Origin of the sequence: Trinickia sp. (genome assembly GCF_051953955.1) — a bacterium.
Taxonomy (GTDB): domain Bacteria; phylum Pseudomonadota; class Gammaproteobacteria; order Burkholderiales; family Burkholderiaceae; genus Trinickia.
Genome location: NZ_JBQCIF010000096.1, coordinates 1 through 57,671, shown reverse-complemented (window position 1 = coordinate 57,671; position 57,671 = coordinate 1). Strand labels below are relative to the sequence as shown.

At 64.4% G+C, this 57,671-nt stretch carries 43 protein-coding genes (1 of these 43 running past the window's edge); 20 read left to right on the top strand and 23 right to left on the bottom strand.

The window, feature by feature from the left end; all coding sequences use genetic code 11:
* The 6 genes from ACTHNZ_RS18895 to gabT form a co-directional block, all read right to left on the bottom strand.
* Nucleotides 1–85 carry the 5' portion of a DUF6232 family protein gene (locus ACTHNZ_RS18895; protein WP_440544084.1) on the bottom strand. Its footprint begins 326 nt before the window's first position, so 85 of the gene's 411 nt are visible here — the first part of the coding sequence; its start codon is at nt 83–85; its stop codon lies off the left edge, out of view.
* A gap of 142 nt (nt 86–227) precedes the next feature.
* Nucleotides 228–482 carry a DUF2866 domain-containing protein gene (locus tag ACTHNZ_RS18890; RefSeq protein WP_440544083.1) on the bottom strand — a complete coding sequence of 85 codons (255 nt, stop codon included), beginning with the start codon at nt 480–482 and terminating at the stop codon, nt 228–230.
* 207 nt (nt 483–689) lie between these two features.
* On the bottom strand, nt 690–1,805 hold the full coding sequence (locus ACTHNZ_RS18885) for a succinylglutamate desuccinylase/aspartoacylase family protein (protein ID WP_440544082.1): 1,116 nt from the start codon (nt 1,803–1,805) through the stop codon (nt 690–692).
* A 183-nt stretch (nt 1,806–1,988) separates the two neighbouring features.
* Nucleotides 1,989–2,759 carry an ABC transporter substrate-binding protein gene (locus tag ACTHNZ_RS18880; protein WP_440544081.1) on the bottom strand — a complete coding sequence of 257 codons (771 nt, stop codon included), beginning with the start codon at nt 2,757–2,759 and terminating at the stop codon, nt 1,989–1,991.
* Between the two features lie 349 nt (nt 2,760–3,108).
* Nucleotides 3,109–4,578: an NADP-dependent succinate-semialdehyde dehydrogenase gene (gene gabD, locus ACTHNZ_RS18875; protein WP_440544080.1), complete on the bottom strand. Its 1,470-nt coding sequence runs from the start codon at nt 4,576–4,578 to the stop codon at nt 3,109–3,111.
* Between the two features lie 140 nt (nt 4,579–4,718).
* Nucleotides 4,719–6,002 (bottom strand): 4-aminobutyrate--2-oxoglutarate transaminase, encoded by a 1,284-nt coding sequence (gene gabT, locus ACTHNZ_RS18870; protein WP_440544079.1) that lies wholly within the window; start codon nt 6,000–6,002, stop codon nt 4,719–4,721.
* Nucleotides 6,003–6,280: 278 nt separating this feature from the next.
* Here gabT and ACTHNZ_RS18865 point away from each other — a divergent pair, with 278 nt between their 5' ends.
* The 6 genes from ACTHNZ_RS18865 to ACTHNZ_RS18840 all read left to right on the top strand — a co-directional run bounded on the left by ACTHNZ_RS18865 (nt 6,281) and on the right by ACTHNZ_RS18840 (nt 18,058).
* Entirely contained in the window at nt 6,281–7,321 is a 1,041-nt protein-coding gene (locus ACTHNZ_RS18865) for a M14 family zinc carboxypeptidase (RefSeq protein ID WP_440544078.1), read from the top strand.
* On the top strand, nt 7,318–8,106 hold the full coding sequence (locus ACTHNZ_RS18860; protein ID WP_440544077.1) for an alpha/beta fold hydrolase: 789 nt from the start codon (nt 7,318–7,320) through the stop codon (nt 8,104–8,106). Before ACTHNZ_RS18865 ends, ACTHNZ_RS18860 begins: the two co-directional genes overlap by 4 nt.
* A gap of 83 nt (nt 8,107–8,189) precedes the next feature.
* Nucleotides 8,190–13,049, top strand: a complete 4,860-nt coding sequence (locus ACTHNZ_RS18855; RefSeq protein WP_440544076.1) for an NAD-glutamate dehydrogenase — start codon at nt 8,190–8,192, stop codon at nt 13,047–13,049.
* A 49-nt stretch (nt 13,050–13,098) separates the two neighbouring features.
* Entirely contained in the window at nt 13,099–14,172 is a 1,074-nt protein-coding gene (selD, locus tag ACTHNZ_RS18850) for a selenide, water dikinase SelD (RefSeq protein WP_440544075.1), read from the top strand.
* A gap of 131 nt (nt 14,173–14,303) precedes the next feature.
* A complete protein-coding gene (locus ACTHNZ_RS18845) occupies nt 14,304–16,853 on the top strand; it encodes a mechanosensitive ion channel domain-containing protein (protein ID WP_440544074.1) in 2,550 nt (849 codons plus the stop codon).
* 146 nt (nt 16,854–16,999) lie between these two features.
* A complete protein-coding gene (locus ACTHNZ_RS18840) occupies nt 17,000–18,058 on the top strand; it encodes a purine-nucleoside phosphorylase (RefSeq protein WP_440544073.1) in 1,059 nt (352 codons plus the stop codon).
* 160 nt (nt 18,059–18,218) lie between these two features.
* Here ACTHNZ_RS18840 and ACTHNZ_RS18835 read toward each other — a convergent pair whose 3' ends face one another.
* Both ACTHNZ_RS18835 and ACTHNZ_RS18830 read right to left on the bottom strand, forming a co-directional pair.
* Nucleotides 18,219–18,518 (bottom strand): DUF4148 domain-containing protein, encoded by a 300-nt coding sequence (locus ACTHNZ_RS18835; RefSeq protein ID WP_440544072.1) that lies wholly within the window; start codon nt 18,516–18,518, stop codon nt 18,219–18,221.
* A gap of 191 nt (nt 18,519–18,709) precedes the next feature.
* Nucleotides 18,710–19,714 carry a LysR family transcriptional regulator gene (locus ACTHNZ_RS18830; RefSeq protein WP_440544071.1) on the bottom strand — a complete coding sequence of 335 codons (1,005 nt, stop codon included), beginning with the start codon at nt 19,712–19,714 and terminating at the stop codon, nt 18,710–18,712.
* A gap of 193 nt (nt 19,715–19,907) precedes the next feature.
* On the opposite strand from ACTHNZ_RS18830, the gene ACTHNZ_RS18825 reads away from it, so the two are divergent.
* The 5 genes from ACTHNZ_RS18825 (at nt 19,908) to ACTHNZ_RS18805 (ending at nt 27,407) form a co-directional block, all read left to right on the top strand.
* A complete protein-coding gene (locus tag ACTHNZ_RS18825; protein WP_440544070.1) occupies nt 19,908–20,750 on the top strand; it encodes an alpha/beta hydrolase in 843 nt (280 codons plus the stop codon).
* Between the two features lie 45 nt (nt 20,751–20,795).
* Nucleotides 20,796–22,010, top strand: coding sequence for an efflux RND transporter periplasmic adaptor subunit (locus tag ACTHNZ_RS18820; RefSeq protein WP_440544069.1), 1,215 nt, complete (start codon nt 20,796–20,798; stop codon nt 22,008–22,010).
* Nucleotides 22,011–22,053: 43 nt separating this feature from the next.
* Nucleotides 22,054–25,248, top strand: a complete 3,195-nt coding sequence (locus tag ACTHNZ_RS18815) for an efflux RND transporter permease subunit (protein WP_440544068.1) — start codon at nt 22,054–22,056, stop codon at nt 25,246–25,248.
* 18 nt (nt 25,249–25,266) lie between these two features.
* Nucleotides 25,267–26,775 carry an efflux transporter outer membrane subunit gene (locus tag ACTHNZ_RS18810; RefSeq protein ID WP_440544067.1) on the top strand — a complete coding sequence of 503 codons (1,509 nt, stop codon included), beginning with the start codon at nt 25,267–25,269 and terminating at the stop codon, nt 26,773–26,775.
* Nucleotides 26,776–26,960: 185 nt separating this feature from the next.
* Nucleotides 26,961–27,407, top strand: coding sequence for a DUF2384 domain-containing protein (locus tag ACTHNZ_RS18805; RefSeq protein ID WP_440544101.1), 447 nt, complete (start codon nt 26,961–26,963; stop codon nt 27,405–27,407).
* A gap of 507 nt (nt 27,408–27,914) precedes the next feature.
* Here ACTHNZ_RS18805 and ACTHNZ_RS18800 read toward each other — a convergent pair.
* From ACTHNZ_RS18800 to ACTHNZ_RS18760, 9 genes are all read right to left on the bottom strand, one after another.
* A complete protein-coding gene (locus tag ACTHNZ_RS18800; RefSeq protein WP_440544066.1) occupies nt 27,915–28,127 on the bottom strand; it encodes a hypothetical protein in 213 nt (70 codons plus the stop codon).
* 71 nt (nt 28,128–28,198) lie between these two features.
* Nucleotides 28,199–30,100 carry a hypothetical protein gene (locus ACTHNZ_RS18795; protein WP_440544065.1) on the bottom strand — a complete coding sequence of 634 codons (1,902 nt, stop codon included), beginning with the start codon at nt 30,098–30,100 and terminating at the stop codon, nt 28,199–28,201.
* A 201-nt stretch (nt 30,101–30,301) separates the two neighbouring features.
* Entirely contained in the window at nt 30,302–31,504 is a 1,203-nt protein-coding gene (locus ACTHNZ_RS18790) for an ROK family transcriptional regulator (RefSeq protein ID WP_440544064.1), read from the bottom strand.
* Between the two features lie 97 nt (nt 31,505–31,601).
* Nucleotides 31,602–32,396 (bottom strand): ATP-binding cassette domain-containing protein, encoded by a 795-nt coding sequence (locus ACTHNZ_RS18785; RefSeq protein ID WP_440544063.1) that lies wholly within the window; start codon nt 32,394–32,396, stop codon nt 31,602–31,604.
* 78 nt (nt 32,397–32,474) lie between these two features.
* Nucleotides 32,475–33,410: an ABC transporter permease gene (locus ACTHNZ_RS18780; RefSeq protein ID WP_440544100.1), complete on the bottom strand. Its 936-nt coding sequence runs from the start codon at nt 33,408–33,410 to the stop codon at nt 32,475–32,477.
* 150 nt (nt 33,411–33,560) lie between these two features.
* Nucleotides 33,561–34,553, bottom strand: a complete 993-nt coding sequence (locus ACTHNZ_RS18775; protein WP_440544062.1) for a sugar ABC transporter substrate-binding protein — start codon at nt 34,551–34,553, stop codon at nt 33,561–33,563.
* A 394-nt stretch (nt 34,554–34,947) separates the two neighbouring features.
* Nucleotides 34,948–35,538 carry a flagellar transcriptional regulator FlhC gene (gene flhC, locus ACTHNZ_RS18770; RefSeq protein ID WP_440544060.1) on the bottom strand — a complete coding sequence of 197 codons (591 nt, stop codon included), beginning with the start codon at nt 35,536–35,538 and terminating at the stop codon, nt 34,948–34,950.
* A gap of 17 nt (nt 35,539–35,555) precedes the next feature.
* Nucleotides 35,556–35,876: a flagellar transcriptional regulator FlhD gene (gene flhD / locus ACTHNZ_RS18765; RefSeq protein WP_440544059.1), complete on the bottom strand. Its 321-nt coding sequence runs from the start codon at nt 35,874–35,876 to the stop codon at nt 35,556–35,558.
* A 301-nt stretch (nt 35,877–36,177) separates the two neighbouring features.
* Nucleotides 36,178–36,546, bottom strand: a complete 369-nt coding sequence (locus ACTHNZ_RS18760; protein ID WP_440544058.1) for a diacylglycerol kinase — start codon at nt 36,544–36,546, stop codon at nt 36,178–36,180.
* Nucleotides 36,547–37,064: 518 nt separating this feature from the next.
* Here ACTHNZ_RS18760 and bcsB point away from each other — a divergent pair.
* The 9 genes from bcsB to ACTHNZ_RS18715 are packed head-to-tail and all read left to right on the top strand — an operon-like array spanning nt 37,065 to nt 51,856.
* Nucleotides 37,065–39,332 carry a cellulose biosynthesis cyclic di-GMP-binding regulatory protein BcsB gene (bcsB, locus tag ACTHNZ_RS18755; protein WP_440544057.1) on the top strand — a complete coding sequence of 756 codons (2,268 nt, stop codon included), beginning with the start codon at nt 37,065–37,067 and terminating at the stop codon, nt 39,330–39,332.
* Nucleotides 39,333–39,335: 3 nt separating this feature from the next.
* Entirely contained in the window at nt 39,336–40,568 is a 1,233-nt protein-coding gene (bcsZ, locus tag ACTHNZ_RS18750) for a cellulose synthase complex periplasmic endoglucanase BcsZ (RefSeq protein WP_440544056.1), read from the top strand.
* Nucleotides 40,547–44,434, top strand: a complete 3,888-nt coding sequence (locus ACTHNZ_RS18745) for a cellulose synthase subunit BcsC-related outer membrane protein (RefSeq protein ID WP_440544055.1) — start codon at nt 40,547–40,549, stop codon at nt 44,432–44,434. Before bcsZ ends, ACTHNZ_RS18745 begins: the two co-directional genes overlap by 22 nt.
* Nucleotides 44,435–44,437: 3 nt before the next feature.
* Nucleotides 44,438–46,498, top strand: a complete 2,061-nt coding sequence (gene bcsE / locus ACTHNZ_RS18740; RefSeq protein ID WP_440544054.1) for a cellulose biosynthesis protein BcsE — start codon at nt 44,438–44,440, stop codon at nt 46,496–46,498.
* Nucleotides 46,495–46,728, top strand: a complete 234-nt coding sequence (locus ACTHNZ_RS18735) for a hypothetical protein (protein WP_440544053.1) — start codon at nt 46,495–46,497, stop codon at nt 46,726–46,728. Before bcsE ends, ACTHNZ_RS18735 begins: the two co-directional genes overlap by 4 nt.
* Nucleotides 46,725–47,504: a cellulose biosynthesis protein BcsQ gene (gene bcsQ / locus ACTHNZ_RS18730; protein ID WP_440544052.1), complete on the top strand. Its 780-nt coding sequence runs from the start codon at nt 46,725–46,727 to the stop codon at nt 47,502–47,504. The genes ACTHNZ_RS18735 and bcsQ overlap by 4 nt, the downstream gene beginning before the upstream one ends.
* Nucleotides 47,501–50,050, top strand: a complete 2,550-nt coding sequence (gene bcsA, locus ACTHNZ_RS18725) for a UDP-forming cellulose synthase catalytic subunit (protein ID WP_440544050.1) — start codon at nt 47,501–47,503, stop codon at nt 50,048–50,050. The genes bcsQ and bcsA overlap by 4 nt, the downstream gene beginning before the upstream one ends.
* A 4-nt stretch (nt 50,051–50,054) precedes the next feature.
* Nucleotides 50,055–51,608: a cellulose biosynthesis protein BcsG gene (gene bcsG / locus ACTHNZ_RS18720; protein ID WP_440544049.1), complete on the top strand. Its 1,554-nt coding sequence runs from the start codon at nt 50,055–50,057 to the stop codon at nt 51,606–51,608.
* Nucleotides 51,605–51,856 (top strand): hypothetical protein, encoded by a 252-nt coding sequence (locus ACTHNZ_RS18715; protein ID WP_440544048.1) that lies wholly within the window; start codon nt 51,605–51,607, stop codon nt 51,854–51,856. The genes bcsG and ACTHNZ_RS18715 overlap by 4 nt, the downstream gene beginning before the upstream one ends.
* 33 nt (nt 51,857–51,889) lie before the next feature.
* On the opposite strand, the gene ACTHNZ_RS18710 is transcribed toward ACTHNZ_RS18715, so the two are convergent.
* The 6 genes from ACTHNZ_RS18710 to treA all read right to left on the bottom strand — a co-directional run bounded on the left by ACTHNZ_RS18710 (nt 51,890) and on the right by treA (nt 57,273).
* The gene (locus tag ACTHNZ_RS18710; protein WP_440544047.1) at nt 51,890–52,054 is read right to left on the bottom strand and encodes a hypothetical protein; all 165 of its coding nucleotides are present in this window, start codon (nt 52,052–52,054) and stop codon (nt 51,890–51,892) included.
* Nucleotides 52,032–53,033 (bottom strand): cytochrome d ubiquinol oxidase subunit II, encoded by a 1,002-nt coding sequence (gene cydB, locus ACTHNZ_RS18705; protein WP_440544046.1) that lies wholly within the window; start codon nt 53,031–53,033, stop codon nt 52,032–52,034. Before cydB ends, ACTHNZ_RS18710 begins: the two co-directional genes overlap by 23 nt.
* A gap of 89 nt (nt 53,034–53,122) precedes the next feature.
* On the bottom strand, nt 53,123–54,523 hold the full coding sequence (locus ACTHNZ_RS18700) for a cytochrome ubiquinol oxidase subunit I (RefSeq protein ID WP_440544099.1): 1,401 nt from the start codon (nt 54,521–54,523) through the stop codon (nt 53,123–53,125).
* Between the two features lie 326 nt (nt 54,524–54,849).
* The gene (locus tag ACTHNZ_RS18695) at nt 54,850–55,128 is read right to left on the bottom strand and encodes a BrnA antitoxin family protein (RefSeq protein ID WP_440544045.1); all 279 of its coding nucleotides are present in this window, start codon (nt 55,126–55,128) and stop codon (nt 54,850–54,852) included.
* Nucleotides 55,091–55,405 (bottom strand): BrnT family toxin, encoded by a 315-nt coding sequence (locus ACTHNZ_RS18690; protein WP_440544044.1) that lies wholly within the window; start codon nt 55,403–55,405, stop codon nt 55,091–55,093. The genes ACTHNZ_RS18695 and ACTHNZ_RS18690 overlap by 38 nt, the downstream gene beginning before the upstream one ends.
* Before the next feature lie 233 nt (nt 55,406–55,638).
* Nucleotides 55,639–57,273, bottom strand: a complete 1,635-nt coding sequence (gene treA / locus ACTHNZ_RS18685; RefSeq protein WP_440544043.1) for an alpha,alpha-trehalase TreA — start codon at nt 57,271–57,273, stop codon at nt 55,639–55,641.
* Nucleotides 57,274–57,671: the final 398 nt, after the last annotated feature.

The following is a 57,671-nucleotide window of genomic DNA, read 5'->3' as shown; positions in this document are numbered from 1 at the left end:
TTTCGCGCAACGAAAAGATCTGGCCGCCCGCGCTCAGCCCGTTGCGCGTGATCATGACGCCACGCTCGTTGAAGGTATTGTCCATCGAGAAACGTTGGAATTGAGGTGATCGATGCGCCAGCCTAGCAGAGAATGGGCCAACGCGTCATCGGGCACGGCGTCGCAGTGCCTTCCCTAGGGGGCAACCGACCACCCGGACGTGAGGCGACGATCGGCAGACGCTGCGATCAGCAGACTTCGTCGGCGTAGACGCGCCCTGGAACGTGCGTGGCCACGAGGCGAGCGATATCGGTATCGGTGTACTCGGCCGGGACGACGCAGCGGTATGAAGGGGCATCCTTATACATGGTCCATTCGACGAGCCGGTAGGTTCGCCCCCATGGCCGCTGCACGGGCATCGACACGCGGCAGCTTTGGACCGGTAGCGCATGCTCGCGCTTGAGCATCGTGCGTAGATGCTTGAACACCGTATCTTCGATCATCGCCGTTTCCAGTTACGGCACCGCACGGGCCGTGCGGCCGCCACGCGTAGGGGAACAAAAAAACGCCGCCGATGCTCCGGCGGCTCAACAGGGGTGGTATGGAACGCATGGTCGCAGCCCAAGATTAAGCCAAACTTAAGAGGGCGAAAAAAGACGAACGCCCGCTTGGCGCGGGCGTGCGGGCGAAAAGCGACGGGCCGACCGAGCTCAGGCCGACAGCAGGGAGCCGCTGCGCTGAGGCGTCGCGCCGGCGATGCGGGCCACTTCCATGCCGGCAGTGGCGAACCGCGTGCGATGGCGCGCGTAGAGGACCCCGGACGTGCCGGCTCGCACCGTTTCGACGCGATCGGTCAGCGGATCGACGATATCGGCGATGTCCTGCCCTTTCTCGATCCAAATCCCGGCCGGCGTGCGGAACACGAGCACGCCGGAAATCGGCGCGATCAACGGCTCCGTCCCCGCCAACGGCGTGGCGGGGAACGCGAGCGGAGGCAGGTGCGCCGGCGTGCCTTCGATGAGCCCGCGCTGCGTCAAATATTCGACGATCGCCTGGGAGTCGTGCTCGGCGTGTGCATACGAAACGTCGGCTTGGCCGCGCAATTCGACCGTCACCGAAATCGAGCCATTCGGAATCGGGAAGCGTTGGCCGAAGCGCGCTCGCAGTTCCGACCAGCAGAAACTGTGGATTTCGTCGAACGGATTGCCGATCGAATTGAGCGCGAGCAGAGAGGCTTTGGCATCGAGATACCGTGCGAGCGGCTCCACGTCGGCCCATAGGTCGGGGTTCGTGTAGACGTGCATCGCGCCTTCGAAATCGCAATGCAGATCGAGCACGATGTCGGCGTCGAAAGACAGCCGCTGCAGCGCAAGCCGCTGCGATTCGAGCTCGGTGCGCGGCACTTGTGCGTCGAGCGCTTCGCGCATGGATGCCCGCACGGTGCGCAGGTTCGCATCGGCATCGTCCGTCAAGCGGCCTTCGATGCTCGGCAGCACGAGGGCGGCGAGATCGTGGAAATTGCGGTTGAAGTTCGTCGCCGTGTTCGTTTCGAAGCGGCCGATCATCTGTCCCAGGACGTGCTGATTGAGTCCAATCGGATTGGCGACCGGCACGACGACGATCTCGGCGCGCAGCTTGCCCGCGGCTTCGAGCGCGGCCAGCTTGCGGCGCAATTCCCAGGCGACGAGCATGCCCGGCAGTTCGTCCGCATGCAGCGACGATTGGACGTAAACTTTTTGCCCGCCCGCGGGGCCGTAATGAAAGCTCGTCAATATGCGCTCGGTGCCGAGCGCCGGAGAAATCAGCGGATGGGTTTTCTTCTGCATAACGGTGATCGAGCGCCGTTCCTGCGCGCCGCGAAACGAGTCGATGGTGTTCGATTGTACGTCGGCGAGTGCGTGCCGTTCGAAGCTTAATGTTCTGTCGGCGACACGAAATATAAAAAAGGCTCCGGTTTGGCGCCGGAGCCTTTGATTTCGAAGCACCGGGCGCTCGAGCCCGGCCGACGATCAGCCCTTCGGGGCGACGTCGAAGTCGAAGTACTTCTTCTCGAGCTTCTTGTAGGTGCCGTCCTTCATCATGCCGTCGATCGCCTTGTCGACGTCCGCCTTCAGATCCGTGTCGTCCTTGCGCAGCCCCATGGCCGCAGCGCCGCTCGGGATCGAATCGCCGACTTGCTGGAATTGCGCGCCGCGCGGTTGCTTCAGGAAGCCGAGGTCGGCTTGCACCTTGTCTTGCAACGCTGCGTCGAGACGGCCCGAGATCAAGTCTTGGTAGACCTGGTCTTGGTTCTGATAGGCGACGACCTTGACGCCGGCCTTTTCCCAGTGCTCTTTCGCATACGTTTCTTGGATCGTGCCTTGCTCGACGCCGACCGACTTGCCCTTCAGCGATTCGGCCGTCGGCAGCAGGCCCGAGCCCTTCTTCGCGACGAGGGCCGTCGGCGTGTCGAACAGCGGCTTCGAGAAGGCGATTTGCTTCTCGCGCTCAGGCGTGATCGTCATCGACGACAGCACGCCGTCGAACTTCTTGGCCTTCAGGCCCGGAATCATGCCATCGAAGTCGTTTTCGACCCAAACGCATTTCGCATGCAGGCGTTTGCAGATCTCGTTCCCGAGGTCGATATCGAAGCCGACGAGCTTGCCGTCGGAAGCTTTCGATTCGAAGGGGGCGTAGCTCGCGTCGACACCGATACGAATCTGCTTCCAGTCTTTCGCTTGCGCCACGCCTGCCGATGCGGCGAGCGTGGCGATGGTCACGGCGGCTAACAATTTTTTCACGTTGACTCCTCGAGTAGTTCGATCGACCCCGAAGCGGTGGTTGTCCGATCGGGGTGCCGCAGCTTGTGGCAGGCGGCCGGTGGTTTTCCTGGCTGCCGTAGGCCGGCAGCGCGGCGCACAGCATACCGCGCCAAAATAAAAGCGCTGCTAGTAAAACACCGGATGGCTTCCAAAAGCAATATCTCGAAAAGCGCGGAATCTACGGCAGGGGCCGAGATATCGAATCGCGCTGTTTGTCAACGTTGCAATCCTCTAGCGCCAATTGTCAATTGAGCGAGCTACATGTTCCCGATCGGAGGGATTATTTCCAATTTGGAAATAAATCGACGCCCTCCAATCGCAATTCGACTCAAATCCCCATGCACAGGTACTTGATGACGACGTATTCGTCGATGCCGTAGTGCGACCCTTCGCGCCCGAGGCCCGATTGCTTGACGCCGCCGAATGGCGCGACCTCGTTCGAAATGAGGCCCGTGTTGATACCGACCATCCCGTATTCGAGCGCTTCGGCCACGCGCCAGACGCGGCCGATGTCGCGGCTGTAGAAGTAGGCTGCGAGGCCGAACTCCGTATCGTTGGCCATGCGTACCACTTCCTCGTCGCTCGAGAACTTGAACAGCGGCGCGACGGGTCCGAACGTCTCTTCCTTCGCGATTTTCATCGAAGACGTGACGTTCGTGAGGATGGTGGGCTCGAAGAAATTGTGGCCGAGTGCATGGCGCTTGCCGCCCGCCACGACGCGCGCCCCCTTCGAGACGGCATCGGCGATGTGCGTTTCGACCTTCAGCAGGGCCGCTTCGTTGATGAGCGGCCCCAGCGTCACGCCGGCTTCGGTGCCGCGGCCCACCTTCAATTGCTCGGCGACGGCAGCCCCGAGCTTTTCGGCGAAGGCATCGTAGACTTTTTCATGGACGTAGATACGGTTTGCGCAAACGCACGTTTGCCCGCTGTTGCGGTATTTCGAGGCGATCGCGCCCGTGACGGCCGCATCGAGGTCGGCGTCGTCGAACACGATGAACGGCGCGTTGCCGCCCAATTCGAGCGAGAGCTTCTTGATCGTCGGCGCGCATTGCGACATCAACAGCCGGCCCACGCCCGTCGACCCGGTGAAAGAAAGCTTGCGCACCAGCGCATTGCCCGTCATCTCGGCACCGATCGCCTTCGGATCGCCCGTTACCACGCTGAAGACGCCGGCGGGCACGCCTGCTCGTTCGGCCAGCGAGGCGAGTGCCAGCGCCGACAGCGGTGTCGCTTCGGCGGGCTTGACGACCATCGGGCAACCGGCCGCCAGGGCCGGGCCGACCTTGCGCGTGATCATCGCGGCCGGGAAGTTCCAGGGCGTGATGGCGGCGCAAACGCCGATCGGCTCCTTGACGACGACGAGCCGCCGGTCGCCCGCCGGGCTCGGGATCGTGTCGCCATAGACGCGCTTGCCTTCTTCCGCGAACCATTCGAGGAACGAAGCTGCGTACTGGATCTCGCCCTTGGCTTCGGCGAGCGGCTTGCCCTGCTCGGCCGTCATGATCGCCGCCAGGTCGTCGGCGTTGGCGAGCATCAGCTCGTACCATTTGCGCAGAACGGCTGCGCGCGCCTTGGCCGTTTGCGCCCGCCAGCCGGCCCAGGCCGCATTCGCCGCCTCGATCGCGCGGCGCGTTTCGGCGGCACCCATCTGCGGTACCTGCGCCAGCACGCGGCCCGTGGCCGGATTGCGCACTTCGAACGTGGAGCCGCCGTCGGCGTCTTGCCAGCTTCCTGCGATGAAGGCTTTCGTTCGCAGCAGCGACGGGTCTTTCAGATCGATCGATTCTAGGTTCTGCATGTCGTGAACTCCAGCGGCATCCGCGACTCGCGACGAGAATGACGAGGCGATGCCCAATTGATTGCCACCGATGACCGTCCGCCCCCGTTCGCCGGCGTGGTGCTATCGCCGCATGCGAACGGGAGGCGGAAACAGCCAGCTTACGCCAACGCGCCGACGCTTTCCTTCAACGCTTCTTCGAGCAGCCCGAGCGCTTCGTCGAACACGGCCGTTTCGATGGTGAGAGGAAACAGGAAGCGGATGACGTTGCCGTAGGTGCCGCAGACGAGCAGCAGCAGGCCGCGCTCGAGCGCGCGCGCTTGCACGCGTTTGACGAACGCGGCATCGGGCGTGCGCGTGCCCGGCTCGAGAAATTCCGCCGCAACCATCGCGCCCGGGCCGCGCACGTCGGCCAGTTGAGGGACGTCGCCGCGCAACGCCTCCAGGCGCGCCCTGATCTGGTCGCCCAACTGAAGCGCTCGCTCGCACAGCCGCTCTTCGTCGATGACGTCGAGCACCGCATGCGCCGAGGCCACGGCCAGCGGGTTGCCGGCGTAGGTGCCACCGAGGCCGCCGGGCGCCGCGGCATCCATGAGATCGGCCCGGCCGACGACGCCCGAGAGCGGCATCCCGCCCGCCAAGCTCTTGGCCATCGTGATCAGATCGGGCGCGACGTCGTAGTGCTCCATCGCAAACAGTTTGCCGGTGCGGGCGAAGCCCGTTTGGACTTCGTCGGCGATGAGGACGATGCCGTGCTCGTCGCAGATCTGGCGCAGCGCGCGCACGAACTCGGGCGGGGCGACGTAAAAGCCGCCTTCGCCTTGCACGGGCTCGAAGATGATCGCGGCGACGCGGGACGGCTCGATATCGGCTTTCAACAGCGTTTCGATGGCGCGCAGCGAATCGGCCGTCGTGATGCCGTGCACGCGATTCGGGAACGGCGCGTGATGGACGTCGGACGGGAACGGACCGAAGCCGGCCTTGTAGGGCGCGACTTTGCCCGTGAGCGCCATCCCCATCAACGTGCGTCCGTGGAAGCCGCCGGCGAAGGCGATCACGCCGGGCCGGCCCGTTGCGGCGCGGGCGATCTTGACCGCGTTTTCAACGGCCTCGGCGCCCGTCGTGAAGAAAGCCGTTTTCTTCGGAAAGGCGCCAGGCGCGCGGGCGTTGATCTTTTCGGCAAGCTCGACGTAGGATGCGTAGGGCACGACTTGGTAGGCCGTATGCGTGAACCGATCCAACTGGTCGCGAATGGCGGCGACGATGCGCGGATGGCGGTGGCCCGTGTTCACGACCGCGATGCCGGCGGCGAAATCGATGAAGCGGCGGCCTTCGACGTCCCATAGTTCCGCGTTTTCGGCACGCGCGGCGTAGAAGTCGCACATCACGCCGACGCCGCGCGGCGTCGCGGCGTTCTTGCGGGTCTGCAGATCGGAATTGTTCACGCTGTTCTCCTTGGCTTGCCGGATCGACGGGGGCAGGGTCGGCGCTCGTTTCGGCCGACGCGGTAGGGCGACTATAGCCAGCTTTGGCTCTTAGCTTCAGAGCCATTTCTGCCGCAGCGATGGAGCCACTTATTGAGTGGCCGTAGGCGATGCCGTGCGCACGGCATCGAGAAAAACGTGCGCAAGGCGCACCGAAAACCGTTCAAAACGGCCTATATTGGGGAAGTCGCCCGCAGGGGCGGACCTTCCTTCACCGATATACGCTCGGGTGGCAAGCGATGACCGCCGTTCTTCCTTCGTTGCCCGAGACCACCTTCGCCGAATACGAAGAGCTCAAAGCGATACTCGATGCGGGCAGCCGCCAGATGATCGTGCGCGTCGCCTGCGAAGTGACGACGCTCGGGCGCGTTTTCCCGATCTATGTCGCCACGCTCGGCTCGCTCGACCCGCAGGCGCCGGCCATCGGCTTTTTCGCGGGCATTCACGGCTTGGAGCGGATCGGCACGCGGCTGCTGCTCGACTACATGCGTTCGCTCGTCGCTCGCCTCGAGTGGGACGAGTTGCTGCAGGAGCAGTTGCGCTCGGTTCGGCTCGTGTTCATGCCGATCGTCAATCCCGGCGGCATGTGGGCCATGCGGCGCTCGAATCCGAACGGTGTCGACCTCATGCGCAATGCCCCGCAAAACGCCGAGGGGCGCGTGCCGTTCTTGGCCGGCGGCCAGCGCCTCGGCCCTTGGCTGCCGTGGTATCGCGGCGCGACGGGGGCGCCGATGGAGCTCGAGGCGGCGACGCTGCTGCGCGTGGTCGAGGACGAGTTGCTCGCGCGCCCGCTGAGCCTTGCGCTCGATTGCCATTCGGGCTACGGCTTTCGCGACAGCATCTGGTTTCCTTACGCGAAGTCGACGAGGCACATCGGCCACTTGCCCGAGATGTTCCTGCTCAAGGCGATGTTCGAACAGGCGCATCCGCACCACGGCTATCTCTTCGAGCCGCAGAGCATGCAATACCTCGCGCACGGCGACCTATGGGACTACGCGTACGACAAGTGCCGCGCCTCGTCGATCTTCCTGCCGCTGACGCTCGAGCTCGGTTCGTGGCTGTGGATCAAGAAGAACCCGCTGCAGATATTGCGGCGCGAAGGGATGTTCAATCCGATCAAGGCCCATCGCACCGAGCGCGTGCTGCGCCGGCACACGAACCTGCTCGACTTCCTCGCGCGCGCCGCCTATGCGTCGCGGCGGTGGCTGCCGAGCGGTGCGAGCCGCGACGTCCTCATGACGCGCGCAGTGGAGTATTGGTATCGGAGGCCGCGGGCATGAGCGCATGGATCTTGCTGCGCGGCTTGACGCGCGAGGCGAGACATTGGGGGCAACTGCCCGAGTGGCTGCGGGCGCGTGGCTTGAGCGGCGACATCCTATGCCCCGATCTGCCCGGCAGCGGGCGCAACGCCGGCGAGCGCGCGCCGGCGAGCATCGCCGAGACGACGCAGTGCTTGCGTGCGCACCTCGCGCGGGATGGGCACGTGCCGCCGTATCGCTTCGTCGCGCTTTCGCTCGGTGCGATGGTGGCCGTCGATTGGGCACAGCGCTTTCCGCTCGAGGTCGAGCGGCTCGTGCTCATCAATACGAGCCTGCGCCGGTGCAGCACCGCATTCGAGCGCTTGCGGCCCGGCGCGTGGCCGTTGGTGGCGCGGGCGGCCGGGTGCTGGCACGCCGGCGCGCGACGCGAGGCCGAGCGCGCGATTCACGCATTGACGTGCCGCCGTGTGGACGAGCGCGAGGCGGACCTCGAGGCCTGGACCGCCATTTACGAAAGCGCGCCGCCGACGCGTGCCAATGCGCTGCGACAGCTCACGGCCGCGGCCCGTTTCGAAGCGGCGCGCTTGGCGCCGCGCTGCCCTGTCCTCGTGCTCGTGTCGCATGCCGACGCGCTCGTGCATCGCGCTTGCTCCGCAAAGCTGGCGGAGCATTGGGGCGTGCCGTTGATCGAGCACCCGTGGGCTGGACACGATCTGCCCCACGACGACCCCGAATGGCTGGCCGATACGATTGCGGCATGGGTGGGGAATGCCTTGGCTGTCGCCACCCAAGCGACGAGCGCATAATCGCGCAACGGCCCGCCGAACCTGAGTTTCACGCGTTTTACGCGTTGACCGTTTGAGCATCGTCACCCGTTTGCGGAGGCACCATGCTATCGAACAATGAAGAAGCCGTCGCTCACCTGCTCACGGACGTCGTCGAGTACGCGCGGGGCCGATGGTCCGAGGCCGCCTTCGGGCCGATCGAATCGTTCCTTCGGTTCTACTACGAGCTCGTCGATGCGCAGGATTTGCAAAGCCGCAGCATCGCCGATCTCTACGGCGCGGCGATGGCCCATTGGCAAACCGCACAGCGATTCGCATCGGGCGCCGCCGCGCTGCGCGTCTACAACCCCGTGCTCGACGAGCACGGCTGGCATTCCGATCACACCGTCATCGAAATCGTCAACGACGACATGCCATTCCTCGTCGATTCGGTGACGATGGAAATCAACCGCTGCGGGCTCACGCTGCATTCGGCGATTCATCCCGTCTATCGCGTCTGGCGCGACGTGCAAGGCTCGATCGCGCGCATCGAGCCGGGTGGCGCGGCGGGCGACGAAGAGGCGTCCGCATCGAGTTCGCATCTCGAGTCGTTCATTCATTTCGAGGTCGATCGCTGCAGCGAGGCGGCCAAATTGGCCGAGCTGCGCGCCAACATCGCGCGCGTGCTCGGCGACGTGCGTGCCGCCGTCGAGGACTGGTCGAAGATGCAGGCCGTCGCCAAGGAGACGATCAAGGCCCTCGCCGCGCGCGAATCGAACGACGATGCGCGCGAGGCCCGCGCATTCCTCGAATGGATGGTGGCCGATCATTTCACGTTCCTGGGCCTGCGCGACTACGTGCTCGTGCCGGACGGCGGCGGCTTCGCGCTGCGGGGCGTGGAAGGCACCGGCACGGGCATCTTGCGCGAGAGCTTGCGCCGCAGCGACGCGCCCGATCTGACGCCGCTGCCGCGTGCGGCGGCGACGATCATCGATGCGCAGTCGCCGATCTTTCTGACGAAGGCCAACTCGCGCGCGACCGTGCATCGGCCCGGCTATCTCGACTACGTGGGCGTCAAGCTCGTCGGCGCCGACGGCAAGCTCATCGGCGAGCGCCGCATTTTAGGTTTGTATACGTCGACGGCTTATACCGGGTCCATCAACGACATTCCGATCGTGCGGCGCAAGTGCGCGAATCTCATGCGGCGCGCGGGGTTTCTCGCGAAAGGGCATCTGCACAAATCGCTCGTCACCGTTCTCGAGCAGTATCCGCGCGACGAGCTCTTCCAAGCGAACGAAGACGAGCTCTTCGAGATCGCGCTCGGCATCTTGCGTTTGCAGGAGCACCAGCGCACGCGGATGTTCGTGCGGCGCGACCGCTTCGAGCGTTTCGTTTCGTGCCTCGTCTTCGTCGCGCGGGAAAAGTACAACACGGATCTTCGCCGCCGCATCGCGAAGCTGCTGGCCGATGCGTTCAACGGCACGAGCGTGGAGTTCACGCCGCTGCTTTCGGAATCGCCGCTCGCGCGCATTCATATCGTCGTGCGAACGAATACGGGCGTGCTGCCCGAAGTCGATACGCGCGAGCTCGAAACGCGGCTCGTTCAAGCGACGCGCCGGTGGCAGGACGATCTTGCCGACGCGCTGCTCGAGCGCTTCGGCGAAGAGGACGGCAATCGTCTGCTGCAGCGCTATGGCGATTCGTTTCCGGCCGGCTATCGCGAAGACTATGCTGCGCGTACGGCCGTGCGCGACATCGACCTCGTCGAAGCGGCGCAGCACAGCGGGACGCTCTCGATGAACTTGTACCGGCCGATCGAGGCAGGGCCGCGCGCCTGCCGATTCAAGGTCTATCGCGCCGGGCAATCGATCGCGCTGTCGCGTAGCTTGCCGATGCTCGAGCATCTGGGCGTGCGCGTCGACGAAGAGCGGCCCTACCTGCTCGAGCCAGCCGGGGCGATGCCGGCCTGGGTGCACGACTTCGGACTGGAATTGACCGACGATGTCGAGTTCGACATCGAGCGCGTCAAAACCTTGTTCGAGGAGGCGTTCGCATGCGTGTGGTCGGGCGAGGTCGAGAACGACGACTTCAATCGGCTCGTGCTGCGTGCGCGGCTGGCCGTTCGCGAGGTATCGATCCTGCGCGCCTATGCGAAGTACCTGCGGCAGGTCGGCTCGACGTTCAGCGATGCCTATGTCGAACGCGCGGTGACGGGCAATCCTGCGCTCGCGCGGGGGCTCGTCGATTTGTTCCTGGCGCGCTTCGATCCCGCGCTCGAGCCTGCGCGCGCCACGCGCACCCAGGCCTTGCTGCAGGGCATCGAAGCCGCGCTCGATCAAGTGCCGAACCTCGACGAAGACCGCATCTTGCGGCAGTTCCTCGGCTCGATCAACGCGACGATACGGACGAACTACTTCCGCCGCGATGGAGAGGGCAAGCCGCTGCCGTACCTCTCGTTCAAGCTCGATCCGTCGCGCGTACCCGGGCTGCCGGAGCCGAAGCCGATGTTCGAGATCTGGGTCTATTCGCCGCGCGTCGAGGGCGTGCATCTGCGCGGCGGTCGCGTGGCGCGCGGGGGCTTGCGCTGGTCGGATCGCCGGGAAGATTTCCGCACCGAGGTGCTGGGGCTCATGAAGGCGCAGATGGTCAAGAACACGGTCATCGTGCCGGTCGGATCCAAGGGCGGCTTCGTCGTCAAGAATCCGCCCGCGGGTGGCGATAGAGAAGCGGTCATGAGCGAAGGCATCGCTTGCTATCAGACGTTCCTGCGCGGCTTGCTCGACGTGACCGACAACCGCCAAGGCGGCGCGATCGTGGCGCCGCCCGACGTCGTGCGTCACGACACCGACGATCCATACCTCGTAGTGGCGGCCGACAAGGGCACGGCCACGTTCTCGGACTACGCGAATGCCATTGCGCGCGAGTATGGCTTTTGGCTCGACGACGCGTTCGCCTCGGGCGGCTCGGTCGGCTACGACCACAAGAAAATGGGCATCACGGCGCGCGGTGCCTGGGAGTCGGTCAAGCGTCATTTCCGTCAGATGGGCGTCGATACGCAGACGACCGATTTCACCGTGGTCGGCATCGGCGACATGTCGGGCGACGTCTTCGGCAACGGTATGCTGCTCTCCCGTCATATCCGGCTCGTAGCCGCGTTCGACCATCGCCACATCTTTCTCGACCCCGATCCCGATCCGGAAGCGACGTTTGCCGAGCGCGAACGGCTGTTCGCGCTCGAGCGCTCGAGCTGGGCCGACTACGATCAGACCAAGATCTCGGCCGGCGGCGGCGTTTTTCCGCGCACCGCGAAGGCGATCCCGATCTCGTCCGCCGTGCAGACGGTGCTCGGCATCACGGCGACGGCACTGGCGCCGAACGAACTGATTCGCGCGATTTTGCTCGCACCTGTCGATCTGCTCTACAACGGCGGCATCGGGACCTACGTGAAAGCCACGCGCGAAACGCACGCGCAGGCCGGCGATCGCGCGAACGACGGCGTACGCGTGAACGGCGCGCAATTGCGCGCGAAGGTGGTCGCCGAAGGCGGCAACCTGGGGCTCACGCAATTGGGCCGCATCGAATATGCGCAAAAGGGCGGGCGCATCAACACCGATGCGATCGACAACTCGGCCGGCGTCGATTGCTCCGACCACGAAGTCAACATCAAGATTTTGCTCGGACTCGTCGTGGCCGACGGCGAAATGACGGAGAAACAGCGCAATGCATTGCTCGCGGAGATGACGGACGAGGTCGGGCTGCTCGTGCTGCGCGACAACTATCAGCAGACGCAGGCGTTGGCCATCGGCGGACGCTATGCGAGCGAACTGTTCGAAGCCGAAGTGCGTCTCATGCGCTCGCTCGAGCGCATCGGCCGCTTGAACCGGGCGATCGAGTTTTTGCCGAACGACGAGGAAATTGCCGAACGGCAGGCGGGCAAGGCCGGCTTGACGTCGCCCGAGCGCGCCGTGCTTTTGGCCTACAGCAAGATGTGGCTCTACGACGAGCTGCTCGATTCCGCCTTGCCGGAAGACGCGCTCGTGGCGGACATGTTGCGTGCCTACTTCCCCACGCCGTTGCGCACGCGCTTCGCCGATGCGGCGGCACGACATCCGCTCAAGCGCGAGATCCTCGCGACGCACGTGGCCAACGCGCTCGTCAATCGCGTCGGCTGTGCGTTCGTGCATCGGCTGCAAGAGGAGACGGATGCCAAAGCCAGCGACATCGTGCGTGCCTGCATGATGGCGCGCGACGTCTTCGATATCGACGATGTCTGGCTGCGCATCGATGCGCTCGACAATCGCGTGGCCGACGACGTGCAGGCCCGCATGTTCGTCGACGTTGCCCGGTTGATGGAACGCGCGGCGCTCTGGTTCCTGCGACAATTGCAAACCGAACAGGGCGCGCGCGACGGTTCCGGCGCGCGCGCCCTGATCGAGCGCTGCCGCGAAGCGGCGGCGCGGCTCGCGCCGCGTCTGCCGGCGCTGCTGCCGAGTGCCGAGCTCGAGGCGCTCGACGAACGGCGAGGCGTTCTCGAGCAGGCCGGCGTGGGCTCGGAGTTGGCAGGCCGCGTCGCGAGCGGCGAAATCTCGGTGGCGGTGCTCGATGTCGCCGAAGTGGCCGCGAACGCCGCGCAGCCGCTCGAACTCGTGGCGGGCGTGTATTTCGCGCTAGGCACCATGCTCGACTATGGTTTCATCGCCGAGCGGGCCAGTGCGTTGCCGACGCATACGCATTGGGACATGCTCGCTCGGGCAGCGGCGCTGGCCGAGCTCGCGCGGCTCAAGCGCGCGCTGACGGTCAGCGCGCTCGCCCGCGCACCCGAGCGCGCGACGGCCGAGACGATCGCGGCGGCTTGGCGCGAGCAGCGCGCGCCGCAACTCGCGCGTTTTGCGCAGTTGGTGGCCGAGCAGCGCGCCTCGGGCGGTGCGAGCTTGTCGATGTTACTCGTGCTCGTGCGCGAAATGGCCGTATTGGAAAGGAGTTGATTCCGTCAATGAACGCAGGAAATGCAGGAAGGCATGCAGGGATGAACGAATGAGCGATCGACACGATGCGAGCGGCGCGGTGCCGCGTTTGACGAGCCTATCTCACGGCGGCGGCTGCGGCTGCAAGATCGCGCCGGGGGTGCTGGCGGAACTGCTCGGCGGCCAAACGTCGCCGTTGCCCCCCACGGCTTTTGCCGATTTGCTCGTGGGCAGGGAAACGGCCGACGATGCCGCCGTGTATCGCCTGAACGACGAACAAGCGATCGTCGCGACGACGGATTTTTTCATGCCGATCGTCGACGACCCATACGACTTCGGGCGAATTGCCGCCACCAATGCGTTGTCCGATCTCTATGCGATGGGCGCGCGGCCGATTCTTGCGCTCGCGCTGGTCGGCATGCCGATCAACGTGCTGCCGAGGGAAACGATCGCCGCGATCCTACGCGGCGGGGAAAGCATTTGTGCCGAGGCCGGTATTCCCGTGGCGGGCGGGCATTCCATCGATTCGGTCGAGCCGATCTACGGCTTGGCGGCGCTCGGCGTCGTGCATCCCGCGCGCGTCAAGCGCAATTGCACGGCGCGCGCGGGAGACGTTCTCATCCTCGGCAAGCCGCTCGGCGTCGGCGTGTTGTCGGCCGCGCTCAAAAAGAACGAACTGGACGATGCGGGGTACGCCGCGATGATCGATTCCGCCACGCGGCTGAACCGCCCCGGCATCGCGCTGGCCGACATGCCCGATGTCCATGCGCTGACCGACGTGACGGGCTTCGGCTTGCTCGGGCATGCATTGGAGCTCGCGCGCGGCGCATCGGCCGGCATTCGCCTGCGCTATCGCGATTTGCCTTGGCTCGCGGGCGTCGAAGCATTGGCCGCGCGCGGCATCGTGACGGGGGCGTCGGCGCGCAACTGGGCGTCCTACGGGGCCGACGTCGAGCTCGATCCGGCATTGCCCGAGATGGCATGCTCATTGCTCACCGATCCCCAGACGTCGGGCGGGCTGCTCGTTGCGTGCGCGCCGGGCGCGGCCGACGACGTGCTTGCCCGCTTTCGCGCCGAGGGTTTCGCCCATGCCGCGGTAATCGGGGAAATGACGGCCGGGGCGCCGCGCATCGTCGTGGCTTGACGGTCCGCGCGTAGGTGCGGCAGGTTTTCGGGATCGTTCCGGTGAGAACGGAGTCAGAGGGGGACTGAGCGAGCCGCGGTTGATGCACGGCTCGCGCTGTTTCGTCTTTGGCGTTTCTTCCTCACGTCTCTATGCGCAAAATTCTGTCTGCCGGCTTCGCTTGCCTATTGTTCCTATCGTTTTCAACGCTCAGCGTTTCCGCCGCGCATGCAGCGCCGGCTTCCGCGCCCGCGGCGCCGCAGCCCGTCTCCAATCCTTCCACTGTAGCGTTGACGCCCGAGCAGGCCCAGCGTGCCCTGCAGGTGCTCGGCGATCCGAAATCGCGTTCGCAGATGGAGGACACGCTGCGCGCCATCGCAGCCGCCGGCGCACTCGCCACGCCGCCCGCCGCGAGTTCGCCCGCGGCCGCCAAGCCTACCGGCGCCTCGGGCGTCTTATCGGCGATCGCCTCGAACGGTCTCGTTTCGCAGATCTCGCATCAAACCGTCCGCACCGTTCGCGAGGTCGGCACTTCGCTGCGTCGCTCCGCCTCCGCCTTGCTCGACGTGCGATCCGTGCGCGCGTGGTGGGGCTACGAAATCACGAGCAAGGAGGGGCGGGCGCAGCTCCAACAGTTGGGTTGGACGCTTCTGGCCACCTTCGTCCCCGCGTGGCTCGTGAGCGCGTTCTTCACTTGGCTGCTGAGAAAGCGCGTCGCCGCGCTGGCCGTCGGCAAGGCTGAAGGGCAGCGCGAGAGCGAAGCCGGCACGACCGTTCGGCCGGGCAGCGCCAGCGCGCGGGCCGATGCCGAGGTCAGCACGCTCAATGCGAACGTGCCGGCGACGAGCATCGACGAACACGCGCTACGCGCAGCTCGCGAGCAACGCAACGCGGCGCATGCCGGCCAGCACTGGTCGCTGTTGCAGCGGCTGCCCTATGCGTTGCTGCATACGCTGCTCGAAGCGATCCCGCTGGCCGCATTCATCGGCGTCGCGATCGTGGCCATGTCGCTGCTGACCGACGACGGGACACCCGAGGCCGACGTCGTCGAGACCGTCCTCGAGGTCTACGCCGTCGCGCGCGCGGTCCTGCTCGCGAGCGGTTTCCTCTTTGCCGACGGCGCGCCGCGGCTGCGCATGCTGCCGCTCGGCGACGCGTGGGCCGCCTTCAGCGAGGGCTGGGTGCTGCGGCTCGTCACCGTGCTCGGCATCGGCGTCGCGCTTGCCGAGACGCCGGTGCCGCTCGGGCTTACGGCAGCGGCGCACCTCGGCATCGATAAGGCCGTGGCGCTCGTCGGTCATCTGATGATCGCCCTCCTGATCCTGCAGATTCGTCGCCCCGTGGCCGGCTGGATCCGATCGAAATGCACGAAGGCGGGGCTGCTTCGATTCCTGGCGAATTGGCTCGCCGATATCTGGGCGGCCGTCGCCGTATTCATCGTGATGGCGCTTTGGTTCATTTGGGCGCTCGACGTGCGCAACGGCTACCAAGCGCTGCTCGAGCACGGCGGCCTCTCGCTGCTGGTTCTCGTCTGCGCGCGCGTCGTCGCAATCGTCACGTTCGGGATCCTCGGGCGTATCTTCAAGCCGCGCGACGGCGATGCCGGCTCGATCGCACTGCGGCGCGCGCAGCGTTATTACCCGTGGCTGCGCCGGCTCGTCACCCTCGTCATCGTCGTCGCGGCGGCCGTGCTCGTGCTGTGGGTCTGGGATATCCACGCGTGGCGGCTGTTCACGGCCAACTTCATCGGACACCGCTTGATTTCGGCCTGCGTGACCGTTGCCGTCGCCGGTCTCATTGCGCTCGTCGTATGGGAGCTCATCAACGTCTCGATCGAGCGCCGCCTGCACCGCTGGACCGATGCGGGCGACCTGATGCGCGCGGCGCGCCTGCGTACGCTGCTGCCGATGCTGCGCACCACGCTGCTCGTCGGCATTGCGCTCGTCGTCGGGCTGACCGGCTTGAGCGAGCTCGGCGTCAACATCGGGCCGCTGCTCGCGGGGGCGAGCATCTTCGGCGTGGCGCTTGGCTTCGGTTCGCAAAAGCTCGTGCAAGACTTCATCACGGGGATGTTCCTGCTGATGGAAAATGCGATGCAGGTCGGCGATTGGGTGACGCTGGCCGGTGTCTCGGGAACCGTCGAATACCTGTCGATCCGCACCGTGCGCTTGCGCGGCGGCGACGGCGCGCTGCATACGGTGCCGTTCAGCTCGGTGTCGACGGTGACGAATTCGAACCGCGGGCTCGGCAACGCGGCGGTGAAGGTCAGTATTGCCTACGGCGAGGATATCGATCTTGCCATCCAAACGTTGAGCGACATCGGTGCGCAATTGCGCGAAGACCCGAAGTTCAAGGACGGCATCATCGGCGACTTCAGTTTTTGGGGTGTCGATCAGGTCGACGGGTCGATGGTGACCTTGTTGGGCCAGTTGCAGTGCCGCGATTCGGCGCGCTGGCCGACCCAGCGCGAGTTCAATCGCCGCATTGCCGAAGCGTTCCGCGAACGCAACATCGCCATCGCCAATCCGTTGCGCAGCGTGCTCGTGCCGCCCAAGGATCGGGCAGCGGCGCCGTCCGACGATGAGGGGAGCGTCGATCGCGAGGGCGAGGCCGGCCACGCGCAAACGACGGCGCCCGAGCCCGACGAGCGCGCCAAGCGCGGCGAAGAACGGCGGGGCGAAGGACCTTCCGCAGACAAATGATGTTGGACGAGTGGATGAGGGGATGAGCGTCCCTCTATACTGACGCGCGCAGCACCCCTCGCAGTCGATGGCGTCGATGCAGTCGATTGCGGCACCCGCGTCAGCAAGCGGTTCTCTCCAACAATCATGAATCGAAAGGAACGCCCATGCTTACTCGCACCATCATGTCGATCGGCGCCATCGCGCTGACGGCTTGCGCGGCCACGGCCTCGAACGCGCAAGACAACGACTCGAGCTTTGCCGACCACGGCTCCCACGGCCGGCACGTCAAGGTCATGATCATTTCGATGTTCGGGCCGGAAGGGCAGGTCTGGCTCGACAAGCTCGGCCCATGGGAGTCGATTCCCGTAGCCGGCTTGTCGCCCGATTATCCCGACGTTCACTGCAATAAGCAGGACGTCTGCGTGATGACGACCGGCATGGGCCATGCGAATGCCGCCGCATCGACGATGGCCCTCGCGTTTTCGCCGCGCTTCGATTTGCGGCATACGTACTTCCTGATCTCCGGGATCGCGGGCATCGATCCAAAGCAGGGCACGGTGGGTTCCGCCGCCTGGGCGAAGTATCTCGTCGACTTCGGGATTCAATGGGAGATCGATGGACGCGAGATTCCGCCGGGCTGGACGACCGGCTATCTCGGCATCAATACCAAGAATCCCTCGGAGAAACCGCCGCTCGACTATAAGACCGAGGTGTTCCAGCTGAACACGAAGCTCGCGGACAAGGCATACGCGCTGTCGCGCAGCGTCGTCTTGAGCGACAGCGCGCAAGCGCAGGCGGCGCGCGCCAAATTCAGCTACGCGCCCGCGAATCAGCCGCCTTCCGTGATTCAGTGCGACACGCTTGCCGGCGATACCTGGTTCTCGGGCACTGACCTCGGCCAGCGCGCCCGCGACTGGACGAAGATCATGACCGACGGCAAGGGAACCTACTGCACTACGCAGCAAGAAGACAACGCGACGTTCGAGGCGCTGACGCGAGCGGCCAATGCGCATCGCGTCGACCTCGCACGCGTGGCGGACCTGCGTGCCGGCTCCGACTTCGACCGCCCCTACGACGGTCAAAGCAGCGCCGACAATCTGCTCAACTACGCCGCGCAGGGCGGTTTCACCGTTGCGCTTTCGAACCTGTTCCTGACAGGCAATCCGCTCGTCCAAGCGATCGTGACGCATTGGGGCGAGTGGCGAGACGGCGTGCCGCAATAGTGCGCGCGTCGGCCGCGGCGGCGTCTTGCCGCCGCGGCACGAACGGCGTCCACTGCGGCGTGTCGCTATCCCAATGATCGAGCAGGGATGTCGATACGTCGAACATTTAGGACTCCTGATGTTTGGGGCCGCTCAAACCGCTTGCCGAGACGCCTACGGCTTAGTTGCCGGCGCGTGCGAGATCGACGTGCGCATGGCGCTCGTCGCTCATCGCCACGCGTGCCGCTTGCGTTTGGCCGGCGAGGCTCAGGTCCGGATAGCTTTGCTTGTTCATCGACGGCAGCGTGCCGTCGCGGCGCGCTGCGACGAGTTCCGCACGAACTTCCGCGCGGGTCTTCGTGCTCGTGCCGACCCACGATTGGTCTTGGTACGAACCGTTGTGCCCGATGCTGCCGTCGGCGAAGGCGGCGGTGCTGGCGAACAGCGAAACGAAAAGGGCGGCTGCGAGAGTGCGCTTCATGATATTGCTCCTGTCTATTCGGTCTATCGGGTGCGTTGCCGGTGATCGGCGTCGCGACAGGTGCAAATGTAGGCGCTGGCGGAATCAGGATAAACCCGGATTCTGCGAAATAATTTGTTGGCGTGAGCGAACAATCGGTCCGGCGCCCTCCGTACCCCTCTGGATGGGGCGCTCGGACCTTCTTCGAAAACTCAGACGACCCACTCCGACAGCACGGGCGTATCGAGTGCCGGCACCTTTTCCCATTCTTCGGGCGTGCGCTTGCTGCAAACGGCGTCGAGGTTCTGGCGACCGCTCAGCAGCGGGCAACGATCGAACACCTCGGCCACCCAGTCTACGAATACTCGTACTTTCGGCGACAGATGGCGGCTGTGCGGATAGACCGCCGAGATCGGCATCGGCAACGGTTTCCACTCGGGCAGCACTTCCTTCAAAGCGCCCGAGCGCAGATGCGGCAACACCATGAACCGCGCCATTTGAATCAGGCCGAAGCCTTCGAGCGCGCACGTTACGTATGCATCGGCATCGTTGACGGAGACGGAGCCGGGCATCTTGACCTCGATTTCCTTGCCGTCGACGAGGAACGACCAATCGATGATGCGGCCCGTCTTACTCGAAAAGTAATTGACGGCTTGGAATTGACCCAACTCCTCTAGCGTGCGCGGCTCGCCCGCGCGCGCGAGGTAGTCGGGCGAGGCGCACGTCACGCATTCGAACAATCCGATCCTGCGCGCGACGAGCGACGAATCCTGCAGCGCGCCGACGCGAAGCACGCAATCGACCCCCTCTTGCAACAGATCGACGGGCCGATCGGAGAAGCCGAGCTGCAGATCGATATCCGGGTAGCGAGTGCGGAATTCGCACAGCGCCGGAATGACGATCGTGCGCCCGAGCGAGCCCGGCATGTCGACGCGCAATTTGCCGTGCGGCTTTTTGCTGCCGTTCTGAAGGCTGCTCTCCGTTTCGTCGACATCGGCCAAGATGCGGATGCAGCGCTCGTAATAGGCGGCACCGTCGGGCGTCAGGCTCAGCCGCCGCGTAGTACGATGCATGAGCCGCACGCCGAGGTACGACTCGAGGTTTTGTATGATCGTCGTGACCGACGCGCGCGGCAGGTCGAGCGTTTCCGCGGCCTTCGTGAAGCTGTTCGTGTCGACCACACGCGTGAAGACTTGCATGGCCTGAAGGCGATCCATCTTCGTGCTCCAAGAGAAGAATGAGCGATTCACCGCTTCAGTGCACCGAGGCTCGAAGCCCTTCCCACTTAGTGCGAATCTCTATTGTTCGGGCGCGGTGAATTGTGTTGCCGGATTATAGGCATTTATCCGGAAGTCTGCTGAACACACAATTCGCAGCATCATGAAACTGTTGCGCATTGCGCGTTCGAACATGCGAACTACGCATTCCCGTGGTCTGTCGGCAGGCTCTCCGTGGAGCACCCACTCGCTCGAAGTCGACGAGGCTCGGATCGCCGGATATGAAAGCAATATCCAGGTACGGCTTTATCGCCGCGCTGGGGTAGGCTCATTGCCGGTCGTGCTTTATTTTCACGGCGGCGGATTCGTCGGCGGCTCGCTCGACGATGCCGAATTCGCCGCTCGGCATTTTGCGGAACATTTGCCGGTATTGGTCATATCCGTAGGGTATTCGCTCGCACCGGCGCATCCGTTTCCTGCGGCGCTCGAAGACGCCTACCGCGCCGCATGCTGGGCGATGGACGCGGCGAAGACGATCGGCAGCGACGGCAAGCGCTTGTTCGCGGCCGGACATTGCGCGGGCGGGCACGTCGCGAACGGCCTCGCATTCGTCGCGCGCGATCGTGGCGACGTGCGCATCGGCGCGCTGGCGCTGTTCAGCCCGATGCTCGATCCGAGCATGACTTGCCTCGCCGACGAGCGCGTCGTCGATTCGGACATTTCGCCTCGTCAGTGCCTCGCGAGCTATCGCGCCTATCTGCCGATGGCCTCGCAACGCATGCATCCGTACGCCGCGCCGCTCGAATCGGCGCGGCTCGCGGGTTTGCCGCCGATGTTCATCGCGACGGCGCGCAACGACGTGCTGCACGTCGAAGCGGAAACCTACGCTGCCCGCTTGATCGGCGCGGGCGTGCCGACGCAGGTCATGCGCTACGCCAATGCGACGCATGAGCGAATCGCGTACGACACGCAGGCTTTGCAAGACGCCGAGCGCTTTTTCGAGTGTCATCTGCACCGCAGTGTCACATCAGGCTGATTTCGAACGTCATAGAAAAACTCACTACACACCGGAGCCTCGACCATGTCCAAGAAACGTTTTCCTCGTAATCGCATCGCCGTCGCGGTCCTTGCCGTGGCCGCGGTTGCCGGCATCGGTGCGTTCAGTGCAATGCGCGTCGATGCGAGCGCGCCGGCGCAAGCCGCACAGATGGCGCCGGAGGTCGACGTCGCGAACGTGCTGAACAAGACCATCACGGATTGGCAAACCTATTCGGGCCGGCTCGAGGCCGTCGACAAGGTCGAGGTGCGTCCGCAGGTATCGGGCACGATCGTGGCGGTCGACTTCAAGGACGGCGCGCTCGTCAAGAAAGGACAGACGCTGTTCGTCATCGATCCCCGCCCGTACGCGGCCGAGGTCGATCGCGCGAAGGCGCAACTGGCCTCCGCAAAGGCGCGCGACAGCTACGCGCAGACGGACTGGCAGCGCGCTCAGCGGCTGATGGCCGACAACGCAATCGCCAAGCGCGACTACGACGAGAAGCAGAACGCGGCGCTGCAGGCCACGGCCGATGTGAAGGCGGCACAAGCCGCACTCGAGGCCGCACAGATCAACCTGGGCTATACGACGATCACCGCGCCTGTCGCGGGCCGCGTCTCGCGTGCCGAGATCACGGTGGGCAACGTCGTTTCTTCGGGAGCCAACGCGGCGCCGCTGACGACGCTCGTGTCCGTCTCGCCGATCTACGCGTCGTTCGACGTCGACGAGCAGACGTACCTCAAGTACATCGGACGCGTGCGCAACGGCACGAACGTTCCGGTGGATCTCGGGCTCGCGGACGAAACGGGCTACTCGCGCAAGGGCACGATCTCGTCGGTCGACAACCGGCTCGACACGTCGTCGGGCACCATCCGCGTGCGCGCGCGTTTCGACAACGGGGACGGCACGCTCGTGCCGGGCCTGTATGCGCGCGTGAAGGTGGGCGGCGGCGAGCCGCACCCGGCACTGCTCATCGACGAAGCCGCGATCGGCACTGATCAAGACAAGAAGTACGTGCTCGTCGTCGATTCGCAGGGACGTGTGGCGTATCGCGAAGTGCAGCTGGGTGCGGAGCAGGGCAATCTGCGCGTGATCAAGGCGGGCCTGAGCGCGGGCGATCGCATCGTCGTCAACGGCATTCAGCGCGTGCGTCCCGGCCAGACGGTGCGGGCGCACATGGTGCCGATGACGGACGATCCGACGGGCGGCGGCAACGCCAATGCGAGCGCCGGTGTGGGCGGTCAATCGACGAATTCCTGAGATATCGCTTCTAAAGAAGCGTTTCAATCACTCAGAAAGCGACATGAACATATCTAAATTCTTTATCGACCGACCTATCTTCGCAGGGGTGCTGTCGGTCCTGATCCTGCTGGCAGGCGTGATTTCGCTGTTCCAGCTGCCGATCTCCGAGTACCCCGAGGTGGTGCCGCCATCGGTCATCGTCCACGCGCAGTATCCGGGCGCGAACCCGAAGGTGATCGCCGAGACGGTGGCTTCGCCGCTCGAAGAGCAGATCAACGGCGTCGAGAACATGCTGTACATGCAGGCGCAGGCGAACAGCGACGGCAACTTGACGCTCACCGTCACGTTCAAGCTCGGCACCGATCCGGACAAGGCGCAGCAGCTCGTGCAGAACCGCGTCTCGCAGGCACTGCCGCGTCTGCCCGACGACGTGCAGCGCTTGGGGGTGACGACGATCAAGAGCTCGCCGACGCTCACGATGGTCGTGCACTTGACCTCGCCCGATCACCGCTACGACATGACGTACCTGCGCAACTACGCGCTGCTGAACGTCAAGGACCGGCTCGAGCGAATCGCAGGCGTCGGCGAGGTGCAGTTGTGGGGAGCGGGCGACTACGCGATGCGGATTTGGCTCGACCCGAACAAGCTCGCCGAACGCAATCTGACGGCGAGCGACGTGGTGAATGCGATTCGCGAGCAGAACGTGCAAGTGGCCGCCGGCGTGATCGGTGGCTCGCCGTCGCTGCCCGGCGTGCCGCTGCAGTTGTCGGTGAATGCGCGCGGTCGGCTGCAGACCACCGAGCAGTTCGGGGCGATCGTGGTCAAGACGGCACCCGACGGCGGTGTGACCTATCTGCGCGACGTCGCGCGCGTCGAACTCGCGGCTTCCGAGTACGGCCTGCGTTCGCTGCTCGACAACAAGCAGGCGGTCGCGCTCGGTATCAACCAGCAGCCCGGCGCGAACTCGCTTGCGATTTCGGATCAGGTCCGCAAGGACATGGCCGAGTTGAAGAAGGACTTCCCGGCCGGCGTGGACTACGACATCGTCTATGACCCGACGCAGTTCGTGCGCTCGAGCATCGAGGCTGTGATTCATACGCTGCTCGAAGCGATCGCGCTCGTCGTCATCGTCGTGATCGTCTTCCTCCAGACATGGCGCGCGTCGATCATTCCGCTCGTTGCCGTGCCCGTGTCGATCGTCGGGACGTTCTCGCTGCTGCTTGCGTTCGGTTTTTCGATCAATGCGTTGTCGCTGTTCGGGATGGTGCTGGCGATCGGTATCGTCGTCGACGATGCGATCGTGGTCGTCGAAAACGTGGAGCGCAACATCTCAGCCGGATTGACCGCGAGAGCGGCGACTTACCGTGCGATGCGAGAGGTGAGCGGGCCGATCATCGCCATTGCGCTCACGCTCGTTGCCGTGTTCGTGCCGCTTGCGTTCATGAGCGGCTTGACGGGGCAGTTCTATAAGCAGTTCGCGATGACGATCGCGATCTCGACGGTGATCTCGGCGTTCAACTCGTTGACGCTGTCGCCGGCACTGTGCGCGATCCTGCTGCGCGGACACGATGCGCCGAAGGATTGGCTGACGCGCGCGATGGATAAGGTGCTCGGCGGCTTCTTCAAGCAGTTCAACAAGGTGTTCAAGCGCGGTTCGCAGTCGTACGGTCACGGCGTGACGCGCGTGCTCGGCCGCAAATCGCTGATGCTCGGCGTTTATGCGGTGCTCGTCGGCGCGACCTTGTTCGTCACGCACATCGTGCCCGGCGGCTTCGTGCCCGCGCAGGACAAGGAGTATTTGATCGCGTTCGCGCAGTTGCCGAACGGGGCGACGCTCGATAGAACCGAGAGCGTCATCCGCGAAATGGGCGATATCGCGCTGAAACAGCCTGGCGTGGAGCATTCCGTGGCGTTCCCGGGCTTGTCGGTGAACGGCTTCACGAACAGTTCGAGTGCGGGCATCGTGTTCGTGACGCTCAAGCCGTTCAAGGAGCGGGGCTCGAAGGCGCTGTCGGCCGGCGCGATCGCCGGTGCGTTGAACCAGAAATACGCGGGGATCAAGGGCGCGTTCGTCGCCGTGTTCCCGCCGCCGCCGGTGCTGGGCTTGGGGACGCTCGGCGGCTTCAAGCTACAGCTCGAGGATCGCGGTGCGCTCGGGTATGCGCAGCTCGACGAGGCGACGCAGGCGTTCATCAAGCGCGCGCATGAAGCGCCGGAACTCGGTCCGCTCTTCACGAGCTACCAGATCAACGTGCCGCAGCTGAACGTCGATCTCGATCGCGTGAAGGCCAAGCAACTGGGCGTGTCGGTCACGGACGTATTCGACACGATGCAGATCTATCTGGGCTCGCTGTACGTGAACGACTTCAATCGCTTCGGGCGCGTGTATCAAGTGCGCGTGCAGGCCGATGCGCCGTTCCGTGCGCATCCGGACGACATCCTGCAGTTGAAGACGCGCAACGCCGCGGGTCAGATGGTGCCGCTCTCGTCGCTCGTCAAGGTGTCGCCGACGTTCGGCCCCGAGATGGTCGTGCGCTACAACGGCTATACGGCGGCCGACATCAACGGCGGTCCTGCGCCCGGTTATTCGACCGATCAAGCGCAAGCCGCGATCGAGCGCATCGCCAAGGAGACGCTGCCGCGCGGCGTGAAGTTCGAGTGGACCGACCTGACGTATCAGCAGGTGCTGGCCGGCAACTCGGCGATCTGGGTGTTCCCGATCAGCGTGCTGCTCGTGTTCCTGGTGCTGGCCGCGTTGTACGAGAGCTTGACGCTGCCGCTCGCCGTGATCCTGATCGTGCCGATGAGCGTGCTGTCCGCGTTGACGGGTGTATGGCTGCTGCACGGCGACAACAACATCTTCACGCAGATCGGCTTGATGGTGCTCGTGGGGCTGGCATCGAAGAACGCGATCCTGATCGTCGAGTTCGCACGTGAGCTCGAGCACGACGGACGTACGCCGATCGCCGCGGCGATCGAAGCGAGCCGTCTGCGGCTGCGCCCGATCTTGATGACGTCGATCGCGTTCATCATGGGTGTCGTGCCGCTCGTGCTTTCTTCGGGCGCGGGTTCGGAGATGCGGCATGCAATGGGTATCGCCGTGTTCTTCGGCATGTTGGGCGTGACGCTGTTCGGTCTCATGCTGACTCCGGTGTTCTATGTCGTGCTGCGCACGCTGGCCGGCGGCAAGATCCATGTGGCGGGCAAGGACTCGCAAAAGGAATCGGACCTCGAGCCCGAATTGACGGATGCCTAAGGCGTGGAGAAACATAAGATGAAACGGTTTGATTCGATTGGCGGCGCACGCCTCGCACTACGGGCCTTGGCCGGGGCGCTTTTGATGACGCTCGTCGCGGCGTGCTCGGTCGGCCCGACTTACAAGCGGCCCGATGTCGAGACGCCCGCCGCGTTCAAGGAAGCGCCGATACCGGCGTCGGAGGCCGGCACTTGGAAGAGTGCGCAGCCTTCGGACGCGCTCGAGCGCGGCCAGTGGTGGACGGCGTTCGGCGATGAGACGCTGAATAAGCTCGAGGATGAAGCGCTTGCTCAGAATCAGAGCCTGAAGGCGGCTGCTGCGCGCGTGCGTGAATCGCGCGCTTCGCTGAACGCCGCGCGTTCGGCCTGGTTCCCCGAGCTCGACGCCGGCTTCGGTCCGACGCGCGAACGCGTGTCCCCTGCTTCGCAAGGGCTGCCCGAGAACGCGTATTTGCCGCCGCAGACGATTTGGCGGGCGCAAACGACGGTGTCTTATGAAGCGCCGCTCTTCGGCCGCGTCAGCGATAACGTCGTGGCTACGCGTGCCGACGCGCAGCAGCAAGAAGCGCTGTTCCGTTCGGTGCAGCTCGCGTTGCAGGCCGACGTGGCCGCGAACTACTTCTCGCTGCGTGAACTCGACACCGAGCAAGATCTGTATCGCAAGACGGTGGCGTCGCGCGAGGATGGCTTGAAGCTCGTCAAGCATCGCTACGATGCGGGCGAAGTGAGCGAGCTGGATCTGCAGCAGGCAACGAACGCGCTCGCCTCGGCGCGCGCCGAGGCAGCCGGGGTCGAGCGGCAGCGCGCCGCATCCGAGCACGCGCTTGCGGTGCTGCTCGGCAAGCCGCCTGCCGAGTTCACGTTCCCGCAGGAGCCGCTTCAGCCCGTGCTGGCGCGCGTGCCTGCCGGGTTGCCGTCCGCGTTGCTCGAACGGCGTCCCGACATATCGGCTGCCGAGCGGGCGATGGCGGCGGCGAACGCGCGGGTCGGCCTCGCGAAATCGGCGTTCTTCCCACAGCTCGATATCACGGGGGGATTCGGGTATGAGTCGATCGGTTTGGCCAATCTATTCAAGTGGTCGAGCCGCACGTTCCTGCTCGGACCGCTGGCCGGCACGGCCTTGACGCTGCCGATCTTCGACGGTGGGCGGCGCAAGGCGCAGTTGGCGCAGGCTCGGGCGCAATACGACGAGCAAGTGGCGAATTACCGCTCGCAAGTGCTGACTGCATTCCGCGAAGTCGAGGATAGTCTTTCCGATTTGCGGTTGCTCGACGATCAGATTCGTGCGCAGAACGATGCGGTGGCGGCGGCTGCGCGCGCCCAGCATTTGTCGGAGGCGCAGTATCGCGAAGGCCAGGTCAACTATCTCGACGTGCTCGACAGCCAGCGCACCGTGTTGGCGGCGCAGCGTCAGGCGAGCCAGTTGGCGGGATCGCAGGCCGTTGCGACCGTCAATCTGATTCGCGCGCTCGGTGGCGGCTGGGGCGACGTGAAGGCGGCCGATGCGCAGCAAGTGGCCAAGCAGTGACGGAGCGGAGCGCGCTGCCCTCTGGTGTTGAGGGTGGCGCGTCGTGGATCGGATCGACGGCGACATCGAAGCGCATGGCCTTGGCTAGTTAGCCGACGCTAGGCGTCTCATCGATGTGCTGGGTGTGCGGTGTGGGTTGCATGCGTGGTATGCACTGCGTGCACGAAGGATGCGAGGTAGAGATGATGAACGCGACGGCGATCGCCGACGACCTCTCGCAAGGCGAGAGCTTTGAGCACTTCATGAATTCGCTGCGCGATCCGGCCTTTGCCGCGCCGATCGTATCGGCGCGGCGTTTTTCGGAAGCGTTGCATATCGACATGCAAACGCTTGCGAAACAGGCGGGTGTGCATCGCAATACGCTGAGCCGCACGCCGGCTTCGGAAAGCGTGCAGCGTTTTCTGCGCGAGGCGTTGCGCGTGATTCGCGCGGCGACCGATGCCAATGGCTGCGTGAAGCATGCGCTTTTTTGGTATCGGAACGAGCCGCTGTCGGCATTCGAGTACAAGACGGCGGAGCAACTCGTTTCAAGTGGGCGGGCGGAGGATGTGTTGCGGTATATCGTTTTTCATGACACGTCGACGACGACGCAGGCTGGGGGCCATGACGGGCCGCTGAGAATGTTCCGCTAAACGTCTATTCCTCCCGCGATTGACACCCGGCCTCTGGAAGCGGGAGGCGGCCCCTTGCCCGGGGGCCTTCAGTTGGACTCGAACGAGCTTCGACGGGGGCTTTCCTCCGTTATTTCGTCTGGTTTTTCCCCACTACATCTAGTTATTCCAACTTTGTTGGTAGGCTCGACGTGCACGCACGTTGATGGTTCGAGCCGTGCGGAGGTCATCAATTCGAAAAAGTAATCCGCAAATATATGCTTTATATGGGTTCGACTATCTCTCTACTGCTCGTTCGCGGTTTTCCCTCTTTTTTGGGTGGTCGACGCTGGGCGTCGTATCCGCTTCGGCGCGCAGTCTTCAGCTTACGGCGCTCGTCCTAGGGCCTATTGCCGGATCGTGGGTCGCTCAGAGTTTTGGGCTCGAAACGACATTTGTCGGGGCGGGTGGACTCGGCTTGGCAATGGCAGCTTATGCCGCGTTCAAGCATCCTCACGGAGCGCGCATTGCCGCGAGATCGACGCCTCGTCAAAACTGACAGGCCGCACACGGCGGCTGGGACAGGCTATAGCGCGAGGCCACCTTCGCGCAGGCGGTCGCCGCCTGTCGCTTCGCCCCTGCGGCTTGCTGGCTTTCGGCCGATGCCGCCATGAGCCATACCACCGCAACGAGCATGGTGCATATCGCGGCCACCATTGCCCAAAGCGTTGCGATCTGCGTGGAGAACGAAAGGCGTTTCATCGGAGCACGAGGGAAGCGACGAGTAAGGATATCTCAACGAGACTCAACGAGAAGCGTCGCTCACGCCGGACTCAGTTGCCGTTGACGTCGTTTGCCCATGCCTCGACTTGCGGGAACGCGCCATAGACCGTCTTTGCGGGGTCGAACGTTTTCTCCGCTATGCGTTCTCCGATTGCCGCTGCTTTCGCCAACTTGGCGGGGACCTTGTGGCCCGCGAGCATCGCTTTGACAAAAACTTTCCCTCCCTTGCCTACGATCGGAATGAGCTCGAGTCCTATAAAAATGAATGCTTGTGTGGTGTCTCCCGATGCCAGCAACAGCGCAACGTCCCACCCAGGTATGAAGATGCCGGCAACCCAACTCGCCACCTCTACTGCCAATGCAGGGCGGTTGGTTATGTCCGCAATCGCTCGAACTATGTTTTTGATGTTCGGGGCCGCCAAATGCATCTCAAATCCGAATTTGAGGTCGTATTTGTCGGGGCTGAAGTGATTCGCTGAGAATATGGCATCGTCCGAGATGCTAAGAGGATATCGAAATGCGATTTTTACTCCCCCGTTTTTCATGAATGATTGAAATTCGGCGTTGTTGGTCGGTATCTCTCTTATTAATTCATCTGTGTGAATGTCTATCAAGAATCTGCGCGTGATTCCGTCTATTTCTCTTTCGAAGAAGATGGAAAGCTCCCCTCGGATAGGCTGAAATATGGAGAGCATCGAATCCGGATCGTTGAATGCCCTGATGTAGCCGAATCGCCCTTCGTGATGCATGCGAAGATCAAGTTTGTGGGCTTTGTGCTTGAACGGGGTGGAGATGACGTCGACTTGCTCGTTGGTAAACCTTGTCGCCTCGTCTTCGAAGAATTTATCATTCTCCAGGAAGCCATCTGAGTTTTTTATTTCGCTTAAAAGATCATCCGCTCGGTCCGACGCTCCTTGGAACAAGAAATCCATATTGTTGTCGATAATTTGTCTGGCCAGATCGATGGCCCTTATTCGTTCGGGGGCGAGCCTGTCTCCAGCATGTAATCGCTTTTTATACGCCGACAAGGTGAAAATGTAGACATCGAGCAGTTCGTCCGGGTCATACCCGAGGCGCCTAAGCTTGCGTCCGATCAGTGCTTCGAAAGTGGATAACGGTCCGAGGCTATTGATGAAATCATTGAGCTTGTGAGGGTAGGTGCGCGCAGTGCGCGTCGTATTGGGATTGTGCTCGAGCAAGTCGGCACCGTCGTGCTCATGGTGCTCGTCGTGACGGTGATCGTCGCCACGATGGCGGTGGCGGGCCCGATGTTGCGGGGCGGCAACCTTATACACGCGGTGGTGATGGTCCCGATGGCCGCCGCGATGCGCCTCCGTGTCTTGCGTGGCGGCCGTGCCTGGCAGAGGCCATGCCGAAGAAGCGTCCGCGTCGCGACGGCTAGTCGCCTCGAACAATGCGTCCGTCGCCCACGAAAAAGCGTCCGCGGCCGTCTCGCGCCATGCGCTGAAGGCGCCGTCGTAAGGATGTGGGCCGGATGAGTCGGCGCTGCGGGTTGGGGCGCCGGGCTTCGATTCATGGCCCGATTCATAGCCCGATTCATGGCCCGATGTTCGATCGCGGGCCGACCTTGGGCCTGCCCCACGGAGCCTACGCGAGCCTATTTCCGCTTGCGCGTCGAAGGCGTATCCGAATGCGAGCAATAGAGCCGCGGCGAGCGCAAGCCGCGGATCGCGTCTGCCCGCGCGCGGGTAGCACTTCCACCGCTTTTTTCCTCCTCCCTTTATGTGAGGATAGGATCCTTTCCAGCCGCGCTTCGATAACGATAGTTCGTGAACCGGCGTTTTATTTGCGGCGTATTCGTCCACCGCGTCCAACGGACGTTCCTTCAGCTCCCACGCTAATTTTCTTTTGAGCGCACCCGTGGGGCGGTTCTTCCTGACATTTTGCTGGTACGCGCCATGTTGATCTGCCGGCATAACGTAACGTGTCATCAGCGGGAACGGAACTCGAACCGCGCTCCCGCGGTAGCCGGGAAGGGGCGAGGTGGCGCCAGCGCGCCCTTTACACCTCGAACAATGTAGCAGAGGCGGCGTGGTCTCAGGACCCGGGGGCTAGACGGTAATCGAGCGAGGCGTGCGGGGGGCGCACATAGTGAGGATCGGGAGCGGGCAAGGCCACGCGGCCGAGGTGCTTCAATCCTTCAGGAACAACTCGTGCATCGGCGCAAAATGCGCATAAAGCGGCAGAATCGCCCCTCCCATGGCTCTGGCATCGGCCCCGATCGTCCCCTCGATCAATTGCGGCCTGACCATCCCCTCCCACTCGATGCGATCGAGCGCGGCTTGCGTGCGCCGAATCAGTTCGCGCACGAGTTGCCGGTCGATCTCGCCGTCGATGACGACGGCTTCAAGATCCAGCAGTGCGGTCGAGCCGGCGATCGTCATGGCGATGGCGGGGCACGCTTCGTCGAGCCACTTTTCCGTAATGGCCCAGACGTGGGCGCCTAGCGCGCGGTGATCGTGCGCCGCGGCAGCCGGCGCTCCCGCCGCGACGAGCCGCTGCTCGAGGACGAACCCCGACGCCGTATGCAGGAGCTGCCTTGGAGCATGCCCGTTGCCGATCGCGAGCGGCATGGAACCGACGGCGCCCGCGTTCCCATGCGGCCCGCCATGCAACCGCCCGTCGATCACCAGCCCGCCTCCGATGAACGTCCCGACGAACAGATAGAGGAATGAACGAATACCACGCCCTTGCCCCATCACGAGTTCGGCGGCGCAAGCGGCCGTCGTGTCTTTCGCGAACTCGACTTGCAGGCCTGTCATCGCGGCGATGCGCGTGCGTATGTCGATCGCGTTCCAAGATTCGAGCGCGGCCGGCGGCGCACCTAGAAAATCGCGCCAGCCGCCGAGCCACAGCGGCGCGGCGACGCCGACGCCGACGACCTTGTCCGAATGCGCACCTAAAGAATCGATCACCCGCGCGATCTTGGTTTCCAATGCCGGAAACAAGATGTCGGGATCGGGGTACGCATACTCGAGCACGTCGCGCGTGCAGACGCGCCCCGTGAAATCCATCGCGAGCACGTCCAGGCTGCGCCGCCCGACCTTGATCCCGATCGTATAGGCGCCTTCGGGCTTCAGCGCGATCGGCACCGACGGTTGACCGATTCGTCCGCGCACCCGTGCTTGCTTCGCCAGCAGCCCATCGTCGATGAGCCGATCGACGATCATCGATACGCTTTGCATGCTGAGCCGCGTGAGCCGCGCAACGTCGGCTTTCGGCAGCGGCCCGTGCAAGCGGATGGCCTGCAGCACGATCCGCTCGTTGAATTGCCGCATGCCGACTTGGTTCGAGCCGACGGTTCTCGTTGCATGCGGATGCGTTCGCGCGTTCATGTCAGTCTTGCCTCTTGCGCCGGCATCCGGAACCCGGAATGGCCGCGGCACCGGCGGCAGAAGTCGCACGAGCCCCGCGACGCCGGCCGAAGAGACCTCATGCGATGGCCCGAACGTCGGCCTGCTTGGCGCCCGTCATGATCGCGACGGCATCGGACATATGGATGTCCTTGGTATTGACGAGTGCGGCGCGGCGCCCGAGCCGCTGAATGTGAATGCGGTCGGCGATTTCGAACACGTGCGGCATGTTGTGGCTGATGAGAATGACGGGCAGCCCGCGGTCGCGCACGCGCCGGATCAGTTCCAGCACCATGTTGCCTTCCTTGACGCCGAGCGCGGCCGTCGGCTCGTCGAGAATGACGACGTGGCGCGCGAATGCCGCGCTTCGCGCAACGGCGACACCTTGCCGTTGGCCGCCCGAGAGCGTCTCGACGGCCTGCCGCATGGAGCGAATGCCGATCTGCAGGTCCTTCATGGCGGCGGTCGCTTCCTCGAGCATCCGGCGCTTGTCGATCATCTTGAGCAGCGAGCCGCGCCAGCCTGGCAAGCGCCGTTCGCGACCGAGAAACAAGTTCTCGGCGATCGTCATCGCGGGTGCGACGGCCAATTCCTGATAGACCGTCTCGATGCCTTTCTCGCGCGCATCGAGCGGGCTGCGGAATCGTACGGGCGCGCCGTCGAGCAGAATCTCGCCTTCGTCGGGGACGGTCGCGCCCGAGAGTGCTTTGATCAGCGAGGATTTGCCGGCGCCGTTGTCGCCGATGACGGCGAGAATCTCGCCGGGCATGACTTCGAAATCACAGCCGTCGAGCGCGGTCACTTGTCCATAGCGCTTCACGAGGCCGCGCGCTTGGAGCACGGGCTGCGTTGAGCGAGAGCTTGAAGTCGACATGGCGTTTCCTTGGCGAATGCGAACGAATACGAATACGGATACGTGTGCGAATGGATCGGATCGGCGCTGCGGCGAGCCTCAGCCGCGGCGGTGCGAGAGCTTGTCGGCCGCCACCGCGAGAATCACGAGGATGCCGGTGATCAGCACTTGATACACGGACGAGACACCGATCAACGTCAGCCCGTTGCGGAATACGCCGACGATCAAGGCGCCGAGCAGCGTGCCGATGATCGATCCGCGCCCGCCGAATAAGCTCGTCCCGCCGAGCACCACGGCCGTGATGCTGTCCAGGTTGTCCGTTTGACCGGCTTGCGGATCGCCCACGCCGGTGCGCGAAATCAGCAGCAGGGCGGCGATACCGTAGATGAAGCCCGCGAGCGAGTAGACGGTCACCAAGATTCGCTGCGACGACAAGCCCATCAGGCGCGCCGCCTCGGGGTTGTTGCCGAGCGCGTACAAATGCCGGCCCGGCACGGTATTGCGCAACACGAACCAAGTGGAGAAGTACATCAGCAGTGCGAGCACGGTGCCGTAGGTCACTTCGGCGGGCCCGAGCTTGAACGTGTTGCCGAGGAACATCATCGCGTCGGGCAGGCTCGACACGGTTTCGGCGTTGGAATAGATCTGGGTCAGCGCGAAGGCGATGTTCAGCGTGCCGAGCGTCACGATGAACGAAGGCAGTTTCACGCGCGTGACGAGCACGCCGTTCAGGAGCCCGAACAATGTGCTTGCGCCGATGCCGCAGAGTATGGCGAGGATCGGCGGAACGCCTAGATTGACGGCGAACTTCGTCATGATGATGGAACCGAACGCCATCACCATGCCGCATGACAGATCGATGCCGGCCGTGAGCACGATCAGCGTTTGGCCGATTGCGATGACGGCGACGACCATCGTTTGCTGAAGAATCAGCGAGAGATTCTGGAACGACAGAAACCGATGGCTTTGCGACATGAAGAAGGCGCACGCGGCCACGAGAGCGATCAACGGGCCTGCCTCGGCTATGGTCGGCATGCGATGGCCACGCGCTTGAGGGGCGGGGGCCGGCGCGGCCGGTCCGGCGGATTGAGTCGTCATGATGCGTCTTCTCCTACGATCGAAATGGAGCCCGGAGCCGGTGCGGCAAAGTGGAGCCGCCGCACCGGAGCCGCTACCTCGTTGCCGTTACTTGCCCCAACAGTTTTCGAGGCCGAACTTCGTGTCCTTGCTGTCGACGCCGGGCATCGGCTTGTCGGTGATCAGCGTCACGCCGGTGTCCGTGTAGCCGCTCACTTTCTTGCCCGTCTTCACGTAGTCGACGCCGGCCTCGACGCCCATTGCGGCCATCTTGAGCGGGTATTGCTGCGCCGTTGCGGCGATTTCGCCGGCCTTGACGTTGCGCACGCCTTCGCAGCCGCCGTCGATCGAGACGATCAGCACGTCCTTTTCCTTGCCCGCCGTCTTGAGCGCACGGTAGGCGCCCGCAGCCGCCGGCTCGTTGATCGTGTAGACGACGTTGATGTCGGGCGACTTCTGCAAGCAGTTTTCCATCGCCGCTTGTCCCTTCGATTGATCGCCGCGCGTGTCCTGGCTGCAGACGATGCTCGGATCGCCTTGCTTGATGCCGAAGCCCTTGAGGAAGCCGTTGTGCCGCAAGATGCCGACGGAGATACCCGGCGCGAGATCGAGCGTGGCGATCTTCGCTTTCTTGCCGCCCAGCGCTTTTTTCGCGTATTCGCCGATTAGTTCGCCGGCCTTGAAGTTGTCGGTGGCGAAGAGCCCGTCGGTCGCATTCTGCGGATCGGTGGGCGTATCCAGCGCGATCACCATGACGCCTGCGGCGCGCGCCTTCTTGATCGACGGCACGATCGCCTTCGTGTCGCTCGGCGTGATCAAGATCGCTTTCGCGCCGGCCGTGGTCATGTTCTCGAGTGCAGTCACCTGCGCTCCGTTGTCGCCGTCGTACCTGCCGGCCGCCGTCAACAGCTTGGCACCGTCTTTTTGCGCGGCGGCTTCAGCCCCTTCCTTCATCTTCACGAAGAAGGGATTGGTATCGGTCTTCGTGATCAGGCCGATGATGGGCTGGTCGGCGAACGCGGTGCCGGCGACGAGCGCCGAGGCGGCTGCCGCGCCGAGCATCAGGTGCCTGGCCGTAGCCAGATAGGGACGGGTTTTCATCGAACGCTCCTCCTCCGGGTGGTTGACAACGAATTGGCAGCACGTCGCATCGGCTGCTCGATTAAATCAACTGCGTGGATTTAGTACAGCAGCGCTGCCGGCCGGAGTCAAGCAGACGTATTCAATGCGCTGCGGCAAAGACAGATCGGTCTAATTGCTTAAAAGCGCCAACCGGTGGGAATAAAGCGCGAATATTGCATTGCAGCAATGAGAGGGACGATCTCAGGGAATATCCTGAGTCGAAAGCGGGCGTACGAAGCGTTTAATTCGCGGCGCGAGTGGGCGTTTGGGAGTGAAGGGTGGGCGTCCAAAAGCCCGGGCGCCGTGCAACGAGTTCGCCTAGCCGCGGGCGAGCGATGATTCGCCGGGCCGCCCCCGGGCAGGCCGCGGTGGACTATGCAGCGCGGGCGGCGGCTGGCAGGGCTTGTGGCGCTTGCGCCGCGGCGACGCCATGCTTTGCCGCACTGGCTCGCTTGGTCTTCCCCGCTCGGGAAGGAGGCTGGCAGGCGCCGCAGACCACGTTGTGCTGAAGGTCGTGCTTGTGCGCGACGAACTTGCCGCTGCAACGGCAACAGCGCGTGAGCTGCAGGATGTCGGCGTCGAAGAAGCGCACGAGCGTCCAAGCGCGCGTGAGGTCGAGCACGGGCTCTGCGTCGCTGTGCTTGCAATGCTCGAGGTACAGGCGGTAGCCCTTCGTCAGCGCGTCCAGATGCGAGCATCCGGCTTCGTGCTTGAGAAAGACGTACGTGTTGTAGAAGAGGGACGCGTGGATGTTCGCGAGCCACGTCATGTACCAATCGGCCGAGAAGGGCAGCATGCCCTTCGGCGGCGAGACGCCCTTGATCTCGCGATAGAGGCGGATCATGCGATCGCGCGAGAGCGTCAGTTCACTCTCGAGCACCTGCATGCGCGCGCCCAGTTCGATCAGCGCGATGGCACGAAAGACTTCCTGGGCGTCTTCCGTCAGGCTCTTTTTTTGGACCACGACGCGGCCTCCTCGGCTTACGCGAACTGCTCGGCCGGTTGGCTGGCGAGCAGAATGGCGGTGTGCGTGGCGGCCACTTCCGCATTCTTCGCGGTTTGCGTCAAAGCCGACAGCATGGCGTGGTCGTTGAAGCGGAAGAAGCACAACAGCTGATCGGAGGAGGCGAGCTTCACGCTTTGCGCGAGCGTAAGCCCGGCAAGCAAATCGGCCAGCTCCGACGACAGGCCGAGACGGAACATCCCGATGGCCTTGTCTTCACGCAGCATGCGCTGCGCTAGCATGATGTACGACAAATTAATTTCGCGGATAGAGTCCAGCGTCTCGCTGCGGCGGTCCATTTCTCACGTTCCCGAAGCCCCGTTGACCCGGTCCGGTATTTTCTACCGTGTAATCTAGTCGCTCGCGGGGACGGTATCGTTTGCGCGACCCCGGTGCGTCATTTGATACAGCTAGTTACAACTTGTAACACCATGGACGCATTCTAAGAAGCGCTTTTACCGAAATCAATCCCTTCCCAATAAAATGTAGGAAAAAAACACGTTTTGCGTTTTCGGCAAATTTTTCACGGTTTTGTAACAGGAAAAATTGACCGCATTCAATCAGGGGTTTGCCGGAGGGAAGTCGGCGGGAGGTCAGCGGTCATCCGCCATGCGGGTGCAGCCACTGTTTCGCGACGGGCCACAGCACGGTCGCCCACGTCATCGCGCAGATGACCAGTGCGATCAGCACCGCAGCGCTGCCGCAATCCTTTGCTCGGCCCGACAGTTCGTGGCGGTCGAGCGAGATGCGATCGACGACGGCCTCGACCGCCGAGTTCAGCAATTCCACGAGCAGGACGAGCAGCACCGTACCGATCAGCATGACTCGCTCGATCGGTGTCACCGGCAACAGCAGCGCGCACGGCACGAGCACGACGGCGAGCGCGGTCTCTTGACGAAACGCGCTCTCCGAGCGGAAGGTCATGTGCAGGCCGTCGTAGGAATGCTTCAGCGCGAACAGCGCGCGCAAAAGTCCGGTCCGCTTTGGGGGCAAGTCAGGTGCGGCGTGAGAGGAGGGGGAGGAATTGGTCGGACGGCCCATCGAGGGTATACCTATATGTCTATCGGCCGGCTGCGAAAACCTGCAAAAGCGATGCGCCGGCATGGCGGAAAAGTGCGACAAGTTTGTCATACTTCTCTGCTATCCTAACTGGCTTTCGCGCAGCGAAAGCGCAACAAAAGTCGAACTTATGTTCGGCGATGCGAGCGGGCATAGATCGGGTCGCAGAGCTAGACGCAGCGCGCCCACTGGTCGATTTTCGCCGTTTCATGATGCAGGCGGTCGACGCGATCGGCGCCGCGCGAGAATCCAAACGTTTGTCACTGACTGTTGTTCCTCCTATATAAACGTTGTATAAATCCGCCCGCGTCCGGCTACGGGGAAGCAACGGCAGGCGGATGAGCGGCGGCGCGGCAAACGCGTTTCCGATAAACATAAAAAGGGGCTGCAAGCTTGCATGCCACCGTTCGGCATTAACCGGACCGTCAATGAAATTTGCTCTATCGACTTACGTTTGCACGGCGGCACTGGCCGGCTGGCTCGTTGCTCCTTCGTCACTCGCGGCGCCTCTAGCTGCCGCTTCCGCGCCACCAAGCGCGGCGGCAGCGTTTCCGGGGAGCAATCCGGCCGCGCCCGCCTCCTCGACGGTGTTTACGTTTGCGACGCTCGGCGCTTACCAGCCGCTTCATTTACGCGGCCCCGACGATACGCGCACGGTCAATGTCGGCGTGCGGCTCGATCGCGTCGTTACGGCTGCGACGCTGCGGCTGCGGTACACCTATTCGCCGGCGCTGATTTTTCCGCTTTCGCATCTGAAGGTGTCGATCAATGGCGAGGCGATCGCGACCGTACCGTTCGACAGCGAGCACGCGGGCCAGATGATCACGCGCGACATCCCGCTCGATCCGCGCTTCCTGACCGACTACAACCAGCTCAACGTGCAATTGATCGCGCACTACACGCTCGATCATTGCGAGGACCCCGAGAATTCCGCGCTCTGGGCGGACATCAGCCCGACGAGCGAAGTTCGGCTCGATACGGCGCCGCTCAAGCTGCCCGACGACTTGAGCTTGCTGCCCGCGCCGTTCTTCGATAGACGCGATCCGACGAAGTTGCGGCTGCCTTTCGTGTTGCCGGCTTCGCCCGACGATTCGACGCTCGAGAGCGCCGGCATCTTGGCATCGTGGTTCGGCGAACTCGCCGATTACCGGCAAGCGCGGTTCTCGGTCTCGACCGCACTGCCGACGGATGCGCACGCCGTCGTCGTCGGCACGCGCGCGCAGTTGCCCGCGGAGCTGAAGTTGCCCACCATCGACGGCCCGATGCTGATCATGTCCGACAATCCAGCCGCGCCCAACAAGAAGCTGCTGATCGTCACGGGACGCACCGACGCCGAAGTGAAGCAAGCCGCGGACGCGCTCGTGCTCGGCAAAGCCGCGCTCTCGGGGTCGGAAGCGACGGTCGAGCATGTCGATATCGGTCCCGAGCGCAAGCCGTATGACGCGCCGCATTGGCTGCCGATCGGGCGCGCGATTCCCTTCAAGCAACTCGTCGACGATCCTAAGCAACTGCAAGTGGCGGGTAGCCGGCCTGATGCGATCCGCTTGAATCTGCGCGTGCCGGCCGATCTTTATTCGTGGAGCGGGCAGGGCGTGCCCATCGATCTCAAGTACCGCTACACGGCACCAACGGTGCAGAACAACTCGGCCCTTTCGATCTCGATCAACGACCTGCTCGTGAAGTCGTTGCGCCTCCCCCCGGCGAAGGACCAGGACGGCAAGGGCCGGCTGCAGCTGCCCATCCTGGGCGGCGCCGATGCGCGCGCGGCCGATTTGCTCGACATTCCGGCCTTCCGTGTCGGCAGCTCGAATCAGCTTCAGCTGAAATTCGATCTCGACTCGCAAAAGACGGGGCTGTGCCAAGGTGTCGCGCAAAATCCGGTTCGCGCTGCCGTCGATCCCGATTCGACCGTCGATTTTTCGCACTTCGTCCACTATGCGCGGATGCCGAACCTCGCGTATTTCGCCAATAGCGGCTTTCCCTTCACGCGCTATGCCGATCTCGCACAAACCGCCGTCATCGTGCCCGAGCAGCCGGGCACGCAAGACCTCGATGCGCTGTTGACCGTGCTGGGTCATATGGGACAGTGGACGGGATTCCCGGCGCTGCGCGTGCAAGTGCTGCGCGCCGGGCAAGCGCAGCAGGTCCAGAACAAAGACTTGCTGCTGATCGGCGATAGCGGCTCGGCCGTGCTGCCGCCCGCTTGGCGTGCCGCGCTGCCGTTGTCGATCACCGAGGGGGCGAATGGCGGCCAAATGACTCGGACGGCCTTCTCGGTCAAAGAGTATTGGCGCGACGGCGTGCAGGTGCACGAAGGCAGCGCCCGGATCGGTGAAAGCGGTCCGATCGCCGCGCTGCTCGGCTTCGAAGTGCCGGGCACCCATGGGCGCAGCGTCGTCGCGATGACGGGCACTTCGCCGTCGCAGCTCGGCACCTTGCTCGACGTGCTCGAAAAGCCCGATCGCGTGGCTCAACTGCAAGGCGACGTCGCGCTCGTTCGCGACGGGCGGATCGAGAGCATGCGCGTTGGCGATACCTATGTCGTCGGCTACGTGCCGTGGTATGCGCAGATTTGGGGGCGTGCCATTCGCCATCCGGTCTTGCTCGGCGTGCTCGGTGCGCTCGGCGGGCTGCTGCTGGCGATCGCCGCGTTCACCGCGTTGCAAGAATTGTCGTCGCGGCGCCGGGGGATCTGACGGATGGCGTGCACCGATAACCGGCGTTCTCTCGGGAACGCGGCGCAGTGGGCGCTTTGCGGCATCGCCGCGGGGCTCGTGACCGGCTCCGCTTGGGCCGCGGCACCGGCTGGCGCGAGCGCGGCCGCTGCCCCCGCCCCCACGCCATCGGCGTGCGCGCCTTCGTGGCCTCGCTGGGAGCAATTCAAGCATGGGTTCTTATCGGCCGACGGACGCGTGATCGACGTCGGCTCGCCCGATGAGCGCACCGTATCGGAAGGGCAGGCCTATGCGCTGTTCTTCGCGCTCGTCGCAAACGACCGCGCGACGTTCGACGCGCTCTTGCGTTGGACCGAGAACAACCTCGCGAGCGGCGACCTCGCGAGCCACTTGCCCGCTTGGCTCTGGGGGCGGGACAAAGACGGCACATGGCATGTGCTCGATGCGAACGCGGCATCGGACGCCGATCTCTGGATGGCGTACGTGCTTTTACAGGCCGGCACGCTCTGGCACGAGCGCAGCTATACCGCGCGCGGCACGGTGCTCGCCCGGCATATCGTCGAGCAAGAAACCGCAACCGTGCCGGGACTTGGCTTGACGCTGCTGCCTGGCCCGCAAGGGTTCCATCCGAATCCCGACGAGTGGCGCCTGAACCCGAGCTATATGCCGTTGCAAGTGTTGCAAGGGCTCGCGGAGCAATTGCCCGTCGATGCGCGCTGGAAACGGCTGACCGACGCGGCATCGACGGTCTTGATGGACACCGCGCCGCACGGTTTCGCGCCCGATTGGGCGCGCTATCGAGCGGGGCAGGGTTTCTTGCCCGACACCGATACGCAGGCCAAGGGCAGCTATGACGCCATTCGCGTCTACCTCTGGGCCGGCATGCTCGATTCGGCGCAGCCCGGCGCGAAACAGCTGTTCGCGCGCTTGACGCCGTTCGCCGATTACATCGCCGAGCACGGCGCACCTTACGAATCGATCGACACCGCGAACGGGCAAACGAAGCAAACCGGCAATGCAGGCAACGCGGGCTTTTCCGCGGCGGCCGTGCCGTTGCTGACCGCACTCGGCCGGCCTGGGGTAGCCGATGCGCAGCTCCAGCGCGTGCTGTCGCTCGAAGCGCGCGAGCCGCTGGGGTACTACTCCAGCGTGCTGGCGCTGTTCGGGCTCGGGTGGCGCGACGGGCTTTATCGATTCAAGGCCGACGGCACGCTCCACGTGAGGTGGAGGTCCGCATGCCCGGGCGCGGCGCGATGACGCGGCGTGCGCGCGGCAGCGCAGTGGCCTTCGTTCGATGCACGGTGGTGACGGCGCTGACCTGTGCGGTCGGAGCCCAAGCCGCGAACGCGCTCGAGTCGGCGCGTTCGCTCGATGCGCCCGCTGCGGCCCGGCCGATCACGCCCGAGGCGCGCCTGCTCGCCACGGCGCGATTGTGGGCGGCCAAGCATCGCGACGACCTTGCCTTGCAAGCCGTGCAAAAGGCGTTGCTGCTCGCGCCCAACGATCCCGTGCTGCTCAGCGAGGGCGTACGGATCGAGTTGCGGCTCGGCCAAGCACGCGCGGCGGCGGCGTTGCTGGACCGACTCAGGGTGCTGCAGCCGAATGCGCCCGTGACGCAACAGCTCGATGACGAATATCGCGCGGTCACGAGCGGCCGCGGCGAGCTCGCGACGATTCGGCTGCTTGCGCGCAGCGGGCAGAGCGAAGAGGCCGCGCGACGGCTGCGCGTATTGTTTCCGCATGGTGCCCCGCCCGGCGCGCTCGGCGCAGAGTATTACCAGATTTTGTCGGGTACACCGGCCGGATACGCGCAAGCGGTGGCCGCATTGCGCCAGCGTGTGACCGGCGATGCAACCGATACCGCGGCGGCGCTTGCGCTCGTCGACCTGCTCAATCGGCAAAGTGCGACGCGGGCCGAAGCCAACCGGCTCGCCTCCTCCTTGGCGCAGCGCAAGGACGTCGACCATACCGAAGCGATGAATGCGTGGCGCAGCGTGCTGCAGTCCGCCGGCGCGGACCCGGCCTATCGCGATTCGATCCACGCCTATTTGGCGCTCGAGCCCGACGATACCGAGTTCAAAGACCGCGCGGCGACGCTCGATGCACAGCGGCAAGCGCAATTGAAGCTCGAGCGAGATCCCGATTACATCGCGGAGCATCAGGGGCTGCGCGCCCTTGCACGCGGCGATTTGTCCGCCGCGGATGCGCAGTTGACGCGCGCGGCAAAGGCACGCGCGAGCGATGCCGATGCCGTCGGCGGTTTGGGCCTCGTGCGATTGCGCGAGGGACGGCAAGACGAGGCGCGAGCGCTGTTCCTGCGCGCCGCCGCGCTCGCGCCCGACGACCGCTCGAAGTGGGAGGGCCTTGCTCGCACGGCGCTCATCTGGGGCACGATTGCCAAGGCTCGAGAAGCCGCGGCGGCGGGCCGTGCGCAGGATGCGCAGCGCGAAGCCGAAGCGGCACTTGCGCTCGACCCGGCCAACACGCAGGCAAAGCAGTTGCTGGCCGATGCTTGGCTCGCACAGCGCGATTGGGTGGCGGCCGAACCGCTGCTCAGGGAATTGCTCGCGGGCCGCCAGTTGAATTTGGGTGCGGTCGAAAGCATGCAGACATTGCTGCGTCAGACAGGGCGGGAAAACCAGATCCCCGGACTGCTCGACGCGTTGACTCAGCGATTTCGCGATCAGGCGGACCGCCGGGGCCTCGCCGGGTTGCGCGCCGACGTCCTCACGCTGCAGGCCCAGCGCTTCGTATCGGCAGGCAAGCTCGGTCCCGCAGCCGAGGCCTACGAAAAAGCGCTGCGCCTCGCGCCCGATGCGCCGTGGACGCGTTTCGCGCTCGCGCGCCTGTACCGGGACCTGGGGCTGCCTCAATTGGGCCGCACGGTCATGGACGATGGGCTTGCCGCCAACGCTTCGCCCGAGATGCGCTACGCAACCGCGCTGTACCGCAACTCCATCGACGACTTGACCGGCGCGCAAGCCGCGCTCGCGGGCGTGGCACCCGAGGCGCGCACGGACGGGATGCGCGCGCTGGCGCGCCGGATCGACGCGCAGCTGGCGCTGCAGCAAGCCCGCACGGCGTTCGCGAGCGGCGACCGGGACGCGGCGGCGCGCGCGTTGGACGTGGCACGCGCGAAAGGAAGCGAAGACCCCTACGTCACGGCTTCGATCGGCGCCTTGCTCATCGACGAAGGCCGGCCGGACGAAGGGCTCGCGCTCATGCGCGATTGGATGGCGAGCCACCCGAACGAGACCGACGTCGACGTCGAGCTGCGCTACGGCGATCTGCTCGGCAGCGCCGAGCGCAACGACGCATTGGCCGATTGGCTCGCGCAGTTGCGCCGCGAGCCGCATTTGACGGCACCGCAGAGCGCGCGTCTCGAGGATCAATCGTTGCGCCTGCTGCTGCGCGAGACCGACGCCGCGCTCGAGCTGCGCGACTACGCGCAGGCGCGGCGCATCCTGGCGCAAGCCAGCCCAGCCGGCAAGCGCGACAAGCGCTATGCGCTCGAAGTGGCCGATCTCGAACGCATGCAGGGCCGCTACGACGCCGCGCGCGCGGCGTTGGCGCCCGTGCTCGCGCAAGCGCCGGGGGACCCGGACGCGCGGCTGGCGCTCGCCCGCGTGCAGGCAGACAGCGGCCATCGCGACGACGCGTTGAGGATCGTGCGCGAGGTGCTCGAGCAAGCACCGCCCGACGACGTCGACACGCGTCTGTCGGCCGCGCGCCGGCTGACTGCGCTGCGCCGTCCGCAAGAGGCCGAGCAATTGACCGATGAACTGCAACAGGCATACCCGGCTCGCCCCGACGTCACCGTCGAGGCCGGACGCGTGGCCGAGGAACTCGGCCAGTACGAACGGGCCGCTGCGCTCTACCGCCGCTCGATGGCGCAAGAGCGCGCGACGGGCGTGGTGTCGCGGGCGCCGGACGGCACGCCGGGACAAGCGGCGTTGGCCGATCTCGAGCAGCGCCGCGACCCCGAGATCGAAGCCGGCTGGATTCCGCAGTACAAGTCCGGCGACGCCGGCATCTCCGACTACCATGCGCAGCAGGTGCCGATCTACATTCAGGTGCCGTACCGCTACGACGGGCATGTCTTTTTGCATCTCGATGCCGTGCACTTGGACGCGGGCACGCTGTCGATCACGAACCCGCCGTCGTTCGCCCTGACGAACTTCGGCACGTTCTCGGCGTTTTCGTCGGTGCCGAGCTCGGTCTTCTTGCTGCATCAGCAAGCGAACGGCATGGCGCTCGGCACGGGGTACGTGTCCGATGCCTGGCGTTTCGATATCGGCACGACACCGCTGGGTTTTCCGATTCACTACCTCGTCGGCGGTGTCCGTTATCGTTTCGATGCAGGGCCCGCGAGTTTTTCGCTCAGTGCTTCGAGGCGGCCCGAGACGAGCAGCGAGCTGTCGTACGCGGGCCTGCGCGATCCTTGGACGAACGCCGTCTGGGGCGGCGTTCGCCGCGATGGCGTGGATTGGCATACGGGTATCGATTTCGGTCGCGTGAACGTCTTTTCCGAAGTAGGCGCAGGCGTGCTGACCGGTAAGAACGTGGCCTCGAATCAGGAGATGACGCTGCGAACGGGCTTTACCGCGCCCGTCTACGAAGGCCGCAACATGCGCGTCAGCACGGGCCTCGTCGGCAACTTCTGGCACTACGCGAACAATCAGCGCTTCTATACCTACGGGCAAGGCGGCTACTACAGCCCGCAGCGATATTTGTCGTTGGGCGTGCCGATCGAGTGGATCGGCCGGCGCGGCGGGCTGAAATGGGATTTGACGGCCACCGTGGGCGCGTCGAATTCCTACGAAAAAGATGCGCCGTTCTACCCGGTGGGGGTGCCCATTGCGCCGGACCAGTTGTCCGCGCAAGGCGCCGGCCTCGTTCACACCGGCTCGTCGACGAATGGGCTCGGCTTCTCGTACGGTTTCAGAGGCATCGTCGAATACCGGTTCAATCCGCACCTGGTGGCGGGGCTCAGCGTGAACATCGATCATGCGCATGATTACGCGCCGAGTTCGGGAATGGTGTACATGCGATATTCGTTCGATGCACGGAAACCGGACACGAGCCTGTCGCCGCGGCCGGTCAGCCTTTATTCGAGTTACTAGCTTATGGACGAACCCAAGCAACCCGCCTACGAGCGTGACGAGACGCGCGGGCCCGCCAGGACTGCCGGGGCCGGCGTGCGCGCCGCGAGCGTGCGAGCGAAACGCTTCGGCGTCTTGTTGCGCGATGCGCTTGCGCCGAGCGCATCGGCCGGAAGCCGGCTCGCAATCGATGAGCTGCCCGACGAGGTCGCCCAACTGGCGCCGGGCAACTTCTACGCGATCTATGCAAAGCCGCGCACGACCGCCTGCGACGCGTTGATCTGGGGCACGGCGAGGGCGGCCCACACGCGCCATGTGACGATCGTGCTGTCGCGCACGCGTGCGCAAGCGGCGCTGCGCATGCGCGAGCTCGGGTTCGGCCCCGGCAGCCCCGCGCGCGGGTGGCCGCGCAACCTGAACGTGCTCGCGATGCCCGAACCGGTGCAGGGCGACGACGTCGATGAGGCCGACGCAACCCTACCTGCGAGGGCACCGGAGCACGGTGCGCGCGTCGCATTCGCGCGGTTGTTCGGTGGCCTGCGCTCGCTGAAACGATTCGGTTTTCATGCAAACGCGTTGTATTTCGTCGAGGGAGCCGAGCGCTGGCTGACCTGGGGCGACGCCGACGCGTTGGCGCGCGAAGGCCGCTTATTGGCCAACTGGTGTGCGGCGCGGCGGATCGCGCTCGTACTGCTGCTCGATCCGTCGAAGATCGGCGGCGTGGCGGGCGATCCGGACGCGGCGAATGCCGAAGGCTTGATGACCGACGAGCTCGCGCAACGGGCCGGCTACCTCGAGTTTCATGGTGCGTGCGCGGGCGTTGCCCGAATGGGGCGCACGCACGGCGAGCTGCTTTGGCATGTCGACTTCTGGCGCTCCGGACGCGCATTGGCAACGGGCGAGACGCGAGCGCTGCGCTTCACCGAGGACGGACGCCTGAGCGTCGCCCCCGAGTTGGCGGACGGCCAAGCGCAAGCGGCGCTGCGCCTCGCGCGGGATGAAGCACGCGTGGTTGCCACACGCGCGATCGTCGGCAACGAAAGCTGGGTGCCGCCGGAGTGGGAGATCGTCGACGATCAGCAGGCGGCCGTGACGGCTTGCATCGGCGCCCAGGCGGCCACCGTCTTGCTCGATTACCGCGACGGCTCGACGCTCGAGCCGCTCTGCGCCGCGGTGCATACGCTGCGGCGCGAGTGCGGCCGCGCCTTGAAGATCGTTGTCGTCGAGCGCCGCGAGGCGCTGCGTCATCAATACGAACTGCTGCTGCTGAGCCTCGGCGCCAATCTCATCGTCGGGCGCGAGTTGCCGTTCTCTCGTTTGCAGTCGCTGCTGCGCTCGCTGAAGGGCCAGCTCGATACGCGGCCCGTGGCGGCCGATTATCAAACGGCGTTGGCAGCCGCGCTGACCGACGACGTACGCGGCTACCTGCCCGTCGCGGCGTTTTGCGAACGCGTCGAAGCCGTGCTCGCACGCGGCACCGTACTCGATTTGCCGCATGTGCTGGCGAAGATCACGCTGCTGCCCGATGTCGCTCATACGCAGGCGCTGCAACACTGCGCGCCGCGTCGTGCCGGAGACGTCGCGACGGCAGACGCCGCGCATCTTTACTTGTTCTTGTTCGCGTGCCGATTGCCCGATGCCGACATTGCGCTCAAGCATATTTTCACCGTGCCCGTCGAACATCTGTCCGATCGCGTCGTCTATCTCGCCGAAGCGAGCATCGAGCGCGAAGTGAAGGCCCTGGCCGAAGCGAATCGCCGCGTGCCGATCGCCGATTACAGCGACCTGTTTCGCGTGATGCCCGCACGCGAGCCGCAGCGTGCAACAGGGAAGGCTCAGGCGTTCGGCACGCCGTCGTCGCTCGGCGATGCGGCATCGCAGCTCAAAGCCGTGGAAACCGTGCTCGAAAGCATCGATGGAGACGGGACGGTACCGCGCCACGCGGCGGACGGCTCCGCAGCGAAGCCCTCGCAGGCCGTTGCCGGCGATCCGTCGGCGAATCGTCCGGTGGCGCGCCTCCCCGCCTACCGGCGCCATGCCGAACCGTGGCCGATGCCCGTGCGCGGCGAAGAGGGTACCCCATGATTCCGTTCGTGATTCTCTGTTTTGCAGCCGGCATCGTGATCGCCATTCCGGTATGGATCGTCTCGCAGCGTTTCGGCGCGAGCCGCGGGTTGCAGGCCGCGCGCCGTTTCAATCCCGACGATGCCGTCCCGTGCGTGATCGAGCCCGTCGCGCTCAAGGGCCGTTTGATGCCCGACCTCGAAGGCGTTGCGGACGAAGGTGGGCGCAACGAACAAGGAGGCGCGCGATGAAGACCGTGGCGCTCGTATCGACGGCAGGCGGCGCCGGCCGAACCACGCTCGCGGCTGCGTTGTCCGTCCTGCTCGCGCGCCGGGGCCGCCCGGTGGCGGCCGTGGATCTCGATCCGCAAAACATGCTTGGTGCGCATTTGGGCTTGGACACGTTTGCTCGCGTCGGCTTCGGCCACGCAATGGCGGGGCAGGTCGAGCCTTGGCAAGGCAACACCTGGCGCAACGCCGACGGCGTGCTCTTCGCGCCGCACGGCGAAACCACGCTCGCCGAACGGACCGCTTACGAGGCGAGGCTCGCGGCCGAGCCACGCTGGTGTGCGCAGGCGCTTGCTCGAATCGACCTGCCGCCGCGCGGCGTCGTCTTGCTCGATACCGCGCGGTTCCCGTCGCAGCAGGCGGTCCACGCTTTGCGGGCGGCCGATCTCGTGCTGTGCGCGACGCCACCGGAGCCGGCTGCGTGCGCGACGCTGGCGCGCTGCTTTCCAAGCCTGCGCAATACGGCCGCTACGGTCAAAGTGGTCGTCAATCGGCTCAATCCCGCGCGCGAAATGCAACGCGACACGCTTGCGCTCCTGCGGGCGGCCGTCGGCGATGCGCTCGAACTCGCGCATCGCGTGCACTTCGATGCGGCCGTGCCCGAATCGCTGGCGCGCGGAGGATGGATTTTCGATGATGCCCCTCACTCGCAGGCATCGCACGATTTGCACGGCCTCGCGAACTGGCTCGACGCATGGCTCGACGGAAACATCGCCGGCGATTCGGAGCGTACGCGATGACGAGGCGCGCCGACGGCACATCGCACGACGCTCGCGCGCGGCTGATCGATTGGATCGCGCGGGGCCTCGGCCTGCCTGAGCGGCGCACGTCGCTCGACTGGTTCGTCCGGCTCTTGTTCATGCCGCCGCGGCCCGGCGAGCCCGATCTGCCGCGGCGCTGGGCGCGTTCGGCGTTCCTGTGGCTCGCGGCGCAATGGGGCGTGCTCGATGCGCGCAGCATCGGCTCTTGGCTCTGGCGCGCCTTCGTGCGGCCGCCGAGGCCGCTGGCTCGGCAGGGCGAGTCGCGCGCGCGCGAAGTGTTCGATCGCGTCGAGCGCTGGGTGCTGCCGGCCGCGCTCCTCGTGCGCGGCGCGTGGCGGCGCTTCGAGGCGCTTGTCGCCCTGCTGCCCTGGCAACGGTGGGGCGATGCGCTCGAACACGGCACGGAGCGCATCGGTCACGTGCGCTGGCTCGTGCCGCTGCTGGCGCTCTTCGGCGCACTGCTGTGGGCCGGCGTGGGCGCCTCGCCGCTGCAGGCAGGCGGGCAAGCGCAGTTCTTCGCGCTCACGATCGTGCTCGCCCTTGTCGTGCGCCGCTTCCCCGGCCGAGTGCCCGTGCTGATTCTCGCGTCGCTCTCGCTGCTCGCGATGGGGCGCTACATCCTCTGGCGCGTGACGGAAACGCTGGCATTCCGCACACCGATGGAGGCCGTCGTCGGCTATGCGTTGTTCTCGGCCGAAATGTACACGTGGTTCGTCATGACGTTCGGGCTGATCCAAACGGCATGGCCGCTCAATCGAACGATCGCCCGGCTGCCGAGCGATCCGTCCACCTGGCCGACGGTCGACGTCTATATCCCGACGTACAACGAGCCGCTCTCGGTCGTGCGCCCGGCCGTCTTCGCGGCCCAGGGGATCGACTGGCCTTCGTCGAAGCTGCGCGTGTATTTGCTCGACGATGGACGCCGCCCTGAGTTCGAGGCGTTTGCGCGCGAGGCGGGCATCGAGTATCTGACGCGCACCGACAACCGCAACGCAAAGGCGGGCAACATCAACGCGGCGCTGACGCGCACGCACGGCGAATACATCGCGATCTTCGATTGCGACCACGTGCCCACGCGCTCGTTTCTGCAGATGACGATGGGCACGTTTTTGCGCGACTCTAAATGCGCGATGGTGCAAACGCCTCATCACTTCTTTTCGCCCGATCCGTTCGAGCGCAATCTGGGCACGTTCAATCGCGTGCCGAACGAGGGCAAGCTGTTCTACGGCCTCGTGCAGGCGGGCAACGACCTCTGGAATGCCTCGTTCTTCTGCGGTTCGTGCGCGATCATCAAGCGTGAGCCGCTCGAAGCGGTGGGCGGCGTGGCCGTCGAGACGGTCACGGAAGACGCCCATACCGCCTTGCGGCTGCACCGCCAAGGCTATACCACGGCATACCTGCCCACGGTCCAGGCGGCCGGCCTCGCGACCGAGAGTTTGGCGGGGCACATCAAGCAGCGCACGCGCTGGGCGCGCGGCATGGCGCAGATCTTCCGCATCGACAATCCGTTCCTCGGGCGCGGCTTAGGCTTGTTCCAGCGGCTGTGCTACGGCAACGCGATGATGCACTTCTTCTACGGCGTGCCGCGCTTGGTCTTCCTCGTCATGCCGATGGCGTACTTGTTCTTCCAACTGTATTTCATCAACGCCGCGGCGACGACGATTGCGAGCTACGTGCTGCCGTACATCTTCCTCTCGAACATCGCGAATTCGCGCATCCAAGGCCGATACCGGCATTCGTTCTGGGCGGAGGTCTACGAATCGGTGCTGGCCTGGTACATCGCATTGCCGACGACGTTCGCGTTCTTCAGTCCGAAGCACGGCAAATTCAACGTCACCGAGAAGGGCGGGCGCGTCGACCAAGGCTACTTCGACTGGGCCGTCTCGAAGCCCTATCTGGTGCTGCTCGGCTTGAACGTCGTGGCGTTCGCCTCGGGTGCGTATCGGCTCGCGTTCAATGCGAACGGCGAAGGGCCGACGATCATCATGAACATGGTTTGGACGCTCTACAATCTCGCGCTGCTCGGCGCGGCGGTGAGCGTGGCCAGCGAGGCGAAGCAAGTGCGCGTCACGCATCGCATTGCGATGCGCGTGCCGGCGACGCTGTTGTTCGCGGACGGCACCACGCTTGCCTGCACGACGAGCGACTATTCGACGGGTGGGCTAGGGCTCGAGTTGCCGGTCGACGATCTTACGCTCGATCGCGGCCAGGCCCTGCATGTCACGCTCGGCCGCGGCGATCGCATCTTCCATTTTCCGGCGCGTGTGACGCGTCTCGCCGGCCGCCATTTGGGTTTGCAATTCGAGGCGCTCTCGCTCGAGCAGGAGCGCCAGTTCGTGCAGTGCACGTTCGGCCGCGCCGATGCCTGGCTGAGCGGTGAAGAGCGCCCGGTCGACGATATGCCGCTGGCCGGGTTCAAGGAAGTGATGTTGATGGGTGTGGAAGGGTACGCGAGGTTGGCGCAAGGCGCGATGCGCTCGGTTCGCTCGCTGCTCGCGCTCGATCGGGCTCGGTATTGGAAATAATTTCATGACGTTTTGGAATCTCTATTTCATCCTCAAGCTGTACCTGTTCGAGACAGGGCACCTCAATCCGGTATGGCTCGCGAACATCGCGTTCATCGCCGCGCTCGCATTGACGAGCCCGATCCGGCAGCGCAGCCTGCGCTTCGTCCGGTTCGTCGTCGGCCTGTGCATCGGCATACCGCTGCTGTACTACGAAGCGATCGTGCCTCCGTTCTCGCGCGTGATCGAGGAGGCGAAGGGCCTCGAATCGTTCACGGCGGGCTACTGGCTCGAACTCGCGGGACGCTTCTTGCCGCCGATGCTGATCATCGCCGTCATTGCCGTGATCGTCGGGCACTGGATCGTCAATCGCTGGCTGCGCGTCACCACGTTCGTCGCCGTGGCGCTCGTCGCATTGCCGATATGGCATACCGTGAGCCTCGCCATCACGTCCGCGCAGAGCCGCCCTGCGAGCAATGGCGCCAACACGGCCGTCGTCGAGCAGCCGCTCGATCACAACGCCGCGCTCGCCGCATTCCGCACCGCGGAGTCGCAGCGTCAAGTCACGTTCGGTAAGCTCAGCAGCAATCCCAATGAGCAGTTCGACCTGATCATCCTGCATATCTGCTCGCTGTCGTGGGACGACCTCGACGTCGCCAAGGCCCGCGACAATCCGATGCTGAGCCACTTCGACTACTTGCTGACGAACTTCAGCACGGCGGCGAGCTACAGCGGCCCGGCGGCGATTCGCGTGCTGCGCGCGAGCTGCGGACAGGAGGCGCATGCGGATCTGTACAAGCAGGCGCCGCAGCAATGCTATTTGCTGAACGATCTGGCCCGCGCCGGCTTCACGCCGCAGATCTTGATGAATCACGACGGGCATTTCGACAACTTCATGGACCTCGTTAAGACCAACGCGGACGTGCCGGGCGTGACGATCGAGTCGAATGCCGATGCGAAGGTGACGATGCACGCGTTCGACGGATCGATCATCCACGACGACTATTCGACGTGGGCCAATTGGTACGCCAAGCGCGCGCAAACGCCGGGGCCGGTCGCGCTCTACTACAACACGATCACGCTGCACGACGGCGACAAGGTCATCGGCAAGGAGCAGTTGTCGAGCATCGAGTCGTATCCCTACCGCGTCAATACGTTGATGAACGAGGTCGATCAACTGGCCGATCTGATCGCGAAATCAGGCCGGCGGGCCATCATCGTGTTCGTGCCCGAGCACGGCGCGGCGTTGCGCGGCGACGCGAACCAGGTTGCCGGATTGCGCGAAATTCCGACGCCGCGCATCATCCACGGGCCCGTTGGCGTGCGGATCGTCGGGCTGCCCGGCGCGCACGGGCCGACCACGGTCATCGATACGCCCACGAGCTTCTTGGCACTCGCGCAACTGCTCTCGAACCTCGTATCGAACAGCCCGTTCAAGCCCGGCGTCGCGTTGTCGCAGTACGCATCCGCATTGCCGCAAACTCAGATGGTCGGCGAAAACGAGGGCACCGTGACGATGAAGACGCCCACCGGCTATGCGGTGAAGACGCCCGACGGCGTATGGGTGGACCAGAAATGAAGATCGACGAATCCCAGGGCCGTGGGTGGCCCATCAATGACATCGGCGGTCTCGCACGCGAGGTTCCCGAGGTCGATCCGCGCAGGTATTTCGACGAGCAGGCGCGCCTCGCCTACGAGGAGGCGCTCGTCAAATGGCCGGTGCTGGCGCGGTTGATGGGGCTCGTCGGCGACGCCGATGCGCCCGAACCGCGCGACGAGGAGAACGGTGCGAGCGAGAGGCCGTTGCCCCCGGGATCGTCGCGCTGACGAGATTCGCCGCGACCGAGGAGTGTCGGCCTCTCACCGAGAAACGGCGAACAGCGTAGCGTTCATCAACAGCTTGAACGCCTCGCCGGCCAGCACGGCGCCGGCCACCCCCGCGCACCAGAGCGCGATGAACCATGCCCAGCGCGGCAATGTGCGGCGGCGCTGAGACTTGGTCCTAGTGATAGTGATGCTCGCCATGGCGCACCTTCCCGCGAAAAACCCAGTAACCGAGCATCGTGTAAGCGAGGATGATCGGCAAGATAATGACGGCACCCGTCAGCGTGAACCTGAGGCTGCGCTCGGGCGCCGCAGCCTGCCAGAGCGTGACGGACGAGGGGATCGCGTACGGCCATAGCGTCGCGAGCAGCCCCGCGTAGCCGAGCACGACGAAGCTCGTCGCCAGCACGAACGGACGCGTGTGGTGACGATCGCGTGCGGCGCCCCGCATCAGGTATGCACAGATCGCGACGAGAAACGGCGCGGGGAGCATGCGGTGAAACCACTCGCTGCTGAACCAGCGCGCGGCCACTTCAGGTTCTTGCAACGGCGTCCAAATGCTGACGGCGGCGATGAACGCCACGAGCACGAGCGTGAACGGCCAGACGAGCCGATGCAGGCGGCGTTGAAGGTCGCCCTCGGTCTTCGCGACGAGCCAGCAGCAGCCGAGCAGCGCGTAGGTGGCGACGACGCCGAGCCCGGTCAGCAGTGTGAACGGAGTGAGCCAGCCGAACGCGTTGCCGGCGAACTCGCCGTTTTCGAGCGGAATGCCTTGGACGAATGCGCCGAGCGAAATGCCTTGAAAGAACGCAGCGCCGGCGGAGCCGCCGATGAACGCGAGGTCCCACAAGTGCTTCGTGCGCGAGGCTTTGCCGCGAATCTCGAACGAAACGCCGCGCAGGATCAGGCAGGTCAGCATCGCGACGAGCGGCAGATACAGCGCCGACAGCACGGTGGCGTAGACGAGCGGAAACGCGCCGAACAACGCGGCGCCGCCGAGCACGAGCCACGTTTCGTTGCCGTCCCACACCGGGGCGACGGTGTTCATCATGAGATCGCGTTCGCGCGCGTCGGGAAAGAGCGGGAAGACGATTCCGATGCCGAGATCGAAGCCGTCGAGCACGACGTAGAGCAGTAGGCCGAGCGCGATGATCGCGGCCCAGACGACGGTGACATCCATGGTGATCCTCGAATTGCGTCAGTGATAGATGTGTTGCACGGCAACGATTCGATGCGGCGAGCAAGCAGCTGCGATCAGGTTTGCTCGCATCAAGCCGGGAGCGCGGCCGTGCCTCGGCCGCCCGGGTGCGGTTCGGAGGCATCGTCGGCGTCGTTGTCGTGATCTTTCGCAGCTTGCGGGCCTGCGTGCATGAGCTTGAGCATGTAGTAGATGCCGGTGCCGAACACGAGGAAGTACACGACGACGAACGTCATGAGCGAGAGGCCCACCTGCTGTGCCGAGAGAGGCGAGATGGCCTGCGAGGTGCGCATGACGCCGTAGACGACCCAGGGTTGGCGGCCGACTTCGGTGGTGACCCATCCGGCCAGCAGCGTGACGAAGCCGCTCGGACCCATTAGGAGTGCGAAGCGATGAAACCAGCGAGCATCGTAGAGCCGGCCTCGCCGTGCGAGGAGCCGCGCGGCGACGGCGAGCACGATCATCAGCATGCCGAGCCCGACCATGACGCGAAAGCTCCAAAACACGACGGGCGCATTCGGGCGCTCGTCGCGCGGGAACGTCTTCAGGCCGCGAATCTGCCCCTCCCACGAATGCGTGAGCAGCAATGAGCCGAGATGAGGCACGGACAGCGCGTAGCGCGTCGTTTCCGCCTGCATGTCCGGCAAACCGAAAAGGTTGAGGGCCGTGCCGTTCGTTTCGGTCTCCCACAGACCTTCTATGGCGGCGATCTTGGCGGGCTGATAGCGCAGCGTGTTCAAGCCGTGCTGGTCGCCGACGAAGGCTTGCAGCGGGGCCAGCGCGAGCAGCAGCCACAGCGCCATCGAGAACATTTTCTTGACCGCGGGATCGCGCCGGCCCTTCAACAAGTGCCACGCGCCGGTTGCGGCAACGACGAGCGCGGCGACGAGAAACGCGGCCAGCGTCATGTGGACGAGGCGGTAGGGGAATGAGGGATTGAAGATGATTTGGAACCAGTCGACGGGAACGGCGTGCCCGTCGGCGATCGTGAAGCCTTGCGGTGTCTGCATCCAGCTGTTGGAGGCGAGAATCCAGAACGCCGACATCAGTGTGCCCGCGGCGACCGTGAGCGTCGCGGCGAAGTGCGCGCGAGGCCCGACGCGTGTCCAGCCGAAGAGCATGATGCCGAGAAAGCCCGCTTCGAGAAAGAAGGCGGTCATGACTTCATAGGTCAGCAGCGCACCTGTGATCGGCCCGGCGAACTTCGAAAAACCGCCCCAGTTGGTGCCGAATTCGTAGGCCATGACGACGCCCGATACGACACCCATGCCGAAGGCGACGGCGAAGATCTTCGACCAGAACAGGCACAAGTCTTTGTAGTACGCCTTGCCGGTCTTGAGCCACCGCCATTCGAGCACGGCGATGAAGCTTGCGAGCCCGATGCTCAGTGCCGGGAAGACGATATGAAACGAGACGGTGAAGGCGAATTGAATGCGCGCGAGGTCGAGCGCGCTGAACGATGACGATTCCATGGCGATACCGTTGACGAGCGACGCGCGCCGGCCGTTGTCGACGCGCACTGCATGTGCAGCCGGTCGCAAGCGTAGATCAACGAGGGGAAAAATGCTGCACCGCGCGAGAGCGTGCGGATGGGAGGAAGGTGCGGCAATTTACCGTATCGACACGTTTAACGCGCTGACGGGAAAGTGAAAAATCGACGCGCCGCAGCATCAGCCGCATGCGCCGCATTGGGCACTCTGCGGCAATACATCGCGCCGGCGTGCGCTGTCGGCGGCTGACTGAATTCCTGCTACGGCTGCGGAGTTCAGACGCTGAGTGGTCGGCCCGCGCTCGATTGCTATGCGAGGCTGTGCGTATCGAGCCATTCGCGCAGCGCGTTGTTCATGCGAGTTTGCCAGCCTTCGCCGGTCGTTCTGAAGCGCTCGATGATGTCGGCGTCGTAGCGCACGGTCAGCGCCACCTTCGGCCGCTCGAGCTTGGGCCTTCCACCGCGCCGCTTCATCTGCGCGAACTGTTCGTCCGATGGGACGAAAGTGTCAGGGTCGGCATCGATGCCGAGTTGAATGGCTGCGTCTTCTTCAGGCGTCGGTAGGTGCAGTTTCGGTTTGCTCGACATAGCGTTTGACCTCTCGTGAATTCGCCCTGCGCAGGCTGATGACTCGGAATGTGCCGCCGCGTTGCGTGAACACGACGCAGTACAGATACCCATCGATCGGGGCATAGCCGATCTCGCGCAACTCGCCATAGTCGCGGCGGTCGTCCGGCGCGGACCAAACCTCCGGCCAGTCGATCGATGCGGCAAGCCTCAGCGAGACACCGTGTTTTCGCCAGTTGGCCTCGCTCTTGGCTGGATCGAAGGTAGTTTTACATGTTATTGTAGTTACGAAAAACATGGAGCGCAACCCTTAATTTGTAGTAACAAAAATGGGTGACCCGCGCCTGGGTGATCGGCCGCTACAAGGTGATAGCGGGGGAACTTGCAAAGAGAGGGAACTGAGAGTCGGGCACGGGAAGCCACGGCGTCCGAGCATAGACGCCGCTTTTTCCCGTTGTCGCTGTCGTGCTGAAAATCAGTCGGAATTACGGTAAGGCCGCGTCGCGGCCCCGCGTCATTACGCTAGCTTCGTCATTCGCCCGGCGCGTATAGATCGAGCAATTTGAGCGTCACGCCGTTGGTCCAGCCGAAGCCGTCCTGCAACGGATATTCACCCCCGCCGCCGCCGCCGGCATTGGGGCCCTCGACGACATATTTCTCGACGAGCTTTTGATCCGAGGCATAGACTTGCTTCACGTCGGCAAGAAAGCGCGTGCCGACGTCCTTGGCGAATTTGGGGTCCTCATAGTGCTGCGCGCCTTTGATCGTCAGCCAATGCAATGGCGCCCATCCGTTCGGTGCATCCCATTGCTGTCCTGTTTGCACGGTCGTCGTCGCAAGGCCGCGTGACTTGAGCAACTGAGTTTGCACGGTATGAAGGGTTTCGCCAGCGCGCTTCGGCCAAGCAGCCCGCACGAACAACGGATAGACGGCCGCGGCGGATACTTTGTTCGTGAGCTTGCCGAGGCGCCAATCGTAATCGCCGTAATAGCCTTTCGGATTCCAAAGATATCGATTGATGCCTTCGGCGCGCCGCTCGGCTTTTTTTACGTAATCGGCCGTGCATCGGAAATCGAGCGCGTACGCGCAGCCTTTTGCGATCGTCACCTCGAGCGAGAACAGCAGGCTGTTCAAGTCGACGGGAACGATCGAGGTCGTGCGAATCGTGGAAAGCGTCCTGCCGTCGCCGAGCCAGCGCGAACTGAAGTCCCAGCCCGATTCGGCGGCGGCCCGCAAATCCCGATAGACTTCTGTCGGTTCACGGCCGGACGCTTGCTTGGCCGTCGTCACGTCTTCATAGTAGGACTCGTCGCGCGGCGTATCGCGCGCATCCCAATAGCGGTTCAGCACCGTGCCGTCCTTGAACACGACGACGTTGCGCGCGGCGTCGCCGCGTGGTGTCGTGCCGGCATCTTGCATCCAATAGGCGTATTCCTTCTTCAGTTCGGGCAGGTACTTCTGGTAGGCACGTTCGCCCTCTACCTTGGCGGCGAGCTGAACCATGAGCCCGAAGAACGGCGGCTGCGAGCGGCTCAGGTAGTACGTGCGGTTGCCGTTCGGAATGTGACCGAATTGGTCGATCTCGTAGGCGAAGTCGTCGAGCATGTCGTCGACGAGATCTTCGTGATGCGCCTCCTGCAGACCCAGCATGGTGAAGTACGTATCCCAGTAGTAGCCTTCGCGGAAACGTCCGCCGGGCACCACATACGGCTTGGGCAACGGGATCAGCGAGCTGTTCGGTGGAACGTCGGACGCGGTGGTCGTTCTCGTCAGTTTGGGCCAAAGCCAGTCGATGTGCTCGCGCAGCGTTTGACCGCTCGGCGGGGTGATGACGGGCTCGCTCGGCAGCGTGAAATGCGCGAGAACGAACTGCTTCAAATCGAAGTTCGGCTGATTCTTCGATTGTTCGTACTGCTGAACGATCGATGCCGGGTCGCTCATGGGCACGGCATCGACGAATGTCTTTTGGTCGGGGAAGATTTGCTGCATTTGGACGGCGACGAACAAATCGCCATAAAGCTCCGAGGGCGGGGGCGGCAGCGTCGACGCGGCAGCGGCGTAAGAGAGCGGTAAAGCGGCGAGCCCCGCGACGAGCAAGAGGGAAGCTACGCGGGACGTGCGCGCGCTCGGGACGCGCCGACGGCGCTCGAGGGACGATTCGAACATGGATTCTCCTGGGATTGGGATGGTTCGTTCTTGGTCCCCTCGTTTTTATTATCGATAGGCAGTGGTATATCCTCGCGGCGGTTCGGCGATTTTGCACAGCGAGAAATGAAAATAAATCGAGGGAAAACGCGCACGCGTCGAGGACTAAGCGATTTCCATCTCGGCCGCCGAAATGAACAGGCCGTGCGGTCTATTTAGATGGCGTTTTCGATGCGCGAGTCGAGCGGAATCGGGCGGGATCGAGAGCGGGATTATCCGGCGATCGAAACCGCGATGGGGGACCGCCGTTGAAAACGAAACGCGGGGGGCCCGGCCCGCACAACCCCGCGCCGCGCCGTTGGGGGACGGCGCGGCCTCCTGGCCACCGCTCGGGACCTGCTGAAGGCCGTCCGCCGGCT

Excerpts from the sequence above, each read along its gene's own strand:
- ACTHNZ_RS18890 (WP_440544083.1), bottom strand. The coding sequence starts at position 482 with ATGATCGAAGATACGGTGTTCAAGCATCTACGCACGATGCTCAAGCGC.
- ACTHNZ_RS18885 (WP_440544082.1), bottom strand. The coding sequence starts at position 1,805 with ATGCAGAAGAAAACCCATCCGCTGATTTCTCCGGCGCTCGGCACCGAG.
- gabD (WP_440544080.1), bottom strand. The coding sequence starts at position 4,578 with ATGCAGAACCTAGAATCGATCGATCTGAAAGACCCGTCGCTGCTGCGA.
- ACTHNZ_RS18865 (WP_440544078.1), top strand. The coding sequence starts at position 6,281 with ATGACCGCCGTTCTTCCTTCGTTGCCCGAGACCACCTTCGCCGAATAC.
- ACTHNZ_RS18860 (WP_440544077.1), top strand. The coding sequence starts at position 7,318 with ATGAGCGCATGGATCTTGCTGCGCGGCTTGACGCGCGAGGCGAGACAT.
- ACTHNZ_RS18855 (WP_440544076.1), top strand. The coding sequence starts at position 8,190 with ATGCTATCGAACAATGAAGAAGCCGTCGCTCACCTGCTCACGGACGTC.
- selD (WP_440544075.1), top strand. The coding sequence starts at position 13,099 with ATGAGCGATCGACACGATGCGAGCGGCGCGGTGCCGCGTTTGACGAGC.
- ACTHNZ_RS18845 (WP_440544074.1), top strand. The coding sequence starts at position 14,304 with ATGCGCAAAATTCTGTCTGCCGGCTTCGCTTGCCTATTGTTCCTATCG.
- ACTHNZ_RS18840 (WP_440544073.1), top strand. The coding sequence starts at position 17,000 with ATGCTTACTCGCACCATCATGTCGATCGGCGCCATCGCGCTGACGGCT.
- ACTHNZ_RS18835 (WP_440544072.1), bottom strand. The coding sequence starts at position 18,518 with ATGAAGCGCACTCTCGCAGCCGCCCTTTTCGTTTCGCTGTTCGCCAGC.
- ACTHNZ_RS18830 (WP_440544071.1), bottom strand. The coding sequence starts at position 19,714 with ATGGATCGCCTTCAGGCCATGCAAGTCTTCACGCGTGTGGTCGACACG.
- ACTHNZ_RS18825 (WP_440544070.1), top strand. The coding sequence starts at position 19,908 with ATGCGAACTACGCATTCCCGTGGTCTGTCGGCAGGCTCTCCGTGGAGC.
- ACTHNZ_RS18820 (WP_440544069.1), top strand. The coding sequence starts at position 20,796 with ATGTCCAAGAAACGTTTTCCTCGTAATCGCATCGCCGTCGCGGTCCTT.
- ACTHNZ_RS18815 (WP_440544068.1), top strand. The coding sequence starts at position 22,054 with ATGAACATATCTAAATTCTTTATCGACCGACCTATCTTCGCAGGGGTG.
- ACTHNZ_RS18810 (WP_440544067.1), top strand. The coding sequence starts at position 25,267 with ATGAAACGGTTTGATTCGATTGGCGGCGCACGCCTCGCACTACGGGCC.
- ACTHNZ_RS18805 (WP_440544101.1), top strand. The coding sequence starts at position 26,961 with ATGAACGCGACGGCGATCGCCGACGACCTCTCGCAAGGCGAGAGCTTT.
- ACTHNZ_RS18800 (WP_440544066.1), bottom strand. The coding sequence starts at position 28,127 with ATGAAACGCCTTTCGTTCTCCACGCAGATCGCAACGCTTTGGGCAATG.
- ACTHNZ_RS18795 (WP_440544065.1), bottom strand. The coding sequence starts at position 30,100 with ATGACACGTTACGTTATGCCGGCAGATCAACATGGCGCGTACCAGCAA.
- ACTHNZ_RS18790 (WP_440544064.1), bottom strand. The coding sequence starts at position 31,504 with ATGAACGCGCGAACGCATCCGCATGCAACGAGAACCGTCGGCTCGAAC.
- ACTHNZ_RS18785 (WP_440544063.1), bottom strand. The coding sequence starts at position 32,396 with ATGTCGACTTCAAGCTCTCGCTCAACGCAGCCCGTGCTCCAAGCGCGC.
- ACTHNZ_RS18780 (WP_440544100.1), bottom strand. The coding sequence starts at position 33,410 with ATGCCGACCATAGCCGAGGCAGGCCCGTTGATCGCTCTCGTGGCCGCG.
- ACTHNZ_RS18775 (WP_440544062.1), bottom strand. The coding sequence starts at position 34,553 with ATGAAAACCCGTCCCTATCTGGCTACGGCCAGGCACCTGATGCTCGGC.
- flhD (WP_440544059.1), bottom strand. The coding sequence starts at position 35,876 with ATGGACCGCCGCAGCGAGACGCTGGACTCTATCCGCGAAATTAATTTG.
- bcsB (WP_440544057.1), top strand. The coding sequence starts at position 37,065 with ATGAAATTTGCTCTATCGACTTACGTTTGCACGGCGGCACTGGCCGGC.
- bcsZ (WP_440544056.1), top strand. The coding sequence starts at position 39,336 with ATGGCGTGCACCGATAACCGGCGTTCTCTCGGGAACGCGGCGCAGTGG.
- ACTHNZ_RS18745 (WP_440544055.1), top strand. The coding sequence starts at position 40,547 with ATGCCCGGGCGCGGCGCGATGACGCGGCGTGCGCGCGGCAGCGCAGTG.
- bcsE (WP_440544054.1), top strand. The coding sequence starts at position 44,438 with ATGGACGAACCCAAGCAACCCGCCTACGAGCGTGACGAGACGCGCGGG.
- ACTHNZ_RS18735 (WP_440544053.1), top strand. The coding sequence starts at position 46,495 with ATGATTCCGTTCGTGATTCTCTGTTTTGCAGCCGGCATCGTGATCGCC.
- bcsQ (WP_440544052.1), top strand. The coding sequence starts at position 46,725 with ATGAAGACCGTGGCGCTCGTATCGACGGCAGGCGGCGCCGGCCGAACC.
- bcsA (WP_440544050.1), top strand. The coding sequence starts at position 47,501 with ATGACGAGGCGCGCCGACGGCACATCGCACGACGCTCGCGCGCGGCTG.
- bcsG (WP_440544049.1), top strand. The coding sequence starts at position 50,055 with ATGACGTTTTGGAATCTCTATTTCATCCTCAAGCTGTACCTGTTCGAG.
- ACTHNZ_RS18715 (WP_440544048.1), top strand. The coding sequence starts at position 51,605 with ATGAAGATCGACGAATCCCAGGGCCGTGGGTGGCCCATCAATGACATC.
- ACTHNZ_RS18710 (WP_440544047.1), bottom strand. The coding sequence starts at position 52,054 with ATGGCGAGCATCACTATCACTAGGACCAAGTCTCAGCGCCGCCGCACA.
- cydB (WP_440544046.1), bottom strand. The coding sequence starts at position 53,033 with ATGGATGTCACCGTCGTCTGGGCCGCGATCATCGCGCTCGGCCTACTG.
- ACTHNZ_RS18700 (WP_440544099.1), bottom strand. The coding sequence starts at position 54,523 with ATGGAATCGTCATCGTTCAGCGCGCTCGACCTCGCGCGCATTCAATTC.
- ACTHNZ_RS18695 (WP_440544045.1), bottom strand. The coding sequence starts at position 55,128 with ATGTCGAGCAAACCGAAACTGCACCTACCGACGCCTGAAGAAGACGCA.
- ACTHNZ_RS18690 (WP_440544044.1), bottom strand. The coding sequence starts at position 55,405 with ATGTTTTTCGTAACTACAATAACATGTAAAACTACCTTCGATCCAGCC.
- treA (WP_440544043.1), bottom strand. The coding sequence starts at position 57,273 with ATGTTCGAATCGTCCCTCGAGCGCCGTCGGCGCGTCCCGAGCGCGCGC.